Here is a 57,157-nt window from a genome sequence, read left to right on the forward strand (position 1 = left end):
CAGAAACGGTCGCACATAGGTAAATAAGGTAAACTGTCCCATAAAGAACAGTCCGCAGGCCAGCAATCCCAGGGATAGCGTAGAAAGACGGAACAGACGCAGCACCGATCCCTGCCGCTGTGGTGCGCGCGGACTTTTCATCGACGGCAGGCTAATGCATTGCCAGACGAAGGCCAGCACCGCCAGCGGGACAAGACATAAAAAGGCGCCGCGCCAGCCGACGGTGGCCCCCAGGTAGCTGCCCAGCGGCGCTGCCACAACGGTGGCCAGCGCGTTGCCGCCGTTAAAGATGGCCAGTGCGCGGGGGACCTGGCGTTGCGGCACCAGCCGAATGGCCGTTGCCGCCGACATCGACCAGAAGCCGCCGATGACGATCCCAATGAGCGCTCTGCCCAGCATATAAACCGGGAAACTGGACGCCAGGGCAATAATCACCCCAGAGGCTGCCATCAACGCCGTGAGCCCCAGCAGCAGCCATTTACGGTCCAGCGATCCGGTAAGACGGGATATCGTCAGGCTGGTCAGTACCGCCAGCGCGCCAGAAAGCGCAATGCCCTGACCGGCTAATCCCTCGGTAATGTGTAAATCACCCGCGATGGGTGTCAACAGACTGACCGGCATAAATTCTGAGGCAATGAGCACAAATACGCAGAGCGTCATCGCCAGGACGCCGCTCCAGTGTGCCCGGGTGTGACCTAATGCAGACATTATTTCTCTCCGACAAGACAAAGCCGCCCGCAGGCGCGTGGCGGCTTTGGGGATGTCTCCGGCACAGGAGATCTATTTCAGGTTGGTTTTAAAAAATTGCGCGAACGTCGCAAAGGGAATTTTGCCCGCGACGTTGTCATAGAGATCGACGTGGTTTGCGCCTGGGACAATCACCAGCGCTTTCTCTTTACTGCCGATGGCCTTAAAGGCATCTTCGGCAAAATAGCGTGAATGGGCTTTTTCGCCGGTCACGATAAGCGTCGGAATAGTCACTTCGCTGGCGTAACTCAGCAGCGGCATATTCATAAACGACAGCGGCATCGTCGCATTCCAGGCCCCGGTTGAATTAACCGAACGCGGATGGAAACCACGCGGCATACGGTAATAATCGAAGAACTCTTTCAGGACCGGGTTGGGGTTGGCGGGCAAGGTTTCCGGCAAAATACGATCGGCAGCGCTGACGTTGCCCTTATCATCAACATAAATGTCATGCCCACCGGGGACGAAGGTGCCGTTTGCCGCATCTTTCCAGCGCTGCACGTTCAGATAGCGCAGTACGGCGCGACGATCGGCAGTGGTATAGCGGTCTTTGCCATCGCCCACTCCATGCCCCATCGCGCGGCTCATGTCATACATGACGCTGGTCGCCACCGCTTTGACGCGGGTGTCCATCGCCGCGTCGTTCAGGGCCATACCGCCCCAGCCGCAAATGCCGAGCAAACCGATACGGTTGCGATCCACCTCTTTTTGCAGGCCCAGAAAGTCCACCGCGGCACTGAAATCCTCGGTATTGATATCCGGTGAGGCTACGTTGCGTGGGTAGCCACCGCTTTCGCCCGTATACGATGGGTCAAACGCCAGGGTGACAAACCCCTGTTCGGCCAGCGTCTGGGCATACAGGCCGCTGGACTGCTCTTTTACCGCGCCGAAGGGACCGCTCACGGCAATAGCTGCCAGTTTGCGTTCACCGCGATCCTTCGGCAGGTAGAGATCGCCAACTAAGGTTATCCCGTAGCGGTTCAGGAAGGTCACCTTACGGTGATCCACTTTCGAACTCTCAGCAAAAGTTTTGTCCCATTTTTCAATCATTGAAACAGGCGCATTCGGGTTAGTTGTCTCAGCAGAGCTCATCGTTGTGACTCCAGTTAATGAGGCGCAAAGCAGCATGGCGGGTATCGCGGCTGTCAGTTTTTTGGTGAAAACCGTCATCAAAATTCCCCTAAATAAACGTGATCAATGCAAGTCTTCAGTAGACAACGCTGCTGTGCTTTGTTGTCGTGCGCTTAGTGTAGCCAGCAGTAATGGTTCTGATTAGAGGCTGAAAAATGCTAAAATTAATACCATATAGTTCTAAATGGCATCTGGGTGACGAGGCAGGATAATGGCGAAACGGGAAAACTATAATGACCTTTATCTGTTTATGCAGGTGGTACGGGAAGGCAGTTTTACCGCCGCAGCGCAACGACTTGGCCTGGCGCAGTCCGGGGTAAGCCGTGCGGTTCGTGAACTTGAAGAACGCCTGGGCGTTCAGCTTCTGGTGCGTACCACCCGCCGGTTGTCGCTCACTCAGGCAGGTGAGCAGCTCTATCACAACGTCGAATCCGGTTTCGACGCCTTAGATATGGGGCTCGCCACGCTGGCCCACTATCGTCAGACGCCCTCCGGTACGGTACGCATCAATGCCAGCCAGCATGCCATTGATAAAGTCCTGCTGCCGAAGCTGGCAGTATTTAAACAACGCTATCCCGATATCAGACTGGAACTGATCAGCGAAAGCCGGTTTGTCGATATTATTGCGCAGCGATTTGATGCGGGCGTACGTCTGGGCCCGGAAGTCGGAAGCGGCATGATTGCGGTACGCATTTCGCCCGATATGGAGATGGCGGTGGTGGGTACACCGGAACATTTTCGCCGCTACGGCTTTCCACAAACGCCCGCCGATTTAGTCGCCCACCCCTGCATCGCTTATCAGTTCGGCGACGGCAGCCTTTACGCCTGGGAACTTAATGTGGATGGCAAAAAAATCACCCACCCGCCTCAGGGACAGTGGGCTTTCGCCGATAGCTATATGGAGGCCAAAGCGGCGAGGCTCGGTCTGGGGCTGGCCTATGTCCCGGAAGAGCTGATTACCGACGATCTAGCCCAGGGCACACTTATCCGGGTGCTCCAGCGTTATAGCCAGCGTCTGGAAGGATCATTTCTCTATTACCCGCACCGCAATGTGTCGCCCGCGCTGAGAGCGGTCATTGATACATTGCGAATGTAGCTGAGGTTGCCTGCAGGCAGCAGGCAACCGGTAGTGGCCGTTGACAGCTTCTGTACTCGGACCTGTCATTTAATTCCGATCGATGCAAACAGTAATGCCAGACGGAAATGAATTTATATAAATATTAATTTTGTGAGTTATGTACTTCATTATAAAGTTTAGAAGCAGCACCTCTGCGTAACAAGCTAAAAAAGCAAATAATCGTAAAGATGAAGGGGTAAATAGCCAAAACCCATGCCAGTTTTTGATTTTTAATGATATTATTTATAGTATCACTCAACGAACCACTTGAAAAGTTCTCACAAATCCTGTCAACCGAGCGCACACTTATCCCCGCTTTTTCTGAGAAAACCGTTTTATCGAAATCTTCACTTTCACACTGTTTTTTATCGAGCTTCCACTCAGTCCAGTTCAGGGGAAGGTAATTATTGGTCCAGATCGAACTCTCAGCAATATGATCATTAATCCAAACCCATGACTTGTCGTCGCCTAATCGTACTAGTGCGGATGGCTTCAATGCCAGCAACATAAAATTTGATAATAGCAGCATAGTTAACACACAAGAGAAAAATACACCAACATTAGCGATAAATAATGGTTTTATTGCCTTGAGCGTTGATATTTCAAACCATCCTTTCGCGGCTGTGACATGACGAATATCTATATTTTTCTTTTTCGTCCAGTTAATCAGTGACTTGATCTCTTCTTTATTTCTTGCGCCGACATTAAATAAAACATTAAAACGTTCAACATCATTTCTCTCATTGAAATATGCATTTATTTTACCGTCGTGAAACGTTTTCCCTCCCAGGCAGAACTCCCATAGCCGGTTCAATAAAGAATATGCGGATCCTGCCCGTTTCCAGATAAACACTCCTAATAAACCAAAAGTAACAAAAATTAACGCGCTATTTATCAGTCCATCAAAATTCCATATCGAAGAAATTAAACTTTCCATCTAGCCCCTCTTAATCATCCCGCTAATCGTATGCTCAGCAATCACACCACAGCATCATTACAAAATAAATATTTTTTAACTGCAACTTTTCTTATCCAGCGCACAAGGTTATTGCCGATATCTTCTTATACGCAGGCCACAACTATACGTCACGCTCTTCTGCTACTTGAGCCTTACATTCCACCTCAGTGCTGCTACGCTATCTCTGAGAAAATGGCGAAGGAGATATAATGAAAGTCCTCAATATCCTGATCCGTCGATGCGTGCTGATTGCCCGCTTTGAAGAGACCGTTTCGTTCTACGAAAATCTCATCGCGCAGAAGGCAAGGTTGCGTTTCGACTATCCCGAATACGATCTCAAACTGGCGCAGGTGGGTTCCGTGCTTTTAATTGGCGGAACCGAGCAAAGCCTGGCTCCTTTTCGCGCCACCGAGGCCACTTTCCTGGTCAACGACATTACCGCCTGGGAGAAACATCTGCCTTCCACCGGGGCAACGATTATCAACCCGGTGAAGGCCGTACCCACCGGCTGGAACATGCTGGTTCGGCATCCGGATGGCATGATTGCCGAATACGTTGAGCATCATGATAAAAACCCGGCGGATGAGATCTTCTGATGCTTCGCGACCAGATGGTAGAACCTGGCATCAGTCGGCCATACTGCCAGAAAAGTGAGACTTTCTACTGTGGCGCGAGAAGGAGAGCAGGAGAAACTGGCGCTGCAAGCCGCGCCAGCTCGGGGATCAGCGATGGTTGCCTGACATTATCAGGCAACCAGTACCGGTTAGTGCTTCACGATATACATGGTACGGCTGTAGGCCACATCTTCCGGGTTGGTGATCGGGTAGCCTTTCAGCCACGGCTTAATCAATCGGCCGTTAGTGTACTGGTAGATCGGCGCGATCGGCGCTTTGACCATAATGATCTTCTCCGCCGCGTTGTAATCGTCGTTACGCGCTTTGGCCGAATTCTCCACCGCCGCCTGGGCGAGGATTTTATCGTACGCCGGATCGTTAAAGCGCGAGATATTTCCGCTGTGGGTGGAGGTCAGTAGCGACAGGAAGGTGGACGGCTCGTTGTAATCCCCCACCCACGAGGCGCGGATCACGTCGAAATTGCCGGTGTTACGGCTGTCGATATAGGTTTTCCACTCCTGGTTCTGCAGCTTCACTTCCACGCCGAGGTTTTTCTTCCACATCGACGCCACCGCGATGGCAATTTTCTGGTGGTTCTCAGAGGTGTTATACAGCAGCGTCAGCTTCAGCGGACGATTCGGGCCATAGCCAGCGGCAGCCAGCAGGGCTTTCGCCTGGGCATTAAGCTCAGCCTGACTCATGCTCTCAAACTGTGACGGCTGGGGGGTGAAGCCCGCCGTCACGTCCGGCGTGAAGCGCCAGGCCGGTTTTTCCCCGGTCCCCAATACTTTCTCCGCCATCACCCGGCGATCGATGGTCATGCTCAGCGCCAGGCGTACCCGCTCATCCGCCGTCGGCCCCTTTTGGGTATTGAAAGCGTAATAGTAGGTACCCAGCTGCGGCGGGGTATACACCTGCCCCGGAATATCCTTCAGCAGTTTCTGGTACATATTTTTCGGGAAAGACTCGGTGATATCGATATCCCCTGCAAGATAGCGCTTGGTGGCGGCGGACTCCTGGTTAATCGGCACAAAGGTGACCTGCTGGATCACCGTTTTGGCGTTATCCCAGTAGTGCGTGTTCGGCACCACCACCAGCTTCTCATTGACCACACGGTCTTTCAGAACATAGGCGCCGTTGCCCACCAGGCTGCCGGGCCGCGTCCAGTTCGCCCCGCTGTCGACATTCGCCTTTTGCACCGGATAGAAGGCAAAGCTGGCGGTCAGGTTGCTAAACCACGGCAGTGGTTTATCCAGCTGCACCCGCAGGGTGTGGGCGTCGACGGCGGTGACTCCCAGGGTCTCCGGCGCGGCTTTGCCGTCAATAATGTTCTGCGCGTTAGCGATCCCCGCCAGCGCCGCGAACCAGGCGAACGGCGAAGTGGTTTTCGGATCCACCAGACGCTGCCAGCTATAGACGAAATCTTCGGCGGTAACCGGCGTGCCGTCGGACCAGCGGGCATTATCACGCAGGGTAAAGGTCCAGACGCGGTTATCGTTGCTCTGCCAGCGGGTCGCTACGCCTGGAACCAGGTTGCCTTTCGCATCCTGATTGACTAAACCTTCAAACAGATCGCGGATCACCTGGATTTCCGGCAGGCCCACCGCTTTGGCGGGATCTAACGAGGCGGGTTCATCTTTGATATGGCGCACTAACAGCTGTTTTTCCGCCAGTACCGTGCCCGGCGGTACGTCAGCCGCCCAGGCCAGAGAAGATACGCTGGCTAACCACAGCGCGCCGCATGTCAAAGCGACAGGATACTTCATAAGATCCCCTTTAAAATGAAAAAAATACCGCCAACAGAGCGATAATTATTTGTTTCATCACCTGAAATTGCAAACGACATATGATAGAAAATTGATGTGCCGTCGGATTTCACGCCTCAGGGAATGGGTTTGATCCCGATACGCTTTTCGCCAACACTAAATAATAACGACACACAGGAAGCCCTATGTCTATTTCACGTCCTCGCCCGCAGCGCGGCGACTTTCCGCCGGGAACCCGGCAGTATGGCAGCTCGGAACTGGGCGCGCCGCTGCTGTGGTTTCCTGCGCCGCAGGCCGACAGCCGTAGCGGGCTGATTATTGCCGGTACCCACGGTGATGAGAATTCGTCGATTGTGACCCTCTCCTGCGCCCTGCGCACCCTGAAACCCGAGCTGCGCCGCCACCACGTGGTGCTGACGGTCAATCCTGACGGCTGTCAGCTCGGGCTGCGCGCCAATGCCCGCGGCGTTGACCTCAACCGTAACTTTCCGGCAGCCAACTGGAAGCAAGGGGAAACGGTTTACCGCTGGAATAGCGCGGCGGCGGAGCGCGACGTGGTGCTGTTGACCGGCGAGCAGCCGGGTTCGGAACGGGAGACCGAGGCCCTGTGTCAGTTGATCCATCAGATTCATCCGGCGTGGGTGGTCTCCTTTCACGATCCGCTGGCCTGCATCGAAGATCCGGGCCACAGCCCGCTGGGTCGCTGGCTGGCCGACGCCTTCTCCCTGCCGCTGGTGGGCAGCGTGGGCTACGACACGCCGGGCTCCTTTGGCAGCTGGTGCGCCGATATCGGACTCCCCTGCATCACCGCCGAGTTCCCGCCGGTCTCCGCCGACGAGGCAACGGAGCGTTACCTGCCGGCGATGACCGATCTGCTGCGCTGGCAGGCTTAAAGATGAAGCACGCCGGTGCTGAACAGCAGCGCCGGCTCAACGTCCACCGCCAGCCATGTCGGGCCGTCGAGGTCAGCGAAGCGCGCCAGCGGCGCCAGAGGGAGCGCGGCGGCGATCCCGCGCGAGGTGCAGAGCATACAGCCCAGCATCCGTTCAAATCCCTGCCGTTCCGCCTCCCCGGCCAGAGCCAGCGCTTCGGTCAGGCCGCCCGTTTTATCCAGTTTGATATTGACCATCTCATAGCGCCCGCGCAGCCGCGGCAGGCTCTCCCGGGTGTGGCAGCTCTCGTCGGCGCAAATCGGCAGCGGATGAACGAAGTTTTCCAGCGCCGAGTCGTCGTCGGCGGGGAGCGGCTGCTCAAGCATCGCCACACCGAGGTCCGCCAGCAGCTGACAGCGCGCCGCCAGCCCCTCGCTGTGCCAGGACTCATTGGCGTCAACAATCAGCGTAGCCTCCGGCGCCGCCTGGCGGATAGCGATTAGCCGCTCACTGATCAGTCGATCGTCGAGCTTCACCTTCAACAGCTGGGCCCCTGCCTGCCACAGCGCCGCGGCGCTGGCCGCCATCTGATCCGGCGTGCCAATGACCACCGTCTGGGCGGTAATCACCCGGTCAGGCAACACCACGCCCAACAGCTGGGCCAAGGTTTTGCCTTCGCGCCGGGCCTGCAGATCCCATAGCGCGCAGTCAATGGCATTGCGGGCGGCGCCTGCCGGCAGCAGCCGCTGCAGCTGTTCGCGGGTAAGCCCCGCCTCCAGTTGCTCGCCGATCGCTATCACCTGGGCCATGACCGAGGCGATGCTCTCGCCATAGCGGGGATAGGGTGTGCATTCGCCTACCCCTTTCACGCCGTCCTCTTCCAGTTCCACTACCACCACTTTTGCCTCGCTGCGGCTACCGCGGGCGATCACAAAAGGGGTATGGAGCGGCCAGGCTTCCTCATACACTCGCACGTTACGCATTCCCTTGTCCTCTCTGGTAAATGTTAAATAGGGTTTGCCGTGTAGCTGGCGGATGTCATACACTACTCGCGACGTTAACTATATGTAAACAGGAAGATAACCATGTCACAAACCGTGCATTTCCAGGGCAACCCCGTTTCTGTTCAGGGCACCATTCCGCAGGCAGGCGCTAAAGCGCAGCCGTTTACGCTGGTCGCCAAAGATCTCTCTGACGTCGCGCTGAGCCAGTACGCCGGCAAACGTAAAGTACTGAATATTTTCCCGAGCATTGATACCGGCGTGTGTGCCGCATCAGTGCGTAAATTCAACCAGCTGGCCGCTGAACTGGACAACACCGTAGTGCTGTGCATTTCCGCTGACCTGCCGTTCGCCCAGTCCCGCTTCTGCGGCGCGGAAGGCCTGAGCAATGTGGTCACCCTGTCCACGCTGCGCGGCGCGTCCTTCCTCGCTGACTACGGCGTCGCCATCGCCACCGGTCCGCTGGCTGGCCTGGCTGCGCGTGCGGTGGTCGTAATCGATGAAAACGATCAGGTCGTCTACAGCCAGCTGGTGAACGAAATCACCGAAGAGCCGGACTACGACGCCGCGCTGGCCGCCCTGAAAGCCTGATAACAGATTGCCCGGGCGCATCGCGCTCGCGGACATTCGAGCTGCCCAGCCCCCGCTCTGCGGGGGCTTTTTATTGCCGCGGCGCATAGCGGGAGATAGCCCGCGCCATCGCCGGGCCGGTCAGCAAAATGGTAAACAGCCGCAGCGTCTGTAGCGCCATAATAAACGACATGTCCGCCCGGGTGCCGGCGGCGATAATCGCCACCGTGTCCAGCCCGCCGGGGCTGGTGGCCAGATAGGCGGTCATAAAGTCCATCTGCAGAATGTGGGTCAGGGCAAGGGCCATCAGGGCGCACATCAGGATCAGTCCGATGATGGAGGCGATAATCTGCGGCAGCGTCTTGAGGGCCAGCAGAAAAATGGCTTTATTAAACTGGAGCCCCACCGTCCAGCCCAGCACCGCATAGGCCATCGCCAGCAGCCACTCCGGCAGCTCCAGCATCAGCCAGCCGCCGCCCTGGGCCAGCGCGCCAAGCAGCATCGGCAGCAGCATGGCCCCGGAGGGGATGCGCAGCCGCATGCCCAGCCAACAGGCCACCGCCGTCAGCAGCAGCGTGAAAGGGAAATTCAGGGTCAACGATGGAAACCAGACAATATCCTGAGTCATCTCCTGTGCTTCATTGCCCAGGGCATAGCGCACCACCAGCGCCGCCGCGCCGACGACAAACAGCACCCGCAGATACTGCATCAGCGCCACCAGCCGCACATCGGCCCCGTACTCCTGGGCCATCACCACCATTGCCGACGCGCCGCCGGGAGAGCTTCCCCAGGCGCCAGTGGCGCCCGGCAGCGCGCTGTAGCGGACCAGCAGCCAGCCGGTAAGGCCGCTTATCGCCAGGGTGGTCAACAGGATCGCCAGCACCAGCGCCCAGTTGTTGAACAGCACGCCAAAAACAGAGGGATTAATCGCCCGGGCGATCATGCAGCCGACAATGGCCTGCGCCGCCAGATAACAGGGGCGAGGGATGCTCAACTTCACCCCGCGCAGGCTCAAAATGAGACCGGCGATCAGCGGCCCCAGCAGCAGCGCTGCCGGCAGGTGTATTCGTAACAGCAGCGAGGAAAAGAGAACAGAGAGCAGCAGCAATATCAGCCAGTGCCCGATCGCGCGACGCGACGCCAAGATGCACCACCCCGGAAAAAGGATTAAAAAACCAGTATATACAGGTTTGGCCCGCTTTGCAGGCCGGGATGCCGGCGACGTGAGTCGCCGGCCTGGCGGGATTATTCGTCGCCCTTTTTCTGACTCAGACCATATTCACGCAGTTTATTGGCGATGGCGGTATGCGACACCCCCAGCCGCTTCGCCAGCTTACGGGTGCTGGGGTAGCTGCGATAGAGCTGGGTCAGCACCGAGCGCTCAAAGCGGCGGGTGATGTCGTCCAGCGACCCTTCCATGGCCTCCTCGCCCACCGGCAGCGAGGCGACGTCATGGTCCGGCAGCAGAATGTCCTGTGGACGCAGCTCAAATCCTTCCAGCTGGGTCAGTGCGCGATAGACGGCATTCTTCAGCTGGCGGACGTTGCCGGGCCAGCTGTAGCGGGTAAGCACCGTACTGAGATCGGCAGAGAGCTTCGGCCGCGGGATCCCCTGCTCGTCGGCAAAGCGGGCCACGAACAGCTCCGTCAGCGGCATGATGTCCTGCGGGCAATCGCGCAGCGGCGGCAGATACAGCGTCAGGACGTTGAGGCGATAGTAGAGATCTTCGCGGAAAAGCCCTTTCTGCACCAGCTCGATCAGGTTTTTCTGCGTCGCGCAGATCACCCGCACATCGACGTGCACTTCATGATCCTCGCCAACGCGGCGGAAGGTGCCGTCGTTGAGAAAGCGCAGCAGCTTAGTCTGCATCCGCGGCGACATCTCACCAATTTCATCCAGCAGCACCGAGCCGCCGTTGGCCTGCTCGAAGAAGCCCTTCTTGCCCTGCAGCGCGTCGCCAAACAGCTCGCTCTCGACCGCGTCCTCGGGAATGGAGCCGCAGTTGAGCGCCAGATAGGGTTTGCCCGCCCGCGGACTGGCCAGATGGCAGGCATGGGCCAGCAGATCTTTACCGGTGCCGGTGTCGCCGACAATCAGCAGCGGCGCGCTGAGCATCGCCAGCTTGCGCGCTTGCTCCACCACGTGGCGCATTTTCGGCCCCACCGCGAGGATCTGACTGAAGGCGCTGGTATCCTGGCTGGTCATGGTCTGCAGCTGGCGTCCCATGCGCACGGTTGAGCGCAACATCGCCACGGCGCCGGTCAGCACTCGCTCGTTATGCTCGCCTTCCAGATAGACCGGAGTCACTTCCAGCAGGTAGTTCTGCCCATTCACCACCACATGCTCCGCATGCGTCTCCTGCGGGCTGCTCTCCAGCCAGCGCTGAACGTTAAAATCGGCGATCAGCTGGGCCACCGGGTGGTTACGCAGCTTCGCCTGGCTTTGGCCAAACAGCAGGCAGCTGGCGGGGTTCGCCAGTTCCACCCGACCTTTGGTATCCAGCGACAGCACCGGCTCCGGCATCGCTACCAGCAGCGCGCTGAGCGCCAGGTGTTCACGTTCAGACGGCATCCACGGCACGGTGCGCACGTCCGTCACGCCGGCGATACGGCGGATCTCAGCCATCAGGCTGCTGAACGTGGCGAATTCCAGTTCGGCGAAATTGAGGTAAATTCGGCCAATAGGGTCAATATCGATACCGCGCAGGTCAATACCACGCAGCACCAGCAAATCGAGCAATTCACGAGTCAGACCGAGACGGTCTTCACAAAAGACTTCAAGACGCATGGGAGTGTTCACCCTAAAAGTGCCAATGACGGGAGAATAATAGGCCAGGAATGGGTTTTCGGGAAGCTAACTGTCAACAATTATTGACAGTGTGGCGGAAAAATGGGCGCTGTGGCGTAAAGTCAGACGGTCAGTGGTTAAATCACCGGCCAGGCGGCCGGTGAGTCTTGGGTCAGGCGTGGAAAGCAGGCAGCCACTGACGGTTCTCAGCGATCACCTCATCCAACGCCAGTTCGAGCTTCTCGCCGCTGACGATCAGCGGATTCAGCATCAGAGCACGCCATGCGGTGTGGCGGTTGCCGGTGAGCGCGGCCTCGATAGTCAGCCGTTCAAATGATTTCATCAGCTGCAGCAAACGCAGGGTATCTTCCGGGAACGGCGCCACATTGAGAGGTAGCGGACCAGAAGCGGTAATCAGCGAGCTGACCTCTACCGCGCAGTCATCCGGCAGGCCATTGATGGCGCCGTTATTACGCGTATTGACGTGCATGATAATCCGCTTGTCGTTGTAGATGGCATTCATCAGCTCGCAGGCCGCCTCGGAATAGTACTGGCCGCCGCGCCCTTCCAGCGCCTTCGGTTTGACTGCCAGGTGCGGGTCGCGGTACTGGTCAAACAAGATTTTTTCCAGCTGCTTAACCACTTCCCCGCGGGTTCCTTCGCCGCCCGCCTCCGCCAGCTCCTGGCGCAGCAGATCGTCTTTCATGTAGTAATAACGCAGATAGGCGCAGGGGATCATGCCTAATCCCTGCAGCAGATGCGACGGCCAACGGAACGGCGGAATGTTGCGCGGCACCAGCGGATCCCGACCGGCGTTGATCTCGGCTATCACCTCCGGCAGCCATTCTTTACCTTTGTGCAGGATCTGGCGCACGAAGATAAAGTGGTTCAGGCCGGCGACCTGCATCACCACCTCTTTTTCGTCAGCGCATTGCAGCAGAGTGGTTATCCCTTTTTGCATAATCACCGGCACGTTACACAGGCCGACGGCTTTGATGCGGCTGTGGCGCAGGATCGCTTCGGTCACCATCCCCGACGGGTTGGTAAAGTTCAGCAGCCAGGCGTCGGGACACAGTCGCTCCATATCGGCAGCGATCTCCAGGGCGATGGGAATGGTGCGGCAGGCGTTGGCGAAGCCGCCGAGGCCATTGGTCTCCTGGCCGATCAAGCCATACTTGAGGGAGATACGTTCATCGCTGATCCGGGCGTCAAGGCAGCCGGCGCGAAACTGCGAGCAGACGAAATCGGCATCGCGCAGCGCGCTTTCCCGGTCAAGGGTGGCCACCACTTCAATAGTCAGCCCGGCTTTGGCGATCATTCGCCGCGCCAGTCCGGCGATAATCTCGACTTTCTCTTTGCCCTCTTCAATGTCCACCAGCCATAGCGAAGCGACCGGCATTTCGTGATAGCGGTTGAGCAAACCTTCAATCAGTTCCGGGGTGTAGCTGGAGCCACCGCCGATCACCACAATTTTGAGTCCTGACATGGTATACCTCGGTTTAGTTACGATATAACTATTTAAAACCGGCAAAACTGGCCTAACAAACGAATTAAATCGGCCTATGCATGAACTCAATTAATGCATAAGGGAGACAATCTGTGCTTGAGCAACAAAGCATCCTTGCGCTGCTGCAGACCTTTGAGGTGACCGCCCGCCACCTGAGCTTTACCCTTGCCGCGCATGAAATGAACCTTACCCAGGGAGCGGTCAGCCATCGGATCCGCAGGCTGGAGATGCACATCGGGTTTCGCCTGTTTATCCGCATGACGCGTAAACTGGCGCTGACAGAGGAAGGTAAGCGGCTGCTGGCGACGTTAAGCCATTCGCTGCGGGCGATTAACGATGAAATTGAGGATATTCGCGATCAGGATCTGCGCGGCACGCTGCATATTGGTATTGCGCCGACGCTGGCCCATCTGTGGCTGATGCCGCGTCTGCCGCGCTTTCAGGCGCAATGGCCGGGACTGAATCTGCGGTTTCGCGTGCGCGCCGGGGTGATGGATTTTAACGAGGAGCGGGTGGATCTGGCAATTTACTACGGCGCCACGCGCTACCCCGATCTTTATCAACAGCGGCTGATGGCGGAAAGTTTGCTCCCGGTCTGCTCCCCGCGTTATCGCCAGCAGTATCGTCCGCTAAGCGGCGGCGACCCGGCGGCGCTCGTCTGGATCCATGCGTGCGAATCCACCGACGTACAGGATCAATTTGCGGAATGGCGCCTGTGGTGCCAGCACAGCGGACAGGCGTTACCTTTTGAAGGCCGGTATTACGCGGTGAATAACCACTCGCTGGCCATCGAGATGGCGCTCAATGGACTCGGCGTGGTGATGGGGCGTAAAACGCTGATCCAGCCGCTGCTCGACGCCGGCAGGCTGGTGGCCTTGTCTGAAAATGAAGCGCCCTCACCCTTTGGCTATGACCTGATTTGTCCGCAGGAGAACCGTTCCCGCCCGCGCTTTCGCGCCTTCAGCGAGTGGCTGGCGGCGGAATGCGCCTAATCGAATATTGCCAGGGTGCGCGTGCCAGAGCTTGACTTCGAAGGCCGGGCAAGGCGAAGCCGCCGCCCGGCGATGTCTCTGAGCGGAGGTTACTTCTCCGGGCGGGTTTTGCTTTTCTGCAGGGTGTCTTTCAACTGCCCAATCAGCTCGCGACGAAAATCGCCGAGTCGCGGTTTATCATCGGCGATCCACGGCAGCGGGCGGCACAGCTCCATCGCCTTGATCCCGAGACGGGCGGTCAGCAGACCGGCGCCAATGCCCTGCGCGGCGCGCGCCGACAGCCGGGCCGCCAGATCCTGCGACATCCAGTCCATCCCCACCTCGCGCACCAGTTCGCTGGCGCCAGCGAAAGCGATATTGAGCAACACCAGGCGAAACAGTCGCAGACGGCTGTAATACCCGAGCTCAATGCCGTACAACGTGGCAATTCGGTTGATCAGCCGCAGGTTCCGCCAGGCGATAAACGCCATATCCACCAGCGCCAGCGGGCTGACGGCAATCATCAGCGTCGACTCCGCCGCCGAACGGCTGATTTCCCGCCGCGCCTGGGCATCGAGCACCGGCTGCACCAGCTGCGCATAAAGGCTCACCACTTCGCGATCGCTTTGCGTTTCGTGGATCGCGGCATACCAGCGCTGCAGCGCCGGATGCGACTGATCCAGCCCGGCCTGCTGCGCCAGCTTCTCACAAAACGCTTTCGCTTTACCGACCGCGTGACTGTGCAGCATATCGCGCGCTTCATCGCGTTCGTGGGCGCGCTGGCGCAGTCGCCACAGACGGCGCCACTCGGTGGCTACAGATCCGACGCCGGCTCCGACGATCAGCGCCCCGGCGACGCAGCCGCCCAGCGCAATCCAGTCCTGGGTCTGCCAGGCGTTAGCCGTCCATTGCACGCCTTGCGCCACGACGCTGACGCCGAAGATCGCCAGTCCGGCGCTGACCATCCGCCGCCACAGGCTGCGTTTGGGTCGCAGGACCGACTCCACCACCGCTTCCGCCGCCCCCTCTTCCTCTTCGCCGGTCACCAGCCGCGCTGGCGCGAAGTTGTCCGCCTCCAGGGTGTCGAAGGCGCGAGCGCCTTTCAGCGGCGGAATTTTCTCCGCTTGCAGCGGCCCATCAAAATCAATCCGCGGTTTTAACGGTTCGCTCATCGCAGTTTATCTCCAATCAAAAATTCCAGCGCCGCGTCGAGACGAATGTGCGGCAAAGGCCGATCGACATCCATGACCTGCGGACGAAAGTTTTCAAACTGAAATCCCTGCTGCTGCCAGAAGGCCTGGCCCGGCAGGCGCGCCGGCACCTCTCCGGGATAGATGGTCAACGGCTGGCCGTCGCTCAGGCGATTGCCGCGCAGGGCGGGAATTTTCTCGCCATTCACCTCAATCAGCCCGCTCTGGGTCGCCTGAATAGACGCCAGCCCCAGGCAATCCATACTGATCCCTTCAAAGGCGGCGTTCTGCCACGCGTCCTGAATCAGTTGCTGCAGGAGCGACACCATATTGCTGTGCTGATCGATCGTGACGTGATCGGCTTTGGTAGCGGCAAACAGCAGCTTGTCGATAACCGGCGAAAACAACCGGCGGAACAAGGTGCGCTGCCCGTAATGGAAACTTTGCATCAGCTGGGTCAGCGCCAGGCGCATATCGTTAAACGCCTGCGGCCCGCTGTTGAGCGGCTGCAGACAGTCCACCAGCACAATCTGCCGGTCGAAGCGCAGGAAGTGCTCTTTGTAGAACCCCTTCACCACCCTTTCGCAATAGTATTTGTAGCGTTCGCGCAGCATGCCGGCGTTGCTGTGTTTATCGGCCTGCGCCAGCTTGGCTTCGCCGACGGCGTCGACGTCGGGCCACGGGAAAAACTGCAGCGCCGGCGCGCCCGCCATTTCTCCGGGCAGGACAAAGCGCCCGGGTTGGATAAAGTGCAGCCCTTCACGCTTACAGGCGTGGAGATAGTCCGTCCAGGCGGCAGCGATATCCGCCAGCCGAGCCTCGTCGGCAGGGGCTAGCGGATCCAGCCCGGCGCACAGCTGCCGCCAGCGGGCCGACCACTCCGCACGCTGTCCCTGCAGGAGCCCGGTCATCTGTCGCGACCAGCTCAGATAATCCTGCGCCAGCATCGGCAGGTCGAGCAGCCACTCGCCCGGATAGTCGACAATCTCCAGATACAGCGTGGAGGTATCTTTAAAATGGCGCAGCAGGGAGTCATTCGAACGGTAGCGCAGCGCGAGACGGATCTCGCTCACCCCGCGCGTCGGGGTTGGCCACATGGGGGGCTGGCCGTACAGCTGGGCCAGCCCTTCGTCGTAGGTGAATCGGGGAATGCCAAAGTCCCGCTGCGGCACGCGCTTGACGCCGAGCAGCCGCTCTTCGCGTGCGGCGCTCAGCAGCGGCAGGCGGGCGCCGGTGTGGATATTCAACAGCTGGTTGACCAGCGCGGTGATAAACGCCGTTTTACCGCTCCGGCTCAGGCCGGTCACCGCCAGACGTAAATGCCGGTCAACCCCGCGGTTGACCAGCGCATTCAATTCAGTTTTCAGTCGCTTCATCGCCAGTCCGTTATGCCCTGAAGGTATGTCTCGTCATCATAAGCGATCTGCCGGGGATAAGCAGGACAACGTTAATCCTTTTGCGCCTTCCCCACGGCGGCATTATTTCATCCCGCGCGTGACGCGGTTGGCCAGCCGGCTGAGCAGCGGCTCCAGCGCCACCGCCAGCAGCATTTTCAGCGGCCGACGCGCGACCGATTTAACCGCCCAGCCGGCAACGCCCGCCGGGCCATAACGCAGCGCGGTCAGCAGCGCCAGCTTACCGACGATTTTCAGACCGGGCTTCACCTGCTGCCCGGCGCGTTGCCATTTGCTATTCATGCGTTGCCTCATTCGTTAGAAACAGGATTTACAGCTGGCGAAAGCGGCTGCGCAGCGTAAAGGTGTCGGAGGTCACGTACCGCTCCATTTCACGCAGACGCTGTTCACCGGAGGCCAGTTCGGCATCCACGGCGGCCAGCAGATCGCCATTGCTCGGCGCTTTATGACCGTACAGCTCGCTGTCCGGTATCGGATCCAGAGCAAAAGTCAAAATGATGTAGGCCACCAGGACAAAGAAAAAGAGGCCGAAAATCATCGCCAGCACGGTAATCAGACGCACCAGCTTCACCGGGACATCAAGATGCTGAGCAATACCCGCGCAGACGCCCTTCACCATCCCGCGCTGCGGGATACGCCACAGTTTTTTATTCAGATCCAGTCCGGCCATTATTTGTCCCTCCAGTTCGGATGTTCGGCATCCAGGATCGCTTCCAGCGCCTGAATGCGTTCGCGCATCCGCTTCGCGTCATCGGTCAACTGCAGCAGCCGTTGCTGCTCATTTTGCGTCAGACTGCCGTTGGCGCCGCGATTGTTGTAGTGCAGCCACAGCCAGACCGGCAGAACAAACAGCACAAACAGCGTCAGCGGAATGGCGAGAAAAAGCATGCTCATGTGTACTCCTTACAGGGGGTGAGCCGCGGCGCAACGCCGCGCCGCGCAATCATACTTACTGGTTGGACTGATTCATTTTGGCTTTCAACGCCGCCAGCTGCTCGCTGATTTCATCGTCCGCTTTCAGTTCGGCAAACTGCTGATCCAGCGTCTGCTGCTTGCCAAAGCGGTGGCTCTCCGCTTCCGCTTCCATCTGATCGATGCGACGCTCAAAGGATTCAAAGCGCGCCATCGCCTCATCCAGTTTACCGCTGTCCAGCTGGCGACGCACATCGCGGGACGAACTCGCCGCCTGATGGCGCAGCGCCAGCGCCTGCTGACGGGCGCGGGTTTCGCTGAGTTTGTTCTCCAGCTCGCCAATCTCTTTCTTCATGCGCGCCAGCGTTTCATCGACCAGCTGCACTTCATGATCCAGCTGAGCGATAAGGTCGGTCAGCTTTTGTTTTTCGATCAGCGCCGCCCGGGCCAGATCTTCTTTCTCTTTGCGCAGGGCCAGCTCGGCTTTTTCCTGCCATTCCGCCTGCTGGGCGACCGCCTGCTCAATACGACGGGACAGCTGTTTCTTTTCCGCCAGCGCGCGGGCCGATGTCGAACGCACCTCAACCAGCGTGTCTTCCATCTCCTGGATCATCAGACGCACCAGCTTTTGCGGGTCCTCCGCTTTCTCCAGCAGGGAGTTGATGTTGGCGTTCACGATGTCGGCAAAACGAGAAAAAATACCCATAATTTCAATCCTCATAGTTCTGGTTTCAGGCATTCACCTGTGGCTTAGCTAATACAAATGGCGTGCCAACTTTTTATCTTATTGATTTTAAACAGGGTGGTTGCGAAACGTGCTGGGCATTGCTACAGTCACCTGGTTAATTACACTACTTAATGGCGAAATTCATCATGGCGCAGTACAAGGATAATCTGCTGGGCGAGGCCAACAGCTTTCTCGAGGTGCTGGAACAGGTTTCCCGGCTGGCCCCGCTGGATAAACCGGTGCTGGTCATCGGCGAGCGCGGCACCGGGAAAGAGCTTATCGCTAACCGTCTCCACTACCTCTCCAGCCGCTGGCAGGGGCCGTTTATCTCGTTGAACTGCGCGGCGCTGAACGATAATCTGCTCGACTCGGAGCTGTTCGGCCACGAAGCCGGGGCTTTCACCGGGGCCAGCAAGCGCCATCCCGGGCGCTTCGAGCGCGCCGACGGCGGGACGCTGTTTCTTGATGAGCTGGCGACAGCCCCAATGCTGGTGCAGGAGAAGCTGTTAAGAGTGATTGAATATGGCGAGCTGGAGCGCGTGGGCGGCAGCCAGCCGCTGCAGGTTAACGTCCGGCTGGTGTGCGCCACCAACGCTGACCTGCCGCAGATGGTCGAGGAAGGTCATTTTCGCGCCGACCTGCTCGACCGCCTGGCCTTCGACGTGGTACAGCTCCCCCCGCTGCGCGACCGGCAGAGCGACATCATGCTGCTCGCCAACCAGTTTGCCATCCAGATGTGCCGCGAACTCGGTCTGCCGCTGTTTCCCGGCTTTAGCGAACGAGCGACCGCGACGCTGCTCGGCTACCGCTGGCCGGGGAATATTCGCGAACTGAAGAACGTGGTTGAGCGCTCGGTGTATCGCCACGGCGACAGCGAACATGAGCTGGACGCGATTATTATTAACCCTTTTCGTCAGTCCCCCGGCTCTCCGCCGGAAGCCGCGCCCGGCGATGAGCTGCCCGCGCTACCGCTGGATCTGCGCGATTTCCAGCTCCAGCAGGAAAAACGCCTGCTGCAGCGGAGTCTGGAGCAGGCGAAGTATCATCAGAAGCAGGCGGCGGAGCTGCTGGGATTAACCTATCACCAGCTCCGCGCGCTGCTGAAAAAGCATCAGCTGTGAGAGGCGCGCGGCAGCAGCAGCGCGCTCACCGCCATCGCCCCCAGACATAAGACGGCGTTAAACCACAGGGCATACTGGGCGGCATGGGCCATGCCCAGCGGTAAAAACAGCGCGAAAAGTGACGCTGTCACGGCGATACCCATCGCCCCGCCCAACGAGCTGCCCATCTTATAGATCCCCGAGGCGACGCCGATTTTGTTCTCCGGGGCATTGGCCACCGCGGTATCCGTCGATGGCGTGGCGTAGCAGCCCAGCCCGAGGCCAAACAGCACGTTGCTGGCGAACACCACCCCGATATACAGCGCCTTTTCGAGAAAGGTGCAGGATATCAGCGCGATGGCGATAGCGGTCAACACCGGACCGGCCATCATCGGCAGCCGGGCGCCATAGCGCTGCAGCAGCTTCTCGCCGACCCGGATCATCGCCAGGACGGTCACCAGATAGCCGAGGGTCATCATCCCGCTCTCCAGCGGCGTCAGGTGGTGCCCCTGCTGCAGCCAGATGCTGGCGATCATCATGGTGCCAATCGCTCCATTGAGCAGAAAGTTCGACAGCACTGCCGCACCGTAGGCCCGGTTACTAAACAGCGCAAAATCAATCAGCGCCGCCTCGCCTTTGCGCATGCCGTTGCGGATAAATATCGTCCCCGCCGCCAGCGCCCCGGCCAGCATGGTCAACGACAGCGGGCTGCTCCAGCCCCAGCCGTGGCCCTTGCTGATAAACAGATTCACCAGCACCAGCGCAACAATCAGGCTCAGCAGACCGCCGACGTCCAGCTTATGCTGGCTGGCGCTGGCGCTGCGGCTCTCCGGCGTGCCGCGCAGCAAAAACAGCGCCAGCAGGGCAACGGCGATCGAGAAGACGAAGATCCAGCGCCAGCCCAGACCGGTGGCGATAGCCCCGCCGACGAAGGAACAGAGACCGCTGCCGCCCCACGAGCCGATGACCCAGAAGCTGACCGCCCGCTGCCGCGCACGCCCCTCATACCAGGTCTTAATCAGCGCCAGCGTCGCCGGCATAATGCAGGCTGCCGACAGCCCCTGCAGCACCCGGCCGGCGAGGAACAGCCCCGGTCCCTGAGCGACCACCAGCATGGCGCTGCCGACGATACTCAGCCCCAGCCCGAGGGTGGTCATCCGCATCCGGCCAAACTTGTCCGCCAGGCCGCCGCTGGCGACCACGAAGCAGCCGCTGAACAGCGCGCTGAGACTGACGGCCAGGGTTAAGGTCTCAAGAGAGATATCAAGACTGCTTTTCATCGCCGGCACCACGTTAATCACCGACTGGGCGAACAGCCAGAAGGTTAAAACGCTTAACACAATCCCCACCAGCAGGCGATCGTTGCCGACAAACGGGGTGTCGCTTATTGTGACAGTGCTCATCGCATGGCCCTCCCGTTTCTCGTGATTAGCGCAGATAGCGTTCCGTCAGGCCGCACCACAGCGCCGCGCCGGTCAGCAACAGCGCGTCGTTGAAGTCATACCCCGGGTTATGCACCATGCAGCGATCCGGCTCATCGCCAGCGCCGATGGTGAAATAGCTGCCATGCGGGTGCTGCTCCAGCATGAAGGCAAAATCTTCACTGCCCATAAACGGCTTCACCTCGCCCACCTGCTCTGCGCCAAACAGCGCTGTCGCCACCTCCCGCACCATGGCGTTCGTCGCCGGATCGTTACGCAACACCGGACTGCCGTTGACGTGGGTCAGCGTGGCGGTGGCATTGAAGCTCTCCGTCTGGGCCACGGCGATATCATGGATCCGCTGCAGCACGGTCTCGCGCACCTGCTCATTGAGGGTGCGCACCGTGAGCTTCATCAGCACGTGATCGTTAATGATATTGGGCGCATGACCGGCCTGGATGCTGCCGACGGTCACCACCGCCGGTTCAAACGGGGTGATATTGCGCGAGACAATGGACTGTAGCGCGAGGGTAATATGGCAGGCCACCAGCGTGGCATCCACCGTATGCTCCGGCACCGCGCCGTGGCCGCCAACGCCCTTCACTTCAATATGCAGCGTATCGGAGGAGGCCATCATCGCCCCGTCGCGCAGGCCGATCTTGCCCAACGGCTGACCCGGCATATTGTGCAGGCCGAAGATGGCGTCGCTGGGGAACTGGTCAAACAGACCGTCCTCGACCATTACCCGCCCGCCGTACAGCAACTCTTCCGCGGGCTGGAAAATCAGCTGCAGCGTGCCGGTAAACTGGCGGGTGCGCGCCAGATATTCAGCGGCGTAGAGCAGCGTGGTGGTGTGCCCGTCATGGCCGCAGCCGTGAAAGCGCCCTTCAACCTGGCTTGCCCACGGCTTACCGCTCCGCTCCTGCATCGGCAGGGCATCCATATCCGCCCGCAGGCCAAGGCGTTTTTTCCCCTCGCCGACGCGCAGCGTGCCCACCACTCCGGTGCCCGCCAGGCCGCGGTGAACCTCGTATCCCCACTCGCCAAGCAGTCGGGCGACCTCGCTGCTGGTCTGGTGCTCTTCAAAGCCGATCTCCGGCTGCTGGTGGAACCGACGACGCAGAGCAATAAATTGCGCCTCGTTAACCTGCAATGCTTCTAGCAACGGATGTGTCATTTTTGTTATTCCTGTGTTGTGTTTGCACGACACTTTCGAGTTTATGCGGGTGCCTCAGCTTGCAGGCGCGCTTTTTTGTTTTATATTGACGAAAAATCAATGAGTGTTTTTCATACATATCGGTTATGACAAAAAACAACCGGTTGTTTTTTGTCTACAGAGGAGAGTCATGTGGAGCAGCATTCAGGCGACTTTAGCGTCACCGTACGCGATGTGCGTCAGCTGACCCAGCCGGAAAGCGATCTGCTGACGCTGCTGTGGGTACTGGAGGGAAGCGTAAATCTGGCGGTGGCGGAAGGTGCGTCGCAGCCGCTCGCCGCCGACGGGCTGGCGATCGTTAACCGCAACCGTCGCTGGAGCCTGCGCAGCGCCGGGGCCAACGCCGTGATGATCCTCACCCTCTCCGCCAGCTGGCTGGCCCGCCTCGATAATGCCTTTTTTGCCGTCGATTACCAGATAACGCCGCGCATCCGGGATGCCGATGACGGCCTGCGCCGCCTGATGCGCCAGCTGCTGGTGAGCGGCCTGGTCAATCATCCTGGCCATTACCGACTGGAGGCCAACCGCTGGCTGAGTGAGATAGCGCTGCTGCTGGCCACGCGCTTTAGCCAGCCCATCGCCTCCACGCCCCGGCGCGATACCGAAAAATGGAGCCGGAGAATAGCCAGCGTGGTGGCGCGGATCGACGCTAACTATCAGCGTCGCCTCTCGTTGCAGGAGGTGGCGGCCGCGGAATTTGTCTCCGAGGCCTGGCTGTCACGCTTATTTCGCAAAGAGGTCGGGGTAAGTTTTGTCCAGTACCTCACCGCGCTGCGCCTGCGCCACGCCGCCGACCAGCTATTAACCACCCGCAAAACCGTCCAGCAAATCGCCCGCGAACAGGGATTCGCCAGTACGCGAATGATGAGCGATTTGTTTAAGCGCCAGCACGGCGTGACGCCGCGCCAGTATCGTGAACAGCATCCTCTGGAGCTTGCCCGACCGCGCCCGCCGCAGGCCGATCGCTGGCAGCCGGTGGCGGCCGACCGGCTGTATGCGCGACTCAATGAGCCGGAACCACGCGACCGGGAAAGTCCCCCCCTGCCGATCAACCCACCGCAGACCCGGGAGATCAATCTGCGCGATCGTCCAGCGCGCCCCGCAGCGCTGCGCCATACCCGGATGGTGGTGACCGTGCGCGAACTGGACGATCTGCTGCGCGCAGATGTGCGCCGGGAACTCGAACAGCTGCACCACGCCCTGCCGGTGTATGCCATCGATATCAACGATCCCTTTCTCAGCAGTCGGCTGTTCGGCACCGGCTGGGACGATCCGCAGATGGCCGGCTACGCCTGCTGGTACAACCTGCAGCAGATTTTTAGCTGGCTGGCGGCGATGGGCTGGCAGGTGATCCTGCACACCGGCGTCACCACCCGCAGCGACCTGCTGCAGCGCTTCCTGCAGCTCGCCGCCAACCATTTTCCGCCAGCCACGCTCAACAGCTGGCGCTTTGTCTGGCACTGGTCGCCGCAGGCCAGCGAAGCTGCGCGCCAGGCCGCCTGGCGGCAGCAGCGCGGGGTTCTTCATCGCCTGCTGCCGCAGCCGCAGCTGGGGATCTGGCACCGCTTTGCTCCCAGCGATCCCGGGAACGATCCGCTGTTCCACTCGCCGCTGCTGGCAGAGGCGGATTTTCTCGCCTGCCAGGCAGATGCCAACGAACAGCTGGATCTGGCCCAGGCAGACAGCAGCCGCCTGGCCTCCAGCGAACATTACCCGCTGCACAAGCTGCGGCAGATCCACAGCGCCCTGCGCCAGCGTCAGCTCAACCTGCCGCTGTGGCTGCTCTCCTGGAATACGCTGACCGGCGATACGCGGGATACCAACGGCCGCTTTTTTCGCGGCGCGCTGCTGATGGATAATCTGCTGGGGGTGGCGGACCAGGTCTGGCTGGCGGGCTTCTGGTTAAATTCAGGCCTCCAGGGCGAAGCTCGCGCCAACGGCAAGCTCGATACCTCCAGCCTGGCGCTGCACTATCTGCACGGCCTGCCGCGCCCGGTTTACTGGGTACTCTGGCTCTGGCGGCGGCTGCGCGGCGAGATCCTGGTTCACGATAAAAACCTGCTGCTGCTCCACCACCAGGGTCACTACCAGCTGCTGCTGCGCAATACGGTGGTCTACAATCCCTGGCTCTCCAGCGAAGCGGCCTTTATCCAGCGCTTCAGCCAGCCCTACAGCGTGCGGCTGCAGGGCCTGGATGGCAGCTGGCGCATCAAACAGCACCTGTTCGATCAGCACCACGGCGCGTTGTTCCCGCTGGTGGACGCCTTTCGCAGCCGCAGCGGCCCTGACGCCGAGGATTATCAGTGGCTGATGCATCAGGCCCGTCCGGCGCTCAGCGTGGATGAAGCCAGGCTCGATGGCTATTGGCTGCGGATCGACTCGCTGCAGAGCAATGCGCTGGCGCTGTACGAGTTTACGCCTCAGTCGCCCACAGGCCCCTGAAGTAAACCGTGAATTTTCCGCTGGCTCTCCGTCGTTGCCGGATTAAAGACCAGCAGGGAAAGATCGGGACGGCCTTCCACGGCAAAGGAGGTAAATTCCAGGTCGAGCGGCCCCATCTGCGGGTGGTTAATGCGCTTATAGCCCTCGCCGTGGCCGGCGACGTCATGGCTTTGCCAGAAACGGGCGAACTCGACGCTCTGCTGGCTGAGCTCCGCGATCAACTGGTCAGTTTCTTTCGTGGCGCCCATCCGCGTGACGTCGGCGCGGAAGGCGTTGACGATAAGCTGCCCCACCCTCTGCCAGTCCTCCAGAATGCAGCGGGCCTCCGGCCGGGTAAACAGGCGGCGCAGCACGTTGCGCTCAGCCAGCGGCAGTTGGCTGTAGTCGGTCAGCACCCTGGCCGCCGGCGCGTTCCAGGCGATGACGTCCCAGCTGGCGGTGCGGATAATCGCCGGAATGGTGAAAGCGTCAAGCACCCGCTGCAGCCGCGGCGTCATATCATCCGTCACCGTCAGACGCGTCTGCGGCGGATGGCCAAAGGCGAGAATAAACAGATGCTCGCGCTCCGGGGTGGTCAGCCGCAGACCGCGGGCGATCCGCTCCAGCACCTCGCGGGAAGGCGCCCCACCGCGCCCCTGTTCAAGCCAGGTATACCAGGTCGGGCTGATGCTGGCGAGCTGCGCGACCTCTTCGCGGCGCAGCCCCGGGGTGCGCCGGCGTCCCGCCGGGAAGCCAAACGTTGCCGGATCGAGACGCTGGCGGCGGGCGCGGAGAAAATCGCCTAAAGCATGGTTGTCAGAAGTGTTCATCATCTGCCTGTGGGTTCTGCCTGTTAGAATTTATACCCCGATAATGTCTCTACTTTTATAGTATGACATCGCAGGTAGGATACGCCTGAAACCCATTCAGGAGATCCATGATGCGTATATTTCTTACCGGCGCGAGCGGATTTATCGGCTCACGTATTCTTCCGGCGCTGCAGGCGTCGGGCCATCAGGTTATCGGCCTCGCGCGCAGCGAAAGCACCGCACAGGCCCTGAAGGCGGCCGGCGCCGAGGTGCATCGCGGCACGCTGGATGCCCCGGAGTCGCTGCTGGCTGGCGTCGGGAACGCCGACGCGGTGATCCATACCGCCTTCGACCACGACTTCAGCCGCTTTGCCGCTAACTGCGAGAAAGACCGCCAGGCGATCCTGGCCCTGGGCCAGGCGCTGCGAGGCAGCACGCGGCCGCTGGTGATCACCTCCGGCACGCTGATGGGCGACGACGGGAGCGGCGCCCCGGCCCGGGAGTCGTTCTTCAACTCAGCGCACCCCAGCCCGCGCACCGCCTCAGAGCTCGCCGGCCAGCAGTTGCTGGAGGCGGGAGTGGATGTCAGGGTGGTCCGCTTACCGCAGGTGCATGACACCGTGCGTCAGGGACTGCTGACCTGCTATATCGAACGCGCGGTCGCCAACGGGGCGGTAGCCCTGCGCGGCGAGGGAAGCAACCGCTGGTCAGCCGCCCATGTCGATGACGTCGCACGTCTGTATGTCAGCGCGCTGCTTCAGGGCGCGGCCGGCGAGCGCTATCATGCGGTGGCCGAAGAGGGGATCGCATTACGCGATATTGCCGCGGTAATTGCCCACGGATTAAACCTGCCGCTGACCCACCTGGATGAGTCGCAGGTCGACGCCTGGTTCGGCTGGTTTGCGCCGTTTACCGCCCTTGACCTGCGCGCCAGCTCGGCATGGACCCGCGAGCGCTTGCAGTGGCATCCGGTTGGCCCCGGGCTGCTGGAGGACCTGCAGAACATGGACTATCATAAAGTGACACTGTCACAATAATCGAAACACGCTCCCCCTGTATCACACCCGACGGGTACGGCTAGTCGCCCGTCGGGTCATCGGCTTTCTCCCCGCTATACTGAATCTATTCTCTAGCGTCCGCACGCCGTCGCCGTTTGGTCAACCGCGGCCAAACAGAGCTGACTGGCGATATCGGCGATAAAAAGTTACCATGTTTCACTATACAGACTCGGTTCCGCGACTATTTTAATCAATTGACTGAATACGATACGCACCCGGTAACCGCATTATCCCTCAGGCTTGTTGAAGGCGGTGGTGAATGTCTATTAATCTTAATAAGATAGAGTTCAGCTCTATAATCAAACAGAAAATATGCGCCTGAAATTGTCATCTCTCCTGGCAGCCGTTTCCCTGCTGTGTGGGCCAGCTTTTGCCGCCCCTGCGCTCCCCGACCGCGCCGATATCCGCGATAGCGGTTTCGTCTATTGCGTCAGCGGCCAGGTTAATACCTTTAACCCGCAGAAAGTCAGCAGCGGCCTGATTGTCGATACGCTGGCCGCTCAGATCTACGATCGTCTGCTTGACGTCGATCCCTATACCTACCGGCTGGTCCCCGAGCTGGCGGAGAGCTGGGAAGTTCTCGATAACGGCGCCACCTACCGCTTTCACCTGCGCCGCCACGTCCCGTTTCAACGCACGGCGTGGTTTACCCCGACGCGGGACTTTAATGCCGATGACGTCATTTTTACCTTTGGCCGTATTTTTAACCGCGACCATCCGTGGCACAACGTCAACGGCAGCAGCTTCCCCTACTTCGACAGTCTGCAGTTTGCTGACAGCGTGGAGAGCGTCCGCAAGCTGGATAATCAGACCGTGGAGTTTCGCCTCAAGCGGCCGGACGCCTCGTTCCTCTGGCATCTGGCCACCCACTATGCGTCAATTACCTCTGCCGAATATGCCGCCCGCTTAACGCAGGACGACCGCCAGGAGCAACTGGATCGCCAGCCGGTTGGCACCGGCCCGTTCCAGCTATCCGATTACCGCTCCGGACAATATGTTCGCCTGCAGCGCCACCCCGGCTACTGGCGCGGCAAACCGTTGATGCCCCAGGTGGTGGTCGACCTTGGCTCCGGCGGCACCGGCCGCCTGTCGAAACTGCTGACCGGAGAATGCGACGTGCTGGCCTGGCCAGCCGCCAGCCAGTTGACGATCCTGCGTGACGACCCGCGCCTGCGCCTGACGCTGCGCCCGGGAATGAACATCGCCTGGCTGGCCTTCAACACCGCCAAGCCGCCGCTGGATAATCCTGAGGTGCGCCATGCCCTGGCGCTGGCGATTAACAACCAGCGCCTGATGCAGTCCATCTACTATGGCACCGCGGAGACGGCGGCGTCCATGCTGCCGCGGGCCTCGTGGGCCTACGATAATGACGCTAAAATTACCGAATATAATCCGCAGGAGGCCCGCGCCCGCCTGAAAGCCCTGGGGCTGGAAAACCTGACCCTCAAGCTGTGGGTGCCCACCAGCTCGCAGGCGTGGAATCCCAGCCCGCTGAAAACGGCGGAGCTTATCCAGGCGGATATGGCGCAGATTGGCGTTAAGGTGATTATTGTGCCGGTAGAGGGACGTTTCCAGGAGGCGCGCCTGATGGATATGAGCCACGACCTGACGCTCTCCGGCTGGGCGACGGACAGTAACGATCCGGACAGTTTCTTCCGACCGCTGCTGAGCTGCGCGGCCATCGCCTCGCAAACCAACTTTGCCCACTGGTGTAACCGGGAGTTTGACGACGTGCTGCAAAAAGCGCTGCTCTCGCAGCAGCTCTCCTCGCGGATGGACGCTTACAAAGAGGCGCAGCGGATCCTCGCCCGCGAACTGCCGGTCCTGCCGCTGGCCTCGTCGCTGCGGCTGCAGGCCTACCGCTATGATATGAAAGGCCTGGTGCTCAGCCCTTTCGGTAACGCTTCGTTCGCTGGCGTATCGCGGGAAAATACCGAAGAGGTGAAAAAGCCATGATTATTTTTACCCTGCGCCGTCTGCTGCTGCTGCTGATCACCCTCTTTTTTCTGACCTTTGTCGGTTTCAGCCTGAGCTATTTCACCCCTCATGCCCCACTGCAGGGCGCTTCCCTGTGGAATGCGTGGCTGTTCTGGTTTGAAGGGGTGCTGCACTGGGATTTCGGCGTATCCAGCATTAACGGCCAGCTGATTTCTGAGCAGTTGCGCGAGGTTTTCCCGGCGACCATGGAGCTGTGCATCCTCGCCTTCGGCTTTGCCCTGCTGATAGGCATTCCGGTGGGGATGATCGCCGGCGTAATGCGCAATAAATGGCCCGATACCCTGATCAGCGCCGTCGCGCTGGTCGGTTTCTCGATCCCGGTCTTCTGGCTGGCGCTGCTCCTGACCCTCTTCTTTTCCCTGACCCTCGGCTGGCTTCCGGTCTCCGGTCGCTTCGATCTGCTGTATGAGGTGAAAAATGTCACCGGTTTCGCGCTGATCGACGCCTGGCTTTCGGACTCGCCGTGGCGCCATGAGATGATCGTCAGCGCCGCCCGGCATATGGTGCTGCCGGTATTGACCCTGGCGGTCGCCCCCACCACCGAAGTGATCCGCCTGATGCGCATTAGCACCAGCGAGGTGTATGACACTAACTATGTAAAAGCGGCCGCCACCCGCGGCGTGTCGCGACGCAAAATTCTACTGCGCCATGTGCTGCACAACGCCCTGCCGCCGGTGATCCCGCGTCTCGGCCTGCAGTTTTCCACCATGCTCACCCTGGCGATGATCACTGAGATGGTGTTCAGCTGGCCTGGACTGGGCCGCTGGCTGATTAACGCCATTCGCCAGCAGGACTACGCGGCGATCTCCGCCGGAGTGATGGTGATTGGCGCGCTGGTGATTATTGTCAACGTGATTTCCGATATTCTCGGTGCCATGGCTAACCCACTGAAACATAAGGAATGGTATGCCCTACGATAGCACCTACAAAATAAATATTTTTGTCAATTAAAAACAATGAGTTAAATTTTTTAATTGTGCAATTTTCCTGATTTTAATACACAATTTTGTACACATTGTTTTTGACGTCATCTCCGACAGTCATCAGTTAGATGGCTGTCGGAGTTCCCTTCCTACGTTCCCCCCACACCTTCTATACTTTCAGTCTGAAGACTGGAGGTAACCATGTGCGGACGATTTGCCCAATCACAGATACGTGAAGAATACCTAGCTTATCTTGCCGAAGAAGCTGAGCGGGATATCGCCTATGATCCAGAACCAATCGGCCGGTACAACGTGGCCCAGGGACTAAAGTTTTGCTCCTGAGCGAACGCGACGAACAGTTGCACCTCGATCCGGTTCACTGGGGTTACGCACCCGGGTGGTGGGATAAACCACCGCTGATTAATGCCCGGGTGGAGACCGCAGCCACCAGCAGGATGTTTAAACCGCTTTGGCAGCATGGTTGAGCGATATAGGAGTATCGGATAAACAATAAGAAACAGGCTCATGCAAAAAAATAAAGATTATCACCGGCGAGTAAAAATTGATGTCTCAAGATTTATTAGTATTTTATGTTAGGCCTCCACTAACTTTTTGGAGCTTATCTTTAGATACAATGGTAGCCACCATAGAGTTTAGGGTAGTTTTTTAACTACCCTGTTTTATACAAAAATCACATAGACCTAATAAAATCAATTATTTCTTTAAATGAGTCATGTGTAAAATCCACGTAATTCCTCTGCGCTGACAATCCCATCCTGGTATCTGATTCCTTCATGCTAGAAAAATAAATTTGCAACTTAGCTTTTGACTCTTTCCTTGGATAACAAAACTTTGACCCGTTGTTAACGGGACTTGTCATCCCTTTTAGCACATCAAGATAATTATTAACTTCTTTAAATATTTCATTGCCGTCAAGGGAAGATAAAACCAAGTCTTCCAACTCGCCATTCTTTTTAAGACCAGGCATTATGTAAAACCCGATATTAATATCCTTTTCACTTTTCATTACCCCATGCTCAAGATTAATAACATTAAATATTCTTTTTAGTGCATCCTTGATTTCTTCAGCAACGAAGTCATAGTTGTTATCAGCATCACGAATTACAGCAACAGATATTGCATTCTCATTAAAACTCTCTGTTTTTGACATCATTGATATAAAGTCGCTCATCCTTGACTTTCCCTTATAGTCGATTACTTGATAGTCATCTCCCATCTCCATTTTTTTTAATAAGGCATAAAAAAAATTAACTTCATCCATCCCTTCAACAAAAATCACTTTCTCCTTTGTGATAACAACTTCATCTAATTTTTTCTCCTCCATCAGCGGATCTCCCATTTCCCTTCAGAAGAAATCTGAACCTCTGAAAGCGTGAATGAGTTTACCAGTGATTTTTTCTTCTTTTCAGAGTATCCAATTCTTGTAAATGAAATATCTGACTCACTCACTGAACCACTAGAGAAAAGTTTAGCTATGCTGTTAACTACATCAGAACTATGTGTCGTCACAAATATTTGATTATTATTTCTATGAGATTGAGAAACAAGGGTTTTTAATATTGACGGCATGAGGGAATAGTGTATACCATTTTCTATCTCATCAATAAGTATTATTCCATTTTTAGTACTATAAGACACAACCAAAATTGTTAGTAGTTTCCCTACACCTTCCCCCATTGAAGAAAGTCCTACTAACTTATCCCCTCCGGTATCAAAGAGTATCTCAGGCACTTGATTTAAAACCCCAAGTTCAATATTTAATATCTTATCATTTATTTCCTTCATACTTTCTATTATTGATTTTGTATCTTTGTTTTTTATTAAGTTGCCAAGTACAGATATAGTATTTGTATTATTTATTGTACTTGATGTTGTTATAAATGTTGTTGCTGTTGCATCAATGCCACTTCCGTGCTTAACCAAATTAGAGGTGAGTTGATTTCCACTTATTTGTTGTGTAACTTCCATTTTCATCGATAAACTTTCTGGTTGACTTCTATCATACTTTCTAATTTTCAGAACATCCCCTCTATATGATGATCTTGGTGATATCTGGTTTCTCTCAATAACATTACTTGAAACAGTACCTATATTCGATGTATCAGACTTGATATTCTCAATAGATACTCTTGTTTCTTGTTTCATGCTATTTTCAAGTTCCATCTTAATAGATATTTCGTTTTTTCTATCAAAATCCCTGAAATAAGATAGCCATAGCTCATTATTAGTTAAGTCTGGAGAACCACCTCTAAAAGCAATAGGTTTTATCAAGCAATCCGGAGAAGCAATATCATTGGTTATAAATATAGAATCAAGTATCGAGGTTTTCCCCTTGCCATTTTTACCTGCAATTACATTTACTCTCTTCAAGCTAGACAACTTCAAGCTTTCTATGATCTTAAAATTTGATATTTCTATATTTTTTATCATTAACATCCCCTTTGCATATATAACTGTTTTATAAAAAATAAAAAAGTCTATTCTGCTATATTCAACACGAAACAACCACCATATCAAGCTTTTTTTTCAGCGACGATTATTAGTGACCTGTTCCCAGTTGATTGACGCACGGTATTGTTAGCAAGATTCATTGTGACTCAACTACGAACTTCTGCTCCTCGCTCTAAGTGGACTCTTGTAGCAATACCACCACTTAATGTTAAGGCTGGGTCACCTGACTTTGAGCAGGTCACAGAACCTCGTAGTATAGCGCGGGGAGAGCATTTCTCGTTTCATCTGCCAGGCGGTCTGGAACCCCTGACCTGCAAAATACAGCGTCCCCTTTCCATCCTTCGCGTTGAGTTGATCGAGTACTTCCATCAATTTCTCGCTGTTCTTCCGTGGCGCGTTATCATCGAAGAGGTTGAGCTGCGCTATGCCCTGGCTGTAGAAATCTCCCAGCATTACTCCTGCTTTCTGGTAACGATGCCCGTCTCGCCAGATTACATCGAGACATTTTGTCGCCGCGGTGATGATGTCCCGGCTATCCTGGGTCGGTGTAAGAAGCTTTACTGATGCACTGTTCCCGTAATACGGCTCGTTCAGCGCGAAAGGACTCGTTTTGATAAATGCGGAGATACATCGGCAATACTGATGCTCGCCACGGAGTTTCTCCGCTGCACGTGAGGCGTAGCTGCAGATTGCCTGCCTCATCTCATGGTATTCAGTGATACGGCCGCCGAACGAACGGCTGCACACGATTTCCTGCTTTACTGGTGCGAACTCCTCCAGTCCGAGGCATGGTTCGCCACGCAGCTCCCGCACGGTTCGCTCCAACACAACGTTGAAGTGTTTCCGGATAAAACGGATATCGGTATCAGCCAGTTGAAGCACTGTTTTAATGCCCATAGCCTCCAGTTTTTTACTGATGCGGCGCCCGACTCCCCAGACCTCATCCACCGGCAGCAAAGCCATCAACTTCCTCTGTCTTTCCAGATTAGACAGATCCACCACTCCTCCGGTCTGTCGCTGCCACTGTTTCGCAGCGTGATTGGCCAGCTTTGCCAGGGTTTTAGTCTGGGCTATGCCGACGCCGACCGTGAGGTGCGTCCTGCGCAGAACCGTCTCGCGAATTTCTCTGCCAAAATCGGTAAGATCGCGACAGTTACGAACACCAGTAAGATCGCAAAAAGCCTCATCAATGCTGTAAATTTCGCACCGTGGGGAGAGTTCCTCCAGCGTTGTCATCACCCGGTTGGACATATCGGCATAAAGCTCATAGTTGCTACTAAACGCGATAATACCGTGCCGGCGAAACATGTCCTTTTGCTTGAAATAAGGCTCGCCCATTTTGACGAAGGGCTTCGCCTCTTGCGAACGGGCGATCACACAGCCGTCATTGTTTGACAGAACGACCACCGGCCGCCCCTTCAGGTCAGGACGGAAAACAGTTTCGCAGGATGCGTAAAATGAGTTCACATCACAAAGCGCAAACATCTTAGCCAGCTGATTTAATGATGTACGTAACCACCCCGAACACGTCGAGAGTATCCTCACTACCGACGACAATTGGCGAATATGCAGGGTTCATTGGGTTAAGCTGAACCCGCGGATGTAGCTGCAGCTTCTTAACGGTAAATTCCCCATCAATAGCAGCAATAACGATGTCGCCATGAACTGCTGTCCTTGAGCTATCCACAACCAGAAGATCCCCTTCCCCTATGCCGGCGTCTTTCATGCTGTCGCCGGCGGCTTTGACAAAATACGTCGCACTGGGGTGATTGATTAGTAACTCATTCAGGTCTATGCGTTGCTCAACGTAATCCTGTGCTGGACTGGGAAAGCCGCACTGCACAAGGTCACTGAACAACGGGAGCAGCATGATCTGGCGTAACTCAACGGGCGTGTAGAACAGCATAATAAACTCGCTCACAAAATGTCGCGGTAGGGATACCCGTTACCGGATACCCCCCGCACAGATCCCGGCGTGCGCGATTTACGCACCGGGCTCCTGCCTCGGGTGTCTGGCGGTGAACCGCTCCACAGGCCATGGATGAAGAACCCGAACCCTTGGTAGCCATGCGGCTGCCAGTTTGTTTGCTTTCGTCCAGGTCGTATCATCCTTCTGGCTCCTGCGCCTGAGCGCCCGGCGCCAGAGGTTTGTTACGTGTGTCCTGAACTTCTGCATGGTGGGGAAGTTGCCCGGTACCGAGTGATAGTTCAGGTATCCCTGAACCACTCTCCTGAGCCATTTTCCCTGTTCGGGGATTGAGTAATGCCAGCGCCTTCGCAGACCGTCTTTGATGGCTTTCAGAGTTGCCGTCATCCGATCCCGGCGGGTCTTTCGTATCAGCATGAACCTGCCGTTGCGATCTTTCCCGCTGATGTGCGTGAACCCGAGGAAGTTGAACGTTTCTGGTTTGCCTTTTCCCCTGATGGCACGGTTTTCGGCAGCGAAGCGGCCGAACTCCATCAGACGGGTTTTCTCCGGGTGAACCGTGAGTCCGAACTCCCTCAGTCTGCGCTGCATGGCTATACGGAAGCGCCGGGCATCGTATCGTTTGTCGAACCCGATGACGATGTCATCGGCGTATCTGACCATTACCACATTGCCTGTGGCATAGCGACGTCGCCACTGATGCGCCCACAGATCGAAGACGTAGTGGAGGTATATGTTTGCCAGCAGCGGTGAGATGACCGCACCCTGTGGGGTGCCTTCCTCCGTTGCTCGCCATTGACCCTCCTCCGACGTCCCGGCTGTGAGCCACTTACGTATGAGCCTGATTACCCTCCGGTCGCCGATCCGATGCTCTGTGAACCTGATCAGCCATTCGTGGCTCACCCTGTCGAAGAACTGACTGATGTCGGCATCCAGTACCCAGTTTACGTTAGTGCGTACCAGCCCTGTGGCCAGTGCGTCCAGTGCATCGTGCTGGCTTCGCCCGGGTCTGAACCCGTATGAGAACCCCATAAAGTCGTTTTCATAGACTGCGTTCAGGATTTTCACCAGCGCATACTGGACGATCTTGTCCTCCAGCGAGGCGATGCCGAGCGGGCGTTGTTTTCCATCCGCTTTTGGGATGTAGTGACGCCTGCCGGGCTGCGCCCTGTAGCTGCCCTGATGTAGCCTCCGGTGCAGATCTGTTATGTTGTTCTTCATGTTTCCGGCGTAGTCCATCCACCTGATGCCATCCACTCCGGCGGCCGCTTTCCTGCTCAGGGAGAGGAATGCGGCTTCCAGTGCTTCGACTGTCAGCAGGTGGAACAATGCTGTAAACCGTTCTTTCTTCCGCTGCTTCGCAGCTTCCCGCACGCGTGACAGCCTCTGTGACATGCTTTCCCGGCTCTGTGTCCGGCGCATGTGTGGCTGTTCCGCGTTCCCCTTGGCCCCGCTCCTTCGCTCCACTGACTCCGCTCCTTTCGGGTTGTTCGCCTGCTTCGCCGCTACTATGAGCGAGTCCGACTTCTCCTCTCCGTACATCACCGGCTATGACTCCTCGTCTTCCCGGTGCGGGCCATCTCCGACACTGGCAGATGGTCAGAGGGGAGATCTCCCGGTTCCCGCGTAGAGATCGTATTGACATGCCAGGGTCTCAGACCCCGCCGGGTCCATGTGGCACTCGCAGTATCGCACCCTATGATGTTGCCTTCCGTTAACAGTACAACGTCGGCACCCGGTAATTTAATATACATTTCGTGGCTCAATGGCTGGCCTGTCAACACCCCTGTCAACGCTTCGCCCCATACCTCGCGGTATGCAACGCATGACTCGGGGACCTTGTGGATTGCTGGTCCTTCAATGGTCGGGGACTTTCACCCCTTGATCTCTAACCGGTCTCCCGGCGCACACTGTTTTTATATACAGTAGTTTTATTCGCTAATCTGATCAATAGAGGTTTTAACTATCAATCAGGAACACAGAGGGGGAAACCAGTCACCTTTGAGGGCACTGTTGCAAAGTTAGCGATGAGGCAGCCTTTTGTCTTATTCAAAGGCCTTACATTTCAAAAACTCTGCTTACCAGGCGCATTTCGCCCAGGGGATCACCATAATAAAATGCTGAGGCCTGGCCTTTGCGTAGTGCACGCATCACCTCAATACCTTTGATGGTGGCGTAAGCCGTCTTCATGGATTTAAATCCCAGCGTGGCGCCGATTATCCGTTTCAGTTTGCCATGATCGCATTCAATCACGTTGTTCCGGTACTTAATCTGTCGGTGTTCAACGTCAGACGGGCACCGGCCTTCGCGTTTGAGCAGAGCAAGCGCGCGACCATAGGCGGGCGCTTTATCCGTGTTGATGAATCGCGGGATCTGCCACTTCTTCACGTTGTTGAGGATTTTACCCAGAAACCGGTATGCAGCTTTGCTGTTACGACGGGAGGAGAGATAAAAATCGACAGTGCGGCCCCGGCTGTCGACGGCCCGGTACAGATACGCCCAGCGGCCATTGACCTTCACGTAGGTTTCATCCATGTGCCACGGGCAAAGATCGGAAGGGTTACGCCAGTACCAGCGCAGCCGTTTTTCCATTTCAGGCGCATAACGCTGAACCCAGCGGTAAATCGTGGAGTGATCGACATTCACTCCGCGTTCAGCCAGCATCTCCTGCAGCTCACGGTAACTGATGCCGTATTTGCAGTACCAGCGTACGGCCCACCGAATGATGTCACGCTGAAAATGCCGGCCTTTGAATGGGTTCATGTGCAGCTCCATCAGCAAAAGGGGATGATAAGTTTATCACCACCGACTATTTGCAACAGTGCCTTTGAAAACCCCCGCGCGCTGATCCGCTATCAGGATGGCTCTGCATCCGGGCTGATGGTGGCGAGCAGGGTGGGCGATTTTCAGCTGTCAGTCCCGCACCTGAGCGAGTTTGATGACCCGATGAAGGTTGACCTGTCGTCGGCAACCATCGAGCCGATCCGCCTGGTTTTCTGCGGCTCAACGCGCCACGTCTACGACGCCATTGTAGAGGAGATCGCCCCGCAGTCTGACGGAACATGCCAGGTCACCGCTAAAGAATACCTCGAATCGTTCTATGCCTACGACGACGCTACATACCCCGGCGACGTCGCGTAATACCAAAAATTCCCCTAATTAACTCTTTTCGCTCAAACCCTCGTTTGGGCGAAGCCTCTTTTTGGAGCAAAAAAACATGGCCTTTAACCCGGAGCTGGGGAGCACGTCTCCCGCTGTGTTGCTCGATAACGCCGAGCGTCTGGATAAGCTGGTCAATGGGCCCGAGCTGACTGAACCAGATCGCGCTGGCGTTGAGCTGGATACCTGGCGCGGAATGATGGCGAAAAACGATGAGATCAGGCAGAACCTGATCCCGCTCAGTAAGCAGTACGCGACGCTGGCGGCTGCCCAGGCGGACATCGTGAATATCCCGGAGGGCTCTACGACGTATTACCGTAGCCCTGATGACAGCGCTCTTGCGGTTGAGGTGATGAACGTTGGCGGGACGCTGCAGCCTACCGGGCGGAAAATGCCTTCACAGGGTGATATTGACAATCTAACTTCGATTGTTCAAATAATTAACTCGCTATTTTCAAAATATGCGCCTGCTGGATTTTCTTTAACGTTTAATGATGATACTGGTAATTTCAGTGTCGCAATAAAAGACGATGGGACTCTCGCTGCCGGAGCCGTTGAAACGAATCAGATTACATCATCTATTGCGAGACTCAATACGATTGTATCAACCCTTATATCTGCGGAAGGCGATCGACCAACTATGGACAGTGCTTTTGCAGTTGAATTTCACGATGCGCTTTACAATATTTGTGTCGCTATCGATTCTACGGGGCGCCTTCTGGCCGGTGGCGCGACAATTCAGAATTTGACTGCTGGCGTGAACCTTAATTTACCAGATGGGAGCTATTTTTCGCTCGGTGGGGTGCAGGGCTTCAAGTTGTCTCTGGCAGATATCTATCAGCAATTATGTTTTGCAATAAAAGACGATGGCACTCTTGCTGCTGGGAATACAGAACTGAATTCACTGTCTGTATCGGGAGATACATCACTCGGCGATGTAACGTCAACGTCAATTATTACTGGGGAAATAAAATCGCCGTCAGTTTTTAATAATGGTGAAAGTAAAACCCTGAAATTTAAGTTCTTGTCTGACATAATCCACATACTTAGTTTTGGCCAGTCGTTGTCAACTGGGGTAAATGGCACTCCAGTCCAAACAATTGATGAACTGTATAACGCAGTGAAGTTTAATGGCGGTGTACGCGCTCAGGATGGCGGAGAAGACCCTGCAATCACACACGCGAGTTTTCTGCCTTACACTGAGACAATACAGGACACAGGAAATGGCACTGGTTATGAGACGCCAGTCGCAGGCTGTATCAAAATGATATATGACCTGACGGTTCAGGAAAATCATGGGTTTTCTCTCAGTGACATGGCAATTCTTGGTTCCGCCCCTGGGCAGGGAGGGAAAACAATAGGGCAGTTAAGCAATACGGCTGGCATTTATATGCCAAGAGTGCGCAACGACATATCTTACGGGCTGGCGTTGTCTCAGTCATCAGGGAAAACATACTCTCCCGAGGCTGTTATGTGGATTCAGGGAGAAACAGATCAAAGTAACGGGACAACTAAAGATGCATATATTGATTATTATGACAGGATGGTTTCTAAAATTAATGAGTATGCATCTGAAGTCATGGGTGAAAAAAGGGAATTGCCGTGGTTTACGTATCAATTTAGTTCATGGATTAACAGGGCACCGAACAATGCATACCCAACTATCCCGATGGCATTACTCGAACTTGCGAAAACCAGAGATGACACAGTGATGGTATGCCCGATGTATATTTTCGATTATTACGATGATGCGCACCTGACAGGACCAGGATACAAAGAATTCGGGGCGTATATGGGTATTGCAATTAAGAGAACAATATTTGACGGCATTCCATTTGAACCGCTCTGGCCGATATCCCATATTCGGCAGGGTCGGGTAATAAACATCAAATTCAACCCAGTGGGAAAACTGGTTTTAGATACGTCGTTTGTGTCCGATCCGGGAAACTTCGGCTTCAGCATAGTTGACAGTGATGGCGCTGAGATTGCGATAACATCTGTCTCAGTCAGATTTGACACTGTTTCTGTTGTGGCGGCATCGGATGTTACAGATGGTGCAAAACTACGTTATGCGTTTATTGGCGGGACCCATGGTCAAAAGCCAGATCGTACTCAGGGTCCTCGCGGCTGCCTCAGGGACTCCCAGGGGGATACGATTATTTTCGACCCAGACGGATTAAATCGCCGGATGGATAATTATTGCACAATGTTTGAAATTGAGATTTGAGAGGGTGTCATGGCAGGATTGGGATTTAATATTGCTGGTGCAGTCTGGGATTCACGTAATGTGATCGGGAGTATTTACCCGCTGCCGTCAATTGCAACAATAACTCTGTACGGTTCAGGTGGGCCTACACCGGTACTTGGTTCCACGCCGTCCGTCATTAATACACCGATAATTAATGCTAATTCGTTTATCGGTAATTCAATGGGGGGTGGGTATGACACTGGCGTATCTGATAGCGTGACAAAAACGCTGATGTTGCTATGTAAGCCATCAACAGCGGGGACAGGCAAATCGAAGGGGATTGGGACATACACCGGCTCTGGGTCGCCAATCGGGGACACGTTAATTTTTGATTCAACAACTAATCGCATTAGTTCAATTGCCGGAGCCAGTAGTGGATTCGTTCAGGATCTCGTCAACGCAGAAATTTACGACGGAAAATTTTATGTCGTATTTGCGGATTTCGCTCTGTATAAAACACAAATTTTTGCTTGCAAGGAAGGTGGTCTCATTGCCGGGCCCGGTGTAGGTTTAACTACTCGCGCAGTCCCAGATAAAACCATCCGCATTGCCAGAACGTACGAATCTGCGGACACGTCAGGAAATGCCGATATTGAAATTGCCGCATCAGGCATCTGGTCTGGAGCGCTTTTAACGAGTGAGCAGAAATTACAGATGCGTAACGCACTGGTCAGTCGTCTTGGGGGGATTATCGCAATAGGTTAACGTTAATGTAGTAAGACGGCTGTCATACTACTGACAGCCGTCACCGCTTAGAAAATCAATGATGGATACTTCGCCTGTATGCAACGGAGTAAATAGTCATGAACAGTAATTTTCTCAGCATCAGATAATACGCGATCGAAAACCATATAAGCCCCAAGTCGGCTGTTTGCAGAGGTTGATCCCCAGTATGTAACTCCGCCCTTACCGATACGAAGGGGGGCCGGGGCTCGCTCACGACCTGCTGCCAGGGTGAGGGACGCTGAAACATTGTTGGTCATGTCGGTCAGCCTGGTGGTCTGGCCGTCAAGGGTAAGACAAAGAAGCATCGGCTTTGTTTTATTAAATGCGCTCAGAGTTGCGCGCGCGGTTCCGTAAGTGTCATTGTCCGTGTAGTGGATACCCTGCATGGCGGCTAGCGCACCAGCTTCATCTACAATCACAGATACACCAGGAGGTGTAGATGCAGCTGTTCCCGAAAAGCTTCCTGCGATAATTCGTTGCGTCGAGTCATTATTCGGATCAAAGAGCAAAAACCAGGTTTGTTGGGCGGCATCATTAATTCCCAGGTTCAAATGTGCCACATTCGCGTTATTTGAGAACTGAACAAAGGGCGAGTCGGTGATAAACGTCGGGGTGCCAACTACAGTGGGTCCGCCTTCCCCCGGCATAAGGTTTTTACCAATCCCTGTATAAGTAAATATTTCAGCCCGGCGGAGAGATGTTGTATCAAAACCTGGCGAATATTCGTCAGGGTCTGAAACAGACGAAAACGCATTATTAGTGAAAAGAGTAATACCCATATTTATTCGCTCCGCTATACAGTTGTCTCGATAATTTGTGCCCATGCCCAGTTTTCCAGCGGGTATGGTTTGTCTACAAGTTCAGGAATATTTTCGTCCGCATATTGGCCGCTGCCTGCGGTATACACGTAATTTTCAGTTGCCAGGAATGGATCGCTGTCCTTGAGGCAGCCATTCCCGTTATGTGATGTTTTATCTGCGTACCAGATTTTGATTGTCCCGGAGACACGTCTGGAGAATGTCAGTTTTACCACAGTGTCGGCGACAATCTCTGCAGCAGTAACGTCCAGCGCTCCATTTGCATCAGTCGCCCGATACCCTTTATCAGCATACGTTTTAGCTGTTCGCCCATCATATGGTGTCCCCCACTGCAGTGGCGGATACGGAACTGCATAGTTAAGGAGTGCATAATCATCCTGAACTTCAACGCCTGTGCAGTGTAACGGCTCCCATCCCTCACCAAGAACCAGAACCCTGAACATGACCTTGCCGAAAAACATGTCCATCCAGCGATAACCATTACTGGTCAGGTGCCCGCTATCCTTATTGGGGAATGGATACGATGGGCAGACGCCATAGATGTTCCCACCCTCCGTTGCCATATCCAGCTGCGCCATGCCGATCGCCAGCTCATAGGTATCAATGGTGTAAGTGCCGCCAGTCTGATAGGTGAACATCGCAGGCGGTCTCTGTCCTGCGCAAAAATCGGCAATCACATCGCTATAAAGTTGACGCACCTTCGCTTTATAGCCCTCCCGCGTATAGTCCCCGCCGTACCCAGGGTTGTAATTCCACTCTCCCTGCAGGAAACAGAAAGCACCGATGCCGAATGTCTTGCTTTCGCCATCCGCGATGGCCTTTATTTTAGACACAGCTTCACGAATGCGATTATACAGCTCCGGATCGGCCCCCCTGGACAGCGCCTCAACGGTCCTACCGTTGACTCCACAACTTGCCAGAACAAGCAGGCGAGAAGGGTCGGTTAGCAATGCTACCTGACGAAGAAACAGCGTGCGCAGCATGTTAACCGCAGCAACGGCCCCTTCACCCTCATTACCCGACCCGGCAGGCAGTGCAGCAACATCGGCATCGCTCATCACATAAGACCCGTCACCTGACTGAACGACGGCCTTTAGCGGGTTGAGGATGGCTGACCCCACCGGGGTGAATCCTGCCCCTGTCCGGGTATTTGGTCGAGGTGAGTTTCCCAGCATCAGATTGCCCAGATTGCTGTACGGCGTTTTGCTGAGCGCAGGGTAACCTTCCTGGTTGGTGGAAAGAGACTGCCCGTACCAGATGATCATCGACAGAGTGAACACCAGTCGCTCTATGTCAGCGTTATACCGACTGCGAACTTTACTGTAATAGTTCAGGTTTTCCGCGTTCAGAATGTTAATTCTGTCCTGCAGCGTTATACCACCACCGCTACCGCCGCCGACCAGATTCCCGCTCGCATCAATAATTGTTTTAGACCGGCCAAGAAAATCAGAGACCTTTAAAAACTCAGGACCTGTAATATCAATTCGAGAGCCACCTGAGTTAAAATTAAGGCCATTGCCTGATACCATTGCCGCATCTGTGCCGAACGAACCATCTCGCGCAGCGCGCAAACTCCTTGGTGCCACAGTCCCATATTCATCAACTAATACGACGCGTTGACCGAGAATATTTTCGATATATATTCCATTGTCATCAGATACGGTCAGAGAATAGCCCTCCAGTTCAATGCCATCTGGTTTAATAATCGTTTTTGCAGTCCCGAATTCACCTGATGTCAGGGCATAAAACTGGCGATACCCGAGGATGTCAACGAGCTGGAAAATTAGGTTTGTGGTTTCAACATGCTTAAGTAAATCATCAACGGTTTTCTGTGACGGCATTTTCCGCCCGGTAGGCTGCAGCGTCCCGGCGTTGTTAATAACCTCAACCGCAAGAGCGCTGTCATCAGGGCTACGGTAATACGTGGTAGAGCCTACCGGAATATTAGCGATGTCCGCCGGCACTGTTGCAAATAGTCGGTGGTGATAAACTTATCATCCCCTTTTGCTGATGGAGCTGCACATGAACCCATTCAAAGGCCGGCATTTTCAGCGTGACATCATTCTGTGGGCCGTACGCTGGTACTGCAAATACGGCATCAGTTACCGTGAGCTGCAGGAGATGCTGGCTGAACGCGGAGTGAATGTCGATCACTCCACGATTTACCGCTGGGTTCAGCGTTATGCGCCTGAAATGGAAAAACGGCTGCGCTGGTACTGGCGTAACCCTTCCGATCTTTGCCCGTGGCACATGGATGAAACCTACGTGAAGGTCAATGGCCGCTGGGCGTATCTGTACCGGGCCGTCGACAGCCGGGGCCGCACTGTCGATTTTTATCTCTCCTCCCGTCGTAACAGCAAAGCTGCATACCGGTTTCTGGGTAAAATCCTCAACAACGTGAAGAAGTGGCAGATCCCGCGATTCATCAACACGGATAAAGCGCCCGCCTATGGTCGCGCGCTTGCTCTGCTCAAACGCGAAGGCCGGTGCCCGTCTGACGTTGAACACCGACAGATTAAGTACCGGAACAACGTGATTGAATGCGATCATGGCAAACTGAAACGGATAATCGGCGCCACGCTGGGATTTAAATCCATGAAGACGGCTTACGCCACCATCAAAGGTATTGAGGTGATGCGTGCACTACGCAAAGGCCAGGCCTCAGCATTTTATTATGGTGATCCCCTGGGCGAAATGCGCCTGGTAAGCAGAGTTTTTGAAATGTAAGGCCTTTGAATAAGACAAAAGGCTGCCTCATCGCTAACTTTGCAACAGTGCCTTTTCAAACGACCAGTCCAGCGGCTCCGTGACGGTGAACGTTGTCACGCCACCCGCCGTTGTCATCGCCTCCACCAGACAGGAAATCGTGTTGTTACCCGGAATATCATCCGTGAGCACGATGCGATCGCCCAGGTTGTAGCACAGCGCGTCCAGCTCGGTAGTGGTCTGGAACGTCACCCGCTGCTGCAGGTATTTCATCAGGCGACGCATACCGATCTGGTAGGCGTGATCCTGAGTCAGTACCCCATCAAGTTTGTAGTTCTCGATTTTCACCGGCGTGGGATTGTCCGGCGTCCGGCATTTAACGGTCTCCTCTGCCCAGGTAGTCCCGTTGATGTACGTCACGTCGACACCATCAAAATCATCGTCGGACGGTACGGTAAATCCGCTCTGCAGCTCCTCCACCATCTCATGCGGAGTGATCACGCCAGTCCAGGGCTTAATCCCTTCCCTGTTTACCGTCGCCAGGCCATCGCTCAACAGGAAGCGGGACTTCCCGGCATTGGCTATCTTCTGCAGCATTTCCAGCGCTGAGATACTGTCGCCCGTGGCGAAATCGAAATTTTCGCCCCGTGGCGTCCAGTACGCGGATTCCAGCGCGTTGATGGTGTCGACATCCATTTCCAGCCCAAGAGAGTTCGCGACATGCAGCAGCGCTCCCGAAATGGTTCTGGCCGTTCCGGTTTCATAGGCCCGAGTGGCCACAACGTTTACGCGTTTATCTGACTGCGCCGCCAGCTTCCCGCCCATCTCAACGGTCGCTGCCATCAGCGAAACGCCGGGATAGGATGAAGGGCGCGTCAGCAGTCGCCCGCGCAGTGCCTGCCAGTACATCGAATCCCTGGCGTTGTTTGAGCCCTGCTCATTGCGCCGGCGACAGCGAACCTCTACCAGCCCTGGTGAGCTGAGGGTGATCCGCTCAGTGAATCCCAGCCCGTTGACGTTTTTCAGCGCATACTCTCCCTGGTGACTCACCCACCCCGATCCGGAACCGTAGACGCGATACTGAATCTCCCACTCAACATGCCGAAGCCGCTTTTTCCCTTTGCTGTCAAAGCCACAGATGCCGTTCGGGAAAGAGAAATTCACCTCGAACGCATCCACCACTTCATTTTCAGGGCATACGAGGAACGGCCCCAGCCAGCTCAGCGTGTCGTTAAGGCCAGAAGCCTCATAGTCGATCATCGTGCGGGCGGTGAATCCCGGCCATGACTCATCAACGGCACCATTAACCAGGCGCGCCACTGTCGCCGTTGTGCCGTCGGCCGAGACAATCCGGTACTCATTCCCGCGGTGAGCAAGTGAAAGCCGTTGCACCCCCTCTGGCATGCCGGAAAAGGCCGTTCCCGTGGCGCTGTTATAGGCAAGCGTCACATTCGCCGTTACCGCCGGGCTGCCGCCGGTTGATGCCGTGCCGGAGGTGTAAACCGGGGCATCACCGAAAACAGCTGCAGGCAGTGAAGAGGACGTGATCGCCCCACCCGCGAACGGACTGGCCGACTCGGTTATCAGTACGGTGCCGCCGTTGTCCTGCGCAACCAGGCCGGAGCCAGTGAGTCCCTCGGTGATGGCCGCCAGCAGTCCCGACATCGAGACGTAGTTAGCCACTAGCGACACCGGGTAGGTAACCCCCTGCCAGGTGATCGTGAACGTGCTGGAGCTGGTCGAAAAATCGTAGGTGGTCGGGGGCGCACTGGCCTGGACTTTTGCCGCACTCCCCCCGGTGCCGGGCACTGCAGCCTGACCGGGGGTATATGACGCGATAAACAGATCGTAATCGACAGAGTTAAACCCCAGCGTCACCGGCATACCTACTACCGGCGAGATCTCCGTCAGCAGCGGGCTTGCGATAACGCTGTATCCGGCCGCCGTGGTGATCTGGTAGTTCGCCGGGGCTTTAAGTTCGACCACGGCGCCAGCGACCCAGCTGGGTGGCAGTGCGTTATCGTTATCGTTATCGTCATTATCGTCATCATCATCCGTATCCAGCCCCGTAAACGTCACGCTCGATCCGGAGACGGTCATGCTGTCTGCGATAATGTCGTCTGCGTCCGGCGACGTCTGGGCCATATCCAGCCCGGTGCCGGATGACGTCCCGCCCACTTCGGTGGAGTTGACCCAGTTTTCGCTGCGCTCATCACCGGAAACGTCCGCGCCTGGCGGGTAATGGGTGCTGCTGAATCCCGGTAGCGTTGAAGCTGGCGTACTGCCAACCCGGATATCGCCATTGGTATAAATCAGATCACCGACACCGAGACACAGCAGCATCTGGACGCGCATTTTCGTAGGATCGGCGGCATCAAACCGGGTAACCGGCTGCACCACATAATCAGGGTAGATACGCACCCGGCCAAATACCTCACGAATGGCATCACCGAGTTTTGCGGAATTCGCCTTTGCCGGGTTAAGGTCGAGACTCCGCCCTGTGGATGAGGTATAGCCGCCCGTATCGATGGTGCTCATCATAAACAGCGAATAGGCTGCAGCGGCAACGGAGATACCGACGCCGATCCACGCGATTGTGGCGGCCTCCAGCCCGAAGGGAACCGGATAAAGCCTGACATCACTATCAGGGCGAATCACACACTTAGCCCACTCGCCTGGCGGAATTAACAGCCCCCCAACCTCAACGGTCAGCGGTGGGACATCCCGATCCTCGTAGCCTTCAACATTTGCTACCAGCCAGCTGCGAATACTGGTTACACCATGCTCATGCGTTTCGAGTGGTTCACCGGGAAGCCGGGACGGGTAAAAACGAATGGTCATCGCCAGAACTCCACTTTGACAAATCGACGCTTAAACCGCGGCAAGGGCAGAAAGGTGACGTTCGTGCCTGGGTTGCATTCCGCCACATGCAGCAGGCCACCGATACTGACCACGATCCCTACGTGGGTGACGGTCGACCCGGAATAGCAGGCCACCCCGGCCCCTTCGCAGGGTTCACAACGTTTCAGCGAAAGCATCAGCTTTCTCGCTTCCCGGTCGAGGCCCCCGCCGTCTTTGGTGACCCCTGCAAAATCGGGCCATTCGGGTAAATTCAGGTCGCGGCGTATCTCATTCACAATGCCGAAACAGTCGAGTTGCGGGTATACGCGCCCGCCCTTCAGCCAGGTGACTGAACGGTATTTATCAGGGTTAAACATTGGGATTCCTTAGCTGATATAACGCAGTCCGGGGAATACAGGGAGCGTGTAGCGGTATCGCGGCCAGGCGGTATCGAGGATATTCATGTAGCCCGCAGTGATCTGCACCTCTGTCGCCGTCCAGGAGCCCGACTTGATTTTCAGCGTATACGGCACTTCCGCAGGGGCCGCTAAATCCGTGGAGATATAACGCCGGTACGTCAGAAATGCAGACAGACGGTTAGCCAGGGCATTGCGGATCGCCGTGGACACAACGCCGTCGATATTGCACAAGGCAAATTTGAGGTCCTGCGTGCCGTCCGCATTGCGCGCCGGCAGCGCAATGTCTATCGCACAGGCGGTAAACGTTACGGTATCGCCGTTCTCCGTCGTTGCCGTAATACCCTCGTAGCCCTGGCACAGATAATGGACGTCAGAACCAATGGTGATCTGCAGCGTCTCAATGATCACCTCCGGCCCGCTGCTGGCGTACAGGCGGTTGAGTATTGTCATGATTTTTACCCAATAAAAAAGGCCACCCGAAGGTGACCTTAAAAATTGGTGTCGAATGTGGGTGTACCCTCACCGGCAGGATCGCTATTCCGCGCTTTATTTCACGCTCCGGCTACGGAGCGGCATGAAGGACTTTCCCACAAATCGACACAAGTGATTATGAAGGAGAAACGGTTTTAATCAAGCCTTCGGCCACTCCTTATTCAGCGCAATATCCAGCAACGAACTTCCGACGATCCATTCCGGGTAATTACCCCATGGGGCAGGAGCAAGGGGGCGTTCCCATAATTCAAGCGTCGCTGTGTACTTCCAGTAAATCGGGGCCACCAGCACCGGTCCCTGATAAATATCTGTAAAGCGGCATTTGTAAAACTTAATGCCTGCCGGCGTCTGCAGCTTCATCATGAACCATGCAGCCCCGTCAGATAACGCATCACGGAACCAGGACTCAAACGCCAGTCCCTGCGCATCGGTTTCCATAAACCAGGTGATGCTGGCCTGCGTCGGTGTGGACGTATAAGCTCGCCTTTGCCGCGCGCGGCCGGTAGTTAACTGGGTTCGTTTTAACGGGCTTACAGGCTGGAATCCGTATCCTTCCTGTAATGGCATCGGAAGACTGTCATGCGGGTAGTAGATATCAGTCATCACTCTAACCCTCTGCCTGAATATTTACTGCGCATTGCCTTACCAACTTTCCCATCTCCCCTCAACAATTGCGCAGCAACCTGATCCAGGGCTTCCGTTGTCGCCCGCTTCTGCGTTTGAGCCATGGAGAGAGCCATCTGATCAGGTGTCACACCGGGCGGCGTATGGAAATGTTGCTCAATGGGAGCATGGATGGTGGTCTTGCTGCTGTTATCGCTGTTAACGTTCTGCACACCAGTACCAAACCCTGTACGCCCCAGAGTTGCATCAAGCGGTTGGCCATTTCGAAGTGCCTCAAGCTGAGACACGCCGATCCGGTTCGTTGATGCCTGGTCGAAGACGTACTCTCCTTTGTGAACAATACCCGCTGGCTGATACTTACCACCGGGGCCGGTGTAACCGCCGGAGGCGAAACCAACGCCTGAAACAGCCTGAATATTTGAGACGATACTGGCGGTCTGCGCAGCGATTGAGGCCATAGCGATGATGTTGGCCGGATAAGGCGCGCTTACTGCACCGCTTGCTATAGCCTGCTGGATTTTCACCATCGAGTCCGCGATAGCGAATGCCTTGCTCGCAGCAAAAGCGACCTTGTAGATTGCCGATTGCTCACCAAACCCCGTTCGCATGATGTCGGCGGTACTGTCAAACAAGGACTGCGTGGCCGCAGATATGATGGTGTTTTTCTGAGCCTCTATGACCTGATTTGCATCCGCCGCACGTTGACGAATAGAGGTCATTCTGGCCTCACCCTCGGCAGTTATTTCACCGGCCTTCGCATAAGCTTCCTCCTGAGCTGCCAGCCAGCGCTGGAGCTCTTGCTGAGCCTGGTCATATTCATTGATTTGCCCCTGCATCCCCTCAAAAGTTCCAGAGAGTCGCCCTCCTGTTGGTGTCAGGTTTCCTACAACATTACGAACCGTCGAGGGCAGCTGCATATCGGTGTTTTGATAAATATCTGCCCGTGTTTTTTCATATTCACCGGGTTTTAGTTGCCCGGTTGCTTTGGCCTTCTCCAGCAGTTCAAGACGGGTTTTAAGCAGATCGTTGGTCCGCTCATCCTTCGTCTTTACCTGTTCCTGCATCTTCCGGTAATCGTCCAGGGTTTTTACGGAATTTTGCAGTGCCTCCTGCTGCTTATACGCCTGGAGGATTTCATCTGAACGGGAAAGAATCGACTTCTGGTCGGCTGTGAGCTGCGTTTTAGACTTGAGGTCAGCAATTTGCTGTTCGAACTTTACCCGCGCCTGGGTTGCGCTGTTAAGCTTGTCACTGGCATCCAGCTGGGACTGCAAGGCAGCTGTCTGCTGGTTTATTTGATCAAGCAGCCGGGTTGCCGCGTCCTCGGTATATGCTTTACCCTTTGGCGTCTTGGGTGATTTCGGGTCTTTGTACAGCTCGTTAATACGAGAAACATTTTTTGCATATTGCTCTGCAGTAATTGCACCTGCCTTCAGGAACTCGCTTTGCTGCTTAATAGCTTTATTGCGCTTATCCGCATTGCTCAAATATTGCTGGTTAACGCGATCTGCTTCCTGCTGCGTTTTAATTCTTTGCTGTTCGGCTTCCTTAGCCTTCGCCTGTCCTTTGGTTACATCCCCCTGAAGATTGGCAACTGATTCGAGCAAATCTCTCTGTTTTATCATCTCCGGGAGGTTGGTAAACCTCGCGCTAAAACTGTTCCAGAACCCACCATCTTTTTGCCCTTTTTGGGCTTCAGCAATATTTTCGTTTAAGGTGGAAAGTTTATCCGTTAGTGTTTGTTCGCGCCCAATATTGAGCATCGCATCCCAGGCACCCTTGGCCGTTTTACCCAGCGAGTCCCAAGCACGTTCAAGAATCCCCAAATTCTGATGAATATCGTTCGCACGCTGCTGCATGGCATTGGCGTAAGCATCAGTAGCCACCCGTGCAGCATCCTGCTGATTACCTTCATCCTGCAGTGCTTTAATCTGGTTGTAGGTTGCCAGTGTCAGAAAGTGGTACTGGTCGTTAAGTTTGGTAATGGCTGCAACCGGGTCAGCAGCAATGTCGTTGAAATCACCAACCAGCTTATCGGTAGCAATGCCCGTCGCCTCGCTAGTCTTAACAATGGCGGTTGTCACGCGCTCCAATGAGTCGCCAGCTACTTTACCGGATGACACCAACTGATTCAGCGTTGAAGCTGCTGCACCGGTTGTGGAGTTAGCTGCGACCGATACACGGGCCGCCATATCTGCCAGTTGACCGGAAGTTTTGCCTACCAAATTACCAGTGAGAACGAGAGACTTATAAAATTCGTCCTGCTCCTGAGTGCCTTTGTAATAGGCCAGACCAAGAAAACCGACCGCCGCAGCTGCAAGAGTGAAAGGGTTAACCAACCCCATAACATAGGTACTCACACCCTTAATTGCCGGGCCAATACTACCAAACATATCTTTTAACTGCCCGCCCTGCTGCATAAGCACCATAAACGGTGACTGACCTGTAGATAAGCCGACAATAATGTCGGTCATCTGCGCTGGGATCATGCGCATGGCAAAGGCAGTCTGTGCGGCTGATTGGCCGGTTTTGCCAAGGTCGTCACGAAATCCAGTTAGCCTGTTTCGTGTTTCCTCGATTTTCTTTGAATAAAGATCGAATGTATCGGCATCTACCATCCCCTTTGATTTGAATTTTGCAAGATCCTGCTGCTGTTTATCCAGTTTGTTCAGGGCGGCGTTTACCGGGTCGATGCGATCTAAGAGTTCAGAAAGAGACTGTTTTTCTTCATCAGTGGCCTTTGTCACCTTCACTGCGCTGGTGGCAGCACGTTCACCTGCCTGCGTCATTTTTACCAGTGCAGTTGCGAGATTATCAGCCTGTTTTTCTGCCCCGGAGCTATCAATAACAATGGCCAGGCGGGAGGTTTGTTCAGTCATTTGGCGATCTCCGGGCAATAAAAAACCCCGCCAGAGCGAGGTTCATGTTTTGGGGCAACAATAAAGACCCACAAAATAGTGGGCTCAGTTGTCAAAGCTTTGCATTATAAGTCCGTATGAATTCATCACGAACCCCACTAGGTAGCTGATTTACCAACTCATCAATTTGCATAAAATATTTTTCTTTGATGCCCTCGGGGCCTAATTCTGGATTAGCTTGTTTCAAGCGTGATACCAAGTTAGTTACCGCCTCTTCATTAACATCAAAGCCTACCCTTTTCCTGATGAAAAAAGCATCAAATGGAATGTCGCTCGGCTTAAAATTTTTGAGCCTAGCAACTTCTATCGCTTCTTTTACATCACTACCGCAGTGCTTACACTTTCTGGCTTCAGGCTTAATCATTTCTGCACAATATGGACATTTAACCAACCCACTATCAAGCTGGCTCTGTTCCAGGGCGCGAATGTCCTTCTTGATTACCAGTGAGTGAATTAGAGCTACGATGAAGAGAAGTGCTCCGTATAACCACCAAGCAAAAAACGAGCGCCCTTTACTGCTCGCTATCGCCGCAGGTATGCACCCAATAATTGCACAAATTATGATTAGTTCCACATCCTTATCCCCATCATTAACATTTGCACAGGTTAGCACAGGAATAGATGGAGACAATGATATGACTACTTCACTTTTGCCTGTCTTTTCTGATCTTCGGCCCACTCAGCCCTCCAGGCATCATCAAGAGCCAGTATCGCTGCGTCAAACTCAATGCGGTCGATCAGGATGGTGCGCGATGCCAGGTAAAGCTCAATATCGTTCAGGGATAGAGGGAGCGGCACTCCGGCCATGCCGGCATACTTCCTGCCGCGCGATATCATGGCGTAAGCGTTGAGGATCTCCCCAGTGACTGCATCGATTTCAGGCTCCGGAATGGGCGGGAGATTTAGTTTCTCCCTGCGCCACTTTGCTTTCTCGCCCTGCTCGCCGGCGAATTCCTTTAGCCACTTTTGGGCCTCTATGGCTTTTTTACGGTTTCCTGAGTCTGCTGCTCCTTACCCTGAGCAATATTCGCCGCCTCAGCCAGAATAAGCCAGTACAGAGAGGGGTTTTGCTTCAGTAACGCAACACCACGCTCCGGTGTATACGCTACCGCCGTCTCCGTACCATCCACCAACTCCCCCACGCCTTCCCAGTCTTTCAGAAGAAAGCGCGCGCAATTGTCGATGAGAAGATCATCAACCGAGTCAATCTCGCCCACACTGGCGAGATCGAAAGCATCCGTACCGACCTGGTAGCTCGCGTCCATTTTGTCGATATGGCGCCGCACCAGCGCATTGCGTGAGCGGTATTGTGGATTCTCGCTACTGGCCACCAGCAGACGGAGTTTAAATAGCGCCTCGTCTTCCGGCGTGAATTTCTTTTTACTTCCTGCTGGCTTTTTGAAAGGGAAAAACCAGCGTTCTCCGTTCAAATCAATTTGAGAAGAAATAATCAGCATAAAGACTCCCAAAAAAGCCCGATCCGCGATGACTGCAGAACGGGCCAGGTAAATTAAGGCGCGGTAACGGTGATTTCAGACGTTGCGGTATAGGTGCGGGCCTTACCAGTGATGATTGCAGTACCAGCAGCATTTCTGGTGACTGTTGCTGTTTTCTGCCCGGTAGAAACCACGCTGGCGATAGTCGGATCCGATGACGTCCACTGGACGGTATCAGTTGAATCAACTGGCGTAAGCGTGGCGGTTAACGTCACCGTGGATCCCGCGGCCCCAGTTGAAGTGGCTGGCGCAACACTGATTGCCGTCGCCGGCACTTTAGGCACGCGCGTAATCGTCGGCGGCGTATTGGCCGCGGTGATATCCAGCTGAACCTGAACAATGTCAGTGCTCCCCGCATCCGGCCAGTCGCCTGAGATCTGCACTTCCGGGAAATCGAAGGTATAGGCGCCTTCAGCATTCTCCAGCGTGAAGCTAAACGGCACCGTTTCGCCGGTGAACGTTTTTTTGTAAACCTCCCAGGCAGCCTTTGACCATGACAGCGTGATTTGACCTGACGGGGTAAAGGTTGTCGGAATGTTTGCGCCGGCGAACGCCGAACCGGTACCGATGCAGCGCTGAGTCTGCATATTGTTGTTGAACTGGATGTTGAAGGTGTCGACGCAAAAACCTGTCCCGCCATCAACACCATTTAGCCGGATGTTCGTGACCTCTTTGAAGGAGTAACGCAGCGCCCCCGCTAAATCCACCGGCGCGGTGAAATAGCTGGTATCGTCCCCCTTCGTCTCCCAGTCCAGCCCTGCAAACGTAATGGTTGCAGTGATATCACCATCGGCCGGGATTTCCATCTGGAAGGTGCCAACCTGGCAACCGCGGGCAATCTGGGCGATCCCCACATCACTGGCAAAAGTCGCCACGGAGAACGTAATGCGACCATTACCCATCGTCAGAACGTTATTTAGCCATTCGGAACCGAAGCAGCTGGCAAGAAAATCATCATGCTGGTTCCAGCGAAACCGCGTGCCGACATCGCCGCCGACATCCACTGTGCCGCGTGAAACACCTTGCGCCATGCGGTCACCAGCGATTTCGTCATTGTCGTTGGTGTTCTGCGTTGGTTTCAGACCAAATGAAGAACGACGCAGCAGGTTCCACGCCCCTGCTGTAGGCGTGATTCCTGGCGTTGTCTCGCGAATAAACGCGGCTACTACTTTTGCACCTGAGCTCACAGGAGCCTCCTGTTTTTTGTGCGCTACAGAGCGCGATAAGGAATTTGAAGATTGAGCTGTAACCAGCCATCGGTCTCACCCGCCGGCACAGCAGAAACAGCGAAATAACTCAGCTTTCCGTCATCCTTAAACTCGAATAGCTCCGTTAGCTGATCGGCCGTTCGGGAGATAAGCAACGTCCCGGAACCGACCGGAACAAAAAGCTGAATGATGAGTAAGCCCGTCCTGTGGACTACCGGCCCGTCCCCGATCTCGGTTGCGCCAGCCTGCCCAGCAATGTTGGTTAGTCGGGCCCAGATATCGCGGTTACTGGGGTCAAATACCGGGCCATTGGGATAATCCACCGCATCAGAGGCAATAGCGGTCTGTGCCGCCATTCGGGAAATGACAGCGTTTCTGATTTCTGTAAGGGTCATTTGTAGGCCTGAATAACACCATTAAACGAGACGGCATAGACGCCTGTCGGCGCCTGTGTTGAGTGGCCATTCTCCAGAGGCACGGAGTAAGGCAGGTTCGACTGGATGTAAATCACCGAGTAGGCTGGCGCCTGGTCAATGATATTTTTGCCATTAAGAAACGTCATTGTCCCGCGCGGATCCGGTTCGGTCGGGACGGAATGATTAGGTTCGCCGATGCTGACGAAATGCGATGCCCTGAAGGTTCCTGCGCGATACTCAGCCGGCCGCCTGATATCCATGCTGTCATTAACACGGACTTTCTTTCTGAGACGGCCTGTCTTTGTCAGGTTGGCAGGATCGGCATAAAGAGATTCGTTCCATTCCCCAACAGCTTTGTTGTACTGAACCGCGGTCGCGTTAATGGCCCACAGCTCCGGGTTTCCTACCGGCGACCGCTGAACGATTTCATTCAGCAGTTGAATGGCGATTGTCCGCTGGCGTAGTTTGACATCTTCTGCCACCAGCCCGGCGAATGCCGCCGGGTCAATGTTCCAGCCCTTAGCCATATCACGCCCTCCGCAGTTGAATGGAGTACGCAGCGCCAGCAGAGTCGGCAGAAGCGGTGATGACCTCGTAGCGCTGAAGCTCACCCGTAACCGGATCCGGTGCGGTGATGATATGCCCGACGGCCGGCTTATCAGTCACCTCGTTAACCAGTGCGGTTAGCTTCACATCACCATGCAGAATGTTAACGCCATCGATACGGCGCAGCTTATAGCGCGCCAGTACTCCACGCCCCGAGTAAGTCACCTGCGTTTCAGTGCCGGTTTCCGTCACCGGGTCCCAGGCACCCCGAACGGTATATGACCCAGTGAAATCCTTAACGGCATCCTGCAGGTCGGTATCGAATGCCGCGGCGACTTCGGTTTGCAGCTCGTCACGAATGCCCATTGCACCCACCAATACGCTGCTGAGGTTTAACGATCACTGTACCGTGGAGTTTGCGGGTATAAATTTCGCCATTGCGCTTAACCCGCAGCGGGAGCGGAGCAAACTCTACAACACCCTTTGCCTGATTTGCGTAAACGACATGTCTGATCGGGTTTCCATTCACAAACACATCGCGGGGACCGAGCCCGTCGCCGGCATAATGCACATATGGATTTTGCATGTTATCCCCTTACCGCCGCTCAATATGAGCATGGATAAAGTCGGTTTTAAGCGACTCCATAGCGCCAACCATCACATAGGGACGTCCACCGTTATGCCAGCAATCAATCGCGTTACCCTCATCATCAAGCAGTATCACTGCGACACTGTGGCAGCCGCCGTTTTCGGCTCTCTCCAGAGCCTGTTTCAGCAGGCGAATAACCTGGTCGTTATCGAGGTTGTGATGGCTGGGCTTTTGAAATGGGACCACCTTCAAATCGGACATATCACGCCCTCACAAAGAACGTCTGGAAAGGGTTAATCATCCACGGTTTGAGCATATCCAGCGCCAGCTGCAAATCAGGATCGAGTAATTCAGTGCTGGTGGTTGAAAGCTCGGCAAAAGTGCGGGAAACCTTCACATCGTCGGCCTCAACGCTTTTGCTCGTCACCACGCCGGAATCTGTTTTTTGCTGATACAGATTGCCTGCAGCGGCTACGGAAGCGATAAACGCTCCGGCTTGCTTAACTTCTTCAGGAATATGCTCCGGGTCGATATCCTGAAGGTTAAGCGCCGTCATCCAGGTGTTTGCCTGGAGCACGGCTTTACCCTTTTTGTCGGCGGCAGCCCAGGTATCCCCCAGCAACTCGTCAACGTCCTGGATTGTTATATAAACGGTCATCGGATCCTCACCAAAAGAAACGGGGCTTTCGCCCCGTCGGTTAACCACCCGCAGGAGCAGTGAACGCAATCGCTTCAGTTGTTTTCACCACACCGTCAACGGTAGCCGTCACCGTGAAGGAGCCGGCCGTAGCAGAGGTGAGTTTCACGGTCGAACCACCAGCAGACCCTGTCTGTGACGTCGAAGCACTTAACGTGCCGCCAGTAGACGTCCACGCCACAGCTGCCCCGGAGACTCCGGCACCATTTTTGGTGTACTTGAGCGAAACGGTCACCGCGTCGGTACTGTCAGCAGTTGCGGAAGTTTTATCCACTGACAGGGTTACTCCCCCGCAGGGGCTTCCAGCTTAATCAGTACACCTGCAGTGGATTTGTTACTGGTGAAATGTTTCTTCCAGTTCGCGCCGGTGCCGATTTTGGTCAGGTCTGGGTTAGCGCCCTTCGTCTCATCCCAGCTGTAACCCAGCAGTTCAACGTTAACCGTGCCCTCTGCGCGATAGCCAATAGCAAGGTTTTCCTGGTTGTTGATATCGTAGGAACGGAAGCCCGGAGCCTGTGATTCCGTTACGGATACCGCACCAGCCACCAGACCAAGAATCGCGTCAACCGGCATGGTGTCAGTTACCAGCACCGGTTTACCCAGCGTGCCTGGCTGTCCGCCATAAACCACCACGCCAGCTTCTTCGTAAATTTTGTTGTCGATAGCCTGATCAACAATGTCGAAATAGGTCGTGGAATGCATAACGAACAGCGCAACACGGTTAAATTTATCGCCGTATTTACGCAGGCCACGGGTCAGCGTTTTCTTACCATCAGTGGCAATATCCGCTGAAACCGTCATATCAGCATTTGCGCCAATGGCTGCCACAAGCCCCTGAAGTGCATACTTGATATAACCTTCAAGCGTTGCATCAGCGACGTCGACGCCGATCACTTCGGAGAATTCGCTTACATCGCGACCACGACGTTTAAACGCTTCTTCAGTGGTTTCATACGGGCCGTATTTCCACGGCGCCTTAACACTGACAGATTCACCGGCACCGATTTTTTTACCCGTTACCGGGTCGGTGGAGTTAACGTTGCGCGATTCGATAGAACCACCAACTTTATAGAAGGTGCGCTTGCGAAAATCACCCTCGATCAGTTCGTTGTCGAGAATGATTGCGCCGTTTGAAGCGGCGTTGAAGACTTCCAGATTATCCTGGCGACGCTCAAGAAACGCAGTCTGCGCGAGGTCGTCATAGATAATCAGGTCACTGTTTACGGTCGTAGGCATTGATTAGTCCTTACTTAGGCAATTTGAGATAGGCCTGCTGGCCATGTTTGCGGATGTAGTCCGCTTTGTCGCTTGAGCTCATTTCTGAACGTTTCAGACTACCGCCACCGCCACCGGGTTTATGACCACCAGCCCCGGAGCCTTCGGCGCGCGGGAACAGGTGCGGGGCCGTCTCTTTCAGAGATTCAGCCCACTCAACCGGGGTGAGCGGAGTTTTGCCGTCTTTACCGAACAGAACATCGCCATTTGCATCAACTGCTACGGCCTCGCCTTCGTCGTTGAGCTGGAATGTGCCTTTAGCACGAAGAATCAGATCGTCGGATGCTTCTGGCAGCGCGCCAGCCTTAAGCGCTGCGCTGCGGATAGCATCACCCAGGACACGATCACG

The 57,157-nt window shown here is 55.6% G+C and carries 56 protein-coding genes and 3 pseudogenes (2 of these 59 cut by a window edge); 15 read left to right on the plus strand and 44 right to left on the minus strand.

Annotated elements, in window-relative coordinates; genetic code table 11:
* Together KB890_RS03365 and KB890_RS03370 are read right to left on the minus strand one after the other, a co-directional pair.
* Positions 1-708: the 5' portion of an MFS transporter gene (locus KB890_RS03365; RefSeq protein WP_004179500.1), read on the minus strand. 495 nt of this gene lie to the left of the window's left edge; only the first 708 of its 1,203 coding nucleotides appear in the window; it begins with the start codon at positions 706-708; the stop codon falls past the left edge of the window.
* 72 nt (positions 709-780) lie between these two features.
* Positions 781-1,917, minus strand: coding sequence for an alpha/beta hydrolase (locus KB890_RS03370; RefSeq protein ID WP_004888562.1), 1,137 nt, complete (start codon positions 1,915-1,917; stop codon positions 781-783).
* 172 nt (positions 1,918-2,089) lie between these two features.
* On the opposite strand from KB890_RS03370, the gene KB890_RS03375 reads away from it, so the two are divergent.
* On the plus strand, positions 2,090-2,974 hold the full coding sequence (locus tag KB890_RS03375; RefSeq protein ID WP_004152138.1) for a LysR family transcriptional regulator: 885 nt from the start codon (positions 2,090-2,092) through the stop codon (positions 2,972-2,974).
* Positions 2,975-3,098: 124 nt separating this feature from the next.
* Here the strand turns inward: KB890_RS03375 and KB890_RS03380 are convergent, their stop codons facing one another.
* Positions 3,099-3,932 carry a DUF6216 family protein gene (locus KB890_RS03380; RefSeq protein WP_004888565.1) on the minus strand — a complete coding sequence of 278 codons (834 nt, stop codon included), beginning with the start codon at positions 3,930-3,932 and terminating at the stop codon, positions 3,099-3,101.
* A gap of 230 nt (positions 3,933-4,162) precedes the next feature.
* Here KB890_RS03380 and KB890_RS03385 point away from each other — a divergent pair, with 230 nt between their 5' ends.
* Positions 4,163-4,549, plus strand: a complete 387-nt coding sequence (locus tag KB890_RS03385; RefSeq protein ID WP_004140226.1) for a VOC family protein — start codon at positions 4,163-4,165, stop codon at positions 4,547-4,549.
* Positions 4,550-4,716: 167 nt separating this feature from the next.
* Here KB890_RS03385 and KB890_RS03390 read toward each other — a convergent pair whose 3' ends face one another.
* Together KB890_RS03390 and KB890_RS03395 are read right to left on the minus strand one after the other, a co-directional pair.
* A complete protein-coding gene (locus KB890_RS03390) occupies positions 4,717-6,333 on the minus strand; it encodes a peptide ABC transporter substrate-binding protein (protein ID WP_004176446.1) in 1,617 nt (538 codons plus the stop codon).
* The gene (locus tag KB890_RS03395) at positions 6,330-6,446 is read right to left on the minus strand and encodes a hypothetical protein (protein ID WP_004148146.1); all 117 of its coding nucleotides are present in this window, start codon (positions 6,444-6,446) and stop codon (positions 6,330-6,332) included. The genes KB890_RS03390 and KB890_RS03395 overlap by 4 nt, the downstream gene beginning before the upstream one ends.
* 72 nt (positions 6,447-6,518) lie before the next feature.
* On the opposite strand from KB890_RS03395, the gene mpaA reads away from it, so the two are divergent.
* Entirely contained in the window at positions 6,519-7,226 is a 708-nt protein-coding gene (gene mpaA, locus KB890_RS03400) for a murein tripeptide amidase MpaA (RefSeq protein ID WP_004152134.1), read from the plus strand.
* On the opposite strand, the gene ycjG is transcribed toward mpaA, so the two are convergent.
* Complete coding sequence (ycjG, locus tag KB890_RS03405; protein ID WP_020324890.1) at positions 7,223-8,188, minus strand: L-Ala-D/L-Glu epimerase; 966 nt, start codon at positions 8,186-8,188, stop codon at positions 7,223-7,225. The two genes, mpaA and ycjG, sit on opposite strands and share 4 nt — an antisense overlap.
* Positions 8,189-8,290: 102 nt before the next feature.
* Here ycjG and tpx point away from each other — a divergent pair, with 102 nt between their 5' ends.
* Positions 8,291-8,797 (plus strand): thiol peroxidase, encoded by a 507-nt coding sequence (tpx, locus tag KB890_RS03410; RefSeq protein ID WP_004152131.1) that lies wholly within the window; start codon positions 8,291-8,293, stop codon positions 8,795-8,797.
* 70 nt (positions 8,798-8,867) lie between these two features.
* Here tpx and KB890_RS03415 read toward each other — a convergent pair whose 3' ends face one another.
* From KB890_RS03415 to KB890_RS03425, 3 genes are all read right to left on the minus strand, one after another.
* The gene (locus KB890_RS03415; protein ID WP_004183734.1) at positions 8,868-9,920 is read right to left on the minus strand and encodes an AbrB family transcriptional regulator; all 1,053 of its coding nucleotides are present in this window, start codon (positions 9,918-9,920) and stop codon (positions 8,868-8,870) included.
* 101 nt (positions 9,921-10,021) lie between these two features.
* Positions 10,022-11,563, minus strand: coding sequence for a transcriptional regulator TyrR (gene tyrR, locus KB890_RS03420; RefSeq protein ID WP_002901979.1), 1,542 nt, complete (start codon positions 11,561-11,563; stop codon positions 10,022-10,024).
* Between the two features lie 172 nt (positions 11,564-11,735).
* Positions 11,736-13,049: a 6-phospho-beta-glucosidase gene (locus KB890_RS03425; protein ID WP_002901977.1), complete on the minus strand. Its 1,314-nt coding sequence runs from the start codon at positions 13,047-13,049 to the stop codon at positions 11,736-11,738.
* A gap of 143 nt (positions 13,050-13,192) precedes the next feature.
* Between KB890_RS03425 and KB890_RS03430 the strand changes: the two genes are divergently transcribed.
* Positions 13,193-14,062, plus strand: a complete 870-nt coding sequence (locus tag KB890_RS03430) for a LysR substrate-binding domain-containing protein (protein WP_223168852.1) — start codon at positions 13,193-13,195, stop codon at positions 14,060-14,062.
* Between the two features lie 89 nt (positions 14,063-14,151).
* Here the strand turns inward: KB890_RS03430 and KB890_RS03435 are convergent, their stop codons facing one another.
* From KB890_RS03435 to pspA, 6 genes are all read right to left on the minus strand, one after another.
* Entirely contained in the window at positions 14,152-15,213 is a 1,062-nt protein-coding gene (locus tag KB890_RS03435; RefSeq protein ID WP_020324878.1) for a YcjF family protein, read from the minus strand.
* A complete protein-coding gene (locus KB890_RS03440) occupies positions 15,210-16,607 on the minus strand; it encodes a YcjX family GTP-binding protein (RefSeq protein ID WP_002901917.1) in 1,398 nt (465 codons plus the stop codon). The genes KB890_RS03435 and KB890_RS03440 overlap by 4 nt, the downstream gene beginning before the upstream one ends.
* Positions 16,608-16,709: 102 nt before the next feature.
* Positions 16,710-16,928, minus strand: coding sequence for a phage shock protein PspD (gene pspD, locus KB890_RS03445; protein WP_002901915.1), 219 nt, complete (start codon positions 16,926-16,928; stop codon positions 16,710-16,712).
* A gap of 28 nt (positions 16,929-16,956) precedes the next feature.
* Entirely contained in the window at positions 16,957-17,316 is a 360-nt protein-coding gene (gene pspC, locus KB890_RS03450) for an envelope stress response membrane protein PspC (protein WP_002901913.1), read from the minus strand.
* A complete protein-coding gene (pspB, locus tag KB890_RS03455; protein ID WP_002901911.1) occupies positions 17,316-17,540 on the minus strand; it encodes an envelope stress response membrane protein PspB in 225 nt (74 codons plus the stop codon). The genes pspC and pspB overlap by 1 nt, the downstream gene beginning before the upstream one ends.
* Before the next feature lie 55 nt (positions 17,541-17,595).
* On the minus strand, positions 17,596-18,264 hold the full coding sequence (pspA, locus tag KB890_RS03460) for a phage shock protein PspA (RefSeq protein ID WP_002901908.1): 669 nt from the start codon (positions 18,262-18,264) through the stop codon (positions 17,596-17,598).
* Between the two features lie 152 nt (positions 18,265-18,416).
* Here pspA and pspF point away from each other — a divergent pair, with 152 nt between their 5' ends.
* Positions 18,417-19,406: a phage shock protein operon transcriptional activator gene (gene pspF / locus KB890_RS03465; RefSeq protein WP_004148137.1), complete on the plus strand. Its 990-nt coding sequence runs from the start codon at positions 18,417-18,419 to the stop codon at positions 19,404-19,406.
* Here the strand turns inward: pspF and KB890_RS03470 are convergent.
* Positions 19,397-20,788 carry an MFS transporter gene (locus KB890_RS03470; protein ID WP_020324879.1) on the minus strand — a complete coding sequence of 464 codons (1,392 nt, stop codon included), beginning with the start codon at positions 20,786-20,788 and terminating at the stop codon, positions 19,397-19,399. The genes pspF and KB890_RS03470 overlap by 10 nt on opposite strands.
* A 25-nt stretch (positions 20,789-20,813) precedes the next feature.
* On the minus strand, positions 20,814-21,983 hold the full coding sequence (locus KB890_RS03475; protein ID WP_020324873.1) for a M20 aminoacylase family protein: 1,170 nt from the start codon (positions 21,981-21,983) through the stop codon (positions 20,814-20,816).
* Positions 21,984-22,154: 171 nt separating this feature from the next.
* Between KB890_RS03475 and KB890_RS03480 the strand changes: the two genes are divergently transcribed.
* On the plus strand, positions 22,155-24,464 hold the full coding sequence (locus KB890_RS03480) for a helix-turn-helix domain-containing protein (protein ID WP_020324869.1): 2,310 nt from the start codon (positions 22,155-22,157) through the stop codon (positions 24,462-24,464).
* Here the strand turns inward: KB890_RS03480 and KB890_RS03485 are convergent.
* Positions 24,443-25,273: a helix-turn-helix transcriptional regulator gene (locus tag KB890_RS03485; RefSeq protein ID WP_020324887.1), complete on the minus strand. Its 831-nt coding sequence runs from the start codon at positions 25,271-25,273 to the stop codon at positions 24,443-24,445. The two genes, KB890_RS03480 and KB890_RS03485, sit on opposite strands and share 22 nt — an antisense overlap.
* A 107-nt stretch (positions 25,274-25,380) precedes the next feature.
* On the opposite strand from KB890_RS03485, the gene KB890_RS03490 reads away from it, so the two are divergent.
* The 4 genes and pseudogenes from KB890_RS03490 to KB890_RS03505 form a co-directional block, all read left to right on the plus strand.
* Positions 25,381-26,289: an SDR family oxidoreductase gene (locus KB890_RS03490; protein WP_020324885.1), complete on the plus strand. Its 909-nt coding sequence runs from the start codon at positions 25,381-25,383 to the stop codon at positions 26,287-26,289.
* A 333-nt stretch (positions 26,290-26,622) separates the two neighbouring features.
* Positions 26,623-28,266 carry an ABC transporter substrate-binding protein SapA gene (sapA, locus tag KB890_RS03495; RefSeq protein ID WP_002901817.1) on the plus strand — a complete coding sequence of 548 codons (1,644 nt, stop codon included), beginning with the start codon at positions 26,623-26,625 and terminating at the stop codon, positions 28,264-28,266.
* On the plus strand, positions 28,263-29,228 hold the full coding sequence (gene sapB, locus KB890_RS03500; protein ID WP_002901816.1) for a putrescine export ABC transporter permease SapB: 966 nt from the start codon (positions 28,263-28,265) through the stop codon (positions 29,226-29,228). The genes sapA and sapB overlap by 4 nt, the downstream gene beginning before the upstream one ends.
* Before the next feature lie 204 nt (positions 29,229-29,432).
* Positions 29,433-29,713: pseudogene (locus KB890_RS03505) on the plus strand (SOS response-associated peptidase family protein); the annotation flags it as partial.
* Positions 29,714-29,922: 209 nt separating this feature from the next.
* Here KB890_RS03505 and KB890_RS03510 read toward each other — a convergent pair.
* The 6 genes from KB890_RS03510 to KB890_RS03535 form a co-directional block, all read right to left on the minus strand.
* On the minus strand, positions 29,923-30,591 hold the full coding sequence (locus tag KB890_RS03510; protein ID WP_022631459.1) for a DUF3226 domain-containing protein: 669 nt from the start codon (positions 30,589-30,591) through the stop codon (positions 29,923-29,925).
* Positions 30,576-31,682, minus strand: coding sequence for an AAA family ATPase (locus KB890_RS03515; RefSeq protein ID WP_071784519.1), 1,107 nt, complete (start codon positions 31,680-31,682; stop codon positions 30,576-30,578). The genes KB890_RS03510 and KB890_RS03515 overlap by 16 nt, the downstream gene beginning before the upstream one ends.
* A gap of 240 nt (positions 31,683-31,922) precedes the next feature.
* Positions 31,923-33,188: a Y-family DNA polymerase gene (locus tag KB890_RS03520; protein WP_022631460.1), complete on the minus strand. Its 1,266-nt coding sequence runs from the start codon at positions 33,186-33,188 to the stop codon at positions 31,923-31,925.
* 1 nt (position 33,189) lies between these two features.
* Positions 33,190-33,609 (minus strand): translesion error-prone DNA polymerase V autoproteolytic subunit, encoded by a 420-nt coding sequence (locus KB890_RS03525; protein ID WP_022631461.1) that lies wholly within the window; start codon positions 33,607-33,609, stop codon positions 33,190-33,192.
* 78 nt (positions 33,610-33,687) lie between these two features.
* Positions 33,688-35,175, minus strand: coding sequence for a group II intron reverse transcriptase/maturase (gene ltrA / locus KB890_RS03530; RefSeq protein ID WP_004178082.1), 1,488 nt, complete (start codon positions 35,173-35,175; stop codon positions 33,688-33,690).
* A 513-nt stretch (positions 35,176-35,688) separates the two neighbouring features.
* Positions 35,689-36,393, minus strand: coding sequence for an IS6-like element IS26 family transposase (locus tag KB890_RS03535; RefSeq protein ID WP_004217321.1), 705 nt, complete (start codon positions 36,391-36,393; stop codon positions 35,689-35,691).
* Between the two features lie 60 nt (positions 36,394-36,453).
* On the opposite strand from KB890_RS03535, the pseudogene KB890_RS03540 reads away from it, so the two are divergent.
* From KB890_RS03540 to KB890_RS03550, 3 genes and pseudogenes are all read left to right on the plus strand, one after another.
* Positions 36,454-36,771, plus strand: a pseudogene (locus tag KB890_RS03540) (phage tail protein); the annotation flags it as partial.
* A gap of 76 nt (positions 36,772-36,847) precedes the next feature.
* Positions 36,848-39,016 carry a hypothetical protein gene (locus tag KB890_RS27510; protein WP_022631467.1) on the plus strand — a complete coding sequence of 723 codons (2,169 nt, stop codon included), beginning with the start codon at positions 36,848-36,850 and terminating at the stop codon, positions 39,014-39,016.
* Between the two features lie 9 nt (positions 39,017-39,025).
* Positions 39,026-39,742 carry a hypothetical protein gene (locus KB890_RS03550; RefSeq protein ID WP_125482810.1) on the plus strand — a complete coding sequence of 239 codons (717 nt, stop codon included), beginning with the start codon at positions 39,026-39,028 and terminating at the stop codon, positions 39,740-39,742.
* Between the two features lie 47 nt (positions 39,743-39,789).
* On the opposite strand, the gene KB890_RS03555 is transcribed toward KB890_RS03550, so the two are convergent.
* Together KB890_RS03555 and KB890_RS03560 are read right to left on the minus strand one after the other, a co-directional pair.
* Positions 39,790-40,542, minus strand: coding sequence for a hypothetical protein (locus tag KB890_RS03555; RefSeq protein ID WP_223336175.1), 753 nt, complete (start codon positions 40,540-40,542; stop codon positions 39,790-39,792).
* A gap of 14 nt (positions 40,543-40,556) precedes the next feature.
* Positions 40,557-42,422: a hypothetical protein gene (locus tag KB890_RS03560; RefSeq protein ID WP_227647514.1), complete on the minus strand. Its 1,866-nt coding sequence runs from the start codon at positions 42,420-42,422 to the stop codon at positions 40,557-40,559.
* Positions 42,423-42,603: 181 nt separating this feature from the next.
* On the opposite strand from KB890_RS03560, the gene KB890_RS03565 reads away from it, so the two are divergent.
* Positions 42,604-43,308: an IS6-like element IS26 family transposase gene (locus tag KB890_RS03565; RefSeq protein ID WP_001067855.1), complete on the plus strand. Its 705-nt coding sequence runs from the start codon at positions 42,604-42,606 to the stop codon at positions 43,306-43,308.
* Between the two features lie 54 nt (positions 43,309-43,362).
* Here KB890_RS03565 and KB890_RS03570 read toward each other — a convergent pair.
* From KB890_RS03570 to KB890_RS03655, 18 genes and pseudogenes are all read right to left on the minus strand, one after another.
* Positions 43,363-46,128 (minus strand): annotated as a pseudogene (locus KB890_RS03570) (host specificity factor TipJ family phage tail protein); the annotation flags it as partial.
* Entirely contained in the window at positions 46,125-46,505 is a 381-nt protein-coding gene (locus KB890_RS03575; RefSeq protein WP_022631469.1) for a hypothetical protein, read from the minus strand. The gene KB890_RS03575 and the pseudogene KB890_RS03570, both read right to left, overlap by 4 nt.
* Before the next feature lie 9 nt (positions 46,506-46,514).
* Entirely contained in the window at positions 46,515-46,997 is a 483-nt protein-coding gene (locus KB890_RS03580; RefSeq protein WP_022631470.1) for a DUF1833 family protein, read from the minus strand.
* Positions 46,998-47,177: 180 nt separating this feature from the next.
* Positions 47,178-47,642 (minus strand): hypothetical protein, encoded by a 465-nt coding sequence (locus KB890_RS03585; protein WP_004190622.1) that lies wholly within the window; start codon positions 47,640-47,642, stop codon positions 47,178-47,180.
* The gene (locus tag KB890_RS03590; RefSeq protein ID WP_022631471.1) at positions 47,642-50,542 is read right to left on the minus strand and encodes a phage tail length tape measure family protein; all 2,901 of its coding nucleotides are present in this window, start codon (positions 50,540-50,542) and stop codon (positions 47,642-47,644) included. The genes KB890_RS03585 and KB890_RS03590 overlap by 1 nt, the downstream gene beginning before the upstream one ends.
* Before the next feature lie 91 nt (positions 50,543-50,633).
* Positions 50,634-51,155, minus strand: coding sequence for a zinc ribbon domain-containing protein (locus tag KB890_RS03595; RefSeq protein ID WP_022631472.1), 522 nt, complete (start codon positions 51,153-51,155; stop codon positions 50,634-50,636).
* A gap of 65 nt (positions 51,156-51,220) precedes the next feature.
* Positions 51,221-51,388, minus strand: a complete 168-nt coding sequence (locus tag KB890_RS03600; protein ID WP_004892511.1) for a hypothetical protein — start codon at positions 51,386-51,388, stop codon at positions 51,221-51,223.
* A 167-nt stretch (positions 51,389-51,555) separates the two neighbouring features.
* Positions 51,556-52,038: a hypothetical protein gene (locus KB890_RS03605; RefSeq protein ID WP_004190637.1), complete on the minus strand. Its 483-nt coding sequence runs from the start codon at positions 52,036-52,038 to the stop codon at positions 51,556-51,558.
* Between the two features lie 53 nt (positions 52,039-52,091).
* Positions 52,092-53,264, minus strand: coding sequence for a phage tail tube protein (locus tag KB890_RS03610; protein WP_022631474.1), 1,173 nt, complete (start codon positions 53,262-53,264; stop codon positions 52,092-52,094).
* A gap of 23 nt (positions 53,265-53,287) precedes the next feature.
* Positions 53,288-53,680, minus strand: a complete 393-nt coding sequence (locus tag KB890_RS03615) for a phage tail terminator-like protein (protein WP_004190640.1) — start codon at positions 53,678-53,680, stop codon at positions 53,288-53,290.
* Positions 53,677-54,228: a hypothetical protein gene (locus tag KB890_RS03620; RefSeq protein ID WP_008807839.1), complete on the minus strand. Its 552-nt coding sequence runs from the start codon at positions 54,226-54,228 to the stop codon at positions 53,677-53,679. Before KB890_RS03620 ends, KB890_RS03615 begins: the two co-directional genes overlap by 4 nt.
* A 1-nt stretch (position 54,229) precedes the next feature.
* Entirely contained in the window at positions 54,230-54,613 is a 384-nt protein-coding gene (locus KB890_RS03625; RefSeq protein ID WP_004217344.1) for a hypothetical protein, read from the minus strand.
* On the minus strand, positions 54,600-54,833 hold the full coding sequence (locus KB890_RS03630) for a hypothetical protein (protein WP_004190646.1): 234 nt from the start codon (positions 54,831-54,833) through the stop codon (positions 54,600-54,602). Before KB890_RS03630 ends, KB890_RS03625 begins: the two co-directional genes overlap by 14 nt.
* 9 nt (positions 54,834-54,842) lie before the next feature.
* Positions 54,843-55,097, minus strand: a complete 255-nt coding sequence (locus KB890_RS03635; protein ID WP_004190649.1) for a hypothetical protein — start codon at positions 55,095-55,097, stop codon at positions 54,843-54,845.
* Position 55,098: 1 nt separating this feature from the next.
* The gene (locus tag KB890_RS03640) at positions 55,099-55,494 is read right to left on the minus strand and encodes a hypothetical protein (RefSeq protein ID WP_008807837.1); all 396 of its coding nucleotides are present in this window, start codon (positions 55,492-55,494) and stop codon (positions 55,099-55,101) included.
* 40 nt (positions 55,495-55,534) lie between these two features.
* On the minus strand, positions 55,535-55,807 hold the full coding sequence (locus tag KB890_RS03645) for an Ig-like domain-containing protein (protein WP_124724672.1): 273 nt from the start codon (positions 55,805-55,807) through the stop codon (positions 55,535-55,537).
* 8 nt (positions 55,808-55,815) lie between these two features.
* A complete protein-coding gene (locus KB890_RS03650; protein ID WP_022631475.1) occupies positions 55,816-56,769 on the minus strand; it encodes a major capsid protein in 954 nt (317 codons plus the stop codon).
* 10 nt (positions 56,770-56,779) lie between these two features.
* Positions 56,780-57,157, minus strand: the end of a protein-coding gene (locus KB890_RS03655) for a hypothetical protein (RefSeq protein WP_016946679.1). The gene runs 408 nt beyond the window's last position; the window shows 378 of its 786 coding nt (coding positions 409-786); the start codon falls outside the window, past its right edge; it ends in the stop codon at positions 56,780-56,782.

The sequence above is a fragment of the Klebsiella sp. P1954 genome, from assembly GCF_018199955.1.
In the GTDB taxonomy this organism is placed as follows: Bacteria; Pseudomonadota; Gammaproteobacteria; order Enterobacterales; family Enterobacteriaceae; genus Klebsiella; species Klebsiella pneumoniae.

Coding starts and splice junctions, on each gene's coding strand:
- KB890_RS03380 (WP_004888565.1), bottom strand. CDS start 3,932: ATGGAAAGTTTAATTTCTTCGATATGGAATTTTGATGGACTGATAAAT.
- KB890_RS03385 (WP_004140226.1), top strand. CDS start 4,163: ATGAAAGTCCTCAATATCCTGATCCGTCGATGCGTGCTGATTGCCCGC.
- KB890_RS03580 (WP_022631470.1), bottom strand. CDS start 46,997: ATGACAATACTCAACCGCCTGTACGCCAGCAGCGGGCCGGAGGTGATC.
- KB890_RS03510 (WP_022631459.1), bottom strand. CDS start 30,591: ATGGGAGATCCGCTGATGGAGGAGAAAAAATTAGATGAAGTTGTTATC.
- KB890_RS03435 (WP_020324878.1), bottom strand. CDS start 15,213: ATGAGCGAACCGTTAAAACCGCGGATTGATTTTGATGGGCCGCTGCAA.
- KB890_RS03370 (WP_004888562.1), bottom strand. CDS start 1,917: ATGACGGTTTTCACCAAAAAACTGACAGCCGCGATACCCGCCATGCTG.
- mpaA (WP_004152134.1), top strand. CDS start 6,519: ATGTCTATTTCACGTCCTCGCCCGCAGCGCGGCGACTTTCCGCCGGGA.
- KB890_RS03590 (WP_022631471.1), bottom strand. CDS start 50,542: ATGACTGAACAAACCTCCCGCCTGGCCATTGTTATTGATAGCTCCGGG.
- KB890_RS03625 (WP_004217344.1), bottom strand. CDS start 54,613: ATGGGCATTCGTGACGAGCTGCAAACCGAAGTCGCCGCGGCATTCGAT.
- tyrR (WP_002901979.1), bottom strand. CDS start 11,563: ATGCGTCTTGAAGTCTTTTGTGAAGACCGTCTCGGTCTGACTCGTGAA.
- KB890_RS03605 (WP_004190637.1), bottom strand. CDS start 52,038: ATGCTGATTATTTCTTCTCAAATTGATTTGAACGGAGAACGCTGGTTT.
- KB890_RS03600 (WP_004892511.1), bottom strand. CDS start 51,388: ATGGCCGGAGTGCCGCTCCCTCTATCCCTGAACGATATTGAGCTTTAC.
- KB890_RS03390 (WP_004176446.1), bottom strand. CDS start 6,333: ATGAAGTATCCTGTCGCTTTGACATGCGGCGCGCTGTGGTTAGCCAGC.
- KB890_RS03560 (WP_227647514.1), bottom strand. CDS start 42,422: ATGCCGTCACAGAAAACCGTTGATGATTTACTTAAGCATGTTGAAACC.
- KB890_RS03535 (WP_004217321.1), bottom strand. CDS start 36,393: ATGAACCCATTCAAAGGCCGGCATTTTCAGCGTGACATCATTCGGTGG.
- KB890_RS03575 (WP_022631469.1), bottom strand. CDS start 46,505: ATGTTTAACCCTGATAAATACCGTTCAGTCACCTGGCTGAAGGGCGGG.
- KB890_RS03615 (WP_004190640.1), bottom strand. CDS start 53,680: ATGACCCTTACAGAAATCAGAAACGCTGTCATTTCCCGAATGGCGGCA.
- sapB (WP_002901816.1), top strand. CDS start 28,263: ATGATTATTTTTACCCTGCGCCGTCTGCTGCTGCTGCTGATCACCCTC.
- KB890_RS03425 (WP_002901977.1), bottom strand. CDS start 13,049: ATGTCAGGACTCAAAATTGTGGTGATCGGCGGTGGCTCCAGCTACACC.
- pspB (WP_002901911.1), bottom strand. CDS start 17,540: ATGAGCATGCTTTTTCTCGCCATTCCGCTGACGCTGTTTGTGCTGTTT.
- KB890_RS03515 (WP_071784519.1), bottom strand. CDS start 31,682: ATGATAAAAAATATAGAAATATCAAATTTTAAGATCATAGAAAGCTTG.
- sapA (WP_002901817.1), top strand. CDS start 26,623: ATGCGCCTGAAATTGTCATCTCTCCTGGCAGCCGTTTCCCTGCTGTGT.
- KB890_RS03630 (WP_004190646.1), bottom strand. CDS start 54,833: ATGCAAAATCCATATGTGCATTATGCCGGCGACGGGCTCGGTCCCCGC.
- KB890_RS27510 (WP_022631467.1), top strand. CDS start 36,848: ATGGCCTTTAACCCGGAGCTGGGGAGCACGTCTCCCGCTGTGTTGCTC.
- KB890_RS03565 (WP_001067855.1), top strand. CDS start 42,604: ATGAACCCATTCAAAGGCCGGCATTTTCAGCGTGACATCATTCTGTGG.
- KB890_RS03585 (WP_004190622.1), bottom strand. CDS start 47,642: ATGACTGATATCTACTACCCGCATGACAGTCTTCCGATGCCATTACAG.
- KB890_RS03650 (WP_022631475.1), bottom strand. CDS start 56,769: ATGCCTACGACCGTAAACAGTGACCTGATTATCTATGACGACCTCGCG.
- KB890_RS03635 (WP_004190649.1), bottom strand. CDS start 55,097: ATGTCCGATTTGAAGGTGGTCCCATTTCAAAAGCCCAGCCATCACAAC.
- pspA (WP_002901908.1), bottom strand. CDS start 18,264: ATGGGTATTTTTTCTCGTTTTGCCGACATCGTGAACGCCAACATCAAC.
- KB890_RS03555 (WP_223336175.1), bottom strand. CDS start 40,542: ATGGGTATTACTCTTTTCACTAATAATGCGTTTTCGTCTGTTTCAGAC.
- pspC (WP_002901913.1), bottom strand. CDS start 17,316: ATGGCCGGACTGGATCTGAATAAAAAACTGTGGCGTATCCCGCAGCGC.
- KB890_RS03490 (WP_020324885.1), top strand. CDS start 25,381: ATGATGCGTATATTTCTTACCGGCGCGAGCGGATTTATCGGCTCACGT.
- pspF (WP_004148137.1), top strand. CDS start 18,417: ATGGCGAAATTCATCATGGCGCAGTACAAGGATAATCTGCTGGGCGAG.
- KB890_RS03470 (WP_020324879.1), bottom strand. CDS start 20,788: ATGAGCACTGTCACAATAAGCGACACCCCGTTTGTCGGCAACGATCGC.
- tpx (WP_004152131.1), top strand. CDS start 8,291: ATGTCACAAACCGTGCATTTCCAGGGCAACCCCGTTTCTGTTCAGGGC.
- KB890_RS03550 (WP_125482810.1), top strand. CDS start 39,026: ATGGCAGGATTGGGATTTAATATTGCTGGTGCAGTCTGGGATTCACGT.
- KB890_RS03640 (WP_008807837.1), bottom strand. CDS start 55,494: ATGACCGTTTATATAACAATCCAGGACGTTGACGAGTTGCTGGGGGAT.
- KB890_RS03520 (WP_022631460.1), bottom strand. CDS start 33,188: ATGTTTGCGCTTTGTGATGTGAACTCATTTTACGCATCCTGCGAAACT.
- KB890_RS03440 (WP_002901917.1), bottom strand. CDS start 16,607: ATGAAGCGACTGAAAACTGAATTGAATGCGCTGGTCAACCGCGGGGTT.
- ycjG (WP_020324890.1), bottom strand. CDS start 8,188: ATGCGTAACGTGCGAGTGTATGAGGAAGCCTGGCCGCTCCATACCCCT.
- pspD (WP_002901915.1), bottom strand. CDS start 16,928: ATGAATAGCAAATGGCAACGCGCCGGGCAGCAGGTGAAGCCCGGTCTG.
- KB890_RS03525 (WP_022631461.1), bottom strand. CDS start 33,609: ATGCTGTTCTACACGCCCGTTGAGTTACGCCAGATCATGCTGCTCCCG.
- KB890_RS03475 (WP_020324873.1), bottom strand. CDS start 21,983: ATGACACATCCGTTGCTAGAAGCATTGCAGGTTAACGAGGCGCAATTT.
- KB890_RS03485 (WP_020324887.1), bottom strand. CDS start 25,273: ATGAACACTTCTGACAACCATGCTTTAGGCGATTTTCTCCGCGCCCGC.
- KB890_RS03375 (WP_004152138.1), top strand. CDS start 2,090: ATGGCGAAACGGGAAAACTATAATGACCTTTATCTGTTTATGCAGGTG.
- KB890_RS03620 (WP_008807839.1), bottom strand. CDS start 54,228: ATGGCTAAGGGCTGGAACATTGACCCGGCGGCATTCGCCGGGCTGGTG.